This is a genomic window from Pseudomonas sp. EA_65y_Pfl2_P74 (assembly GCF_963970575.1).
Classification (GTDB): Bacteria; Pseudomonadota; Gammaproteobacteria; order Pseudomonadales; family Pseudomonadaceae; genus Aquipseudomonas; species Aquipseudomonas baetica_A.
Window position 1 is genome coordinate 1 of the sequence record NZ_CAXAOQ010000027.1, and the last position, 55,454, is coordinate 55,454.

58 protein-coding genes, 3 tRNA genes and 1 pseudogene (1 of these 62 running past the window's edge) are annotated in these 55,454 nt (G+C 58.2%); 32 read left to right on the plus strand and 30 right to left on the minus strand.

The window, feature by feature from the left end; genetic code table 11:
- Window positions 1–157: 157 nt before the first annotated feature.
- Window positions 158–997, minus strand: a complete 840-nt coding sequence (gene galU / locus AACY18_RS20355; protein ID WP_105345983.1) for a UTP--glucose-1-phosphate uridylyltransferase GalU — start codon at window positions 995–997, stop codon at window positions 158–160.
- Between the two features lie 257 nt (window positions 998–1,254).
- Here galU and AACY18_RS20360 point away from each other — a divergent pair, with 257 nt between their 5' ends.
- A complete protein-coding gene (locus AACY18_RS20360; protein ID WP_339433174.1) occupies window positions 1,255–1,440 on the plus strand; it encodes a hypothetical protein in 186 nt (61 codons plus the stop codon).
- A 138-nt stretch (window positions 1,441–1,578) separates the two neighbouring features.
- Window positions 1,579–1,866, plus strand: a complete 288-nt coding sequence (locus AACY18_RS20365) for a hypothetical protein (RefSeq protein ID WP_339433173.1) — start codon at window positions 1,579–1,581, stop codon at window positions 1,864–1,866.
- 3 nt (window positions 1,867–1,869) lie between these two features.
- On the opposite strand, the gene AACY18_RS20370 is transcribed toward AACY18_RS20365, so the two are convergent.
- Window positions 1,870–2,100 carry a hypothetical protein gene (locus AACY18_RS20370; protein WP_150602362.1) on the minus strand — a complete coding sequence of 77 codons (231 nt, stop codon included), beginning with the start codon at window positions 2,098–2,100 and terminating at the stop codon, window positions 1,870–1,872.
- A gap of 71 nt (window positions 2,101–2,171) precedes the next feature.
- Window positions 2,172–2,528, minus strand: a complete 357-nt coding sequence (locus AACY18_RS20375; RefSeq protein ID WP_221729749.1) for a hypothetical protein — start codon at window positions 2,526–2,528, stop codon at window positions 2,172–2,174.
- A 210-nt stretch (window positions 2,529–2,738) separates the two neighbouring features.
- On the opposite strand from AACY18_RS20375, the gene AACY18_RS20380 reads away from it, so the two are divergent.
- From AACY18_RS20380 to ada, 4 genes are all read left to right on the plus strand, one after another.
- Entirely contained in the window at window positions 2,739–3,041 is a 303-nt protein-coding gene (locus AACY18_RS20380) for a DUF1883 domain-containing protein (RefSeq protein ID WP_007946189.1), read from the plus strand.
- Between the two features lie 28 nt (window positions 3,042–3,069).
- Entirely contained in the window at window positions 3,070–3,243 is a 174-nt protein-coding gene (locus tag AACY18_RS20385; RefSeq protein ID WP_339433172.1) for a hypothetical protein, read from the plus strand.
- 49 nt (window positions 3,244–3,292) lie between these two features.
- Window positions 3,293–3,958, plus strand: a complete 666-nt coding sequence (gene alkB / locus AACY18_RS20390; protein WP_339465960.1) for a DNA oxidative demethylase AlkB — start codon at window positions 3,293–3,295, stop codon at window positions 3,956–3,958.
- A gap of 86 nt (window positions 3,959–4,044) precedes the next feature.
- Window positions 4,045–5,112 carry a bifunctional DNA-binding transcriptional regulator/O6-methylguanine-DNA methyltransferase Ada gene (ada, locus tag AACY18_RS20395; RefSeq protein ID WP_339465902.1) on the plus strand — a complete coding sequence of 356 codons (1,068 nt, stop codon included), beginning with the start codon at window positions 4,045–4,047 and terminating at the stop codon, window positions 5,110–5,112.
- On the opposite strand, the gene AACY18_RS20400 is transcribed toward ada, so the two are convergent.
- Together AACY18_RS20400 and acuI are read right to left on the minus strand one after the other, a co-directional pair.
- Window positions 5,109–5,567, minus strand: a complete 459-nt coding sequence (locus AACY18_RS20400) for a GyrI-like domain-containing protein (RefSeq protein ID WP_339465904.1) — start codon at window positions 5,565–5,567, stop codon at window positions 5,109–5,111. The two genes, ada and AACY18_RS20400, sit on opposite strands and share 4 nt — an antisense overlap.
- A 62-nt stretch (window positions 5,568–5,629) precedes the next feature.
- Window positions 5,630–6,613, minus strand: coding sequence for an acrylyl-CoA reductase (NADPH) (acuI, locus tag AACY18_RS20405; protein WP_339465905.1), 984 nt, complete (start codon window positions 6,611–6,613; stop codon window positions 5,630–5,632).
- Between the two features lie 218 nt (window positions 6,614–6,831).
- On the opposite strand from acuI, the gene AACY18_RS20410 reads away from it, so the two are divergent.
- From AACY18_RS20410 to AACY18_RS20450, 9 genes are all read left to right on the plus strand, one after another.
- On the plus strand, window positions 6,832–7,896 hold the full coding sequence (locus AACY18_RS20410) for an NAD(P)H-dependent flavin oxidoreductase (RefSeq protein ID WP_339465907.1): 1,065 nt from the start codon (window positions 6,832–6,834) through the stop codon (window positions 7,894–7,896).
- A gap of 155 nt (window positions 7,897–8,051) precedes the next feature.
- A complete protein-coding gene (gene modA / locus AACY18_RS20415; protein WP_339465908.1) occupies window positions 8,052–8,819 on the plus strand; it encodes a molybdate ABC transporter substrate-binding protein in 768 nt (255 codons plus the stop codon).
- Window positions 8,820–9,500 (plus strand): molybdate ABC transporter permease subunit, encoded by a 681-nt coding sequence (modB, locus tag AACY18_RS20420; protein ID WP_339433167.1) that lies wholly within the window; start codon window positions 8,820–8,822, stop codon window positions 9,498–9,500.
- A gap of 3 nt (window positions 9,501–9,503) precedes the next feature.
- Window positions 9,504–10,583 carry a molybdenum ABC transporter ATP-binding protein gene (gene modC, locus AACY18_RS20425; protein WP_339433166.1) on the plus strand — a complete coding sequence of 360 codons (1,080 nt, stop codon included), beginning with the start codon at window positions 9,504–9,506 and terminating at the stop codon, window positions 10,581–10,583.
- A gap of 71 nt (window positions 10,584–10,654) precedes the next feature.
- Window positions 10,655–11,692, plus strand: coding sequence for a DNA topoisomerase IB (locus tag AACY18_RS20430; protein ID WP_339465909.1), 1,038 nt, complete (start codon window positions 10,655–10,657; stop codon window positions 11,690–11,692).
- 145 nt (window positions 11,693–11,837) lie between these two features.
- Window positions 11,838–13,475 (plus strand): ABC-F family ATP-binding cassette domain-containing protein, encoded by a 1,638-nt coding sequence (locus tag AACY18_RS20435; RefSeq protein WP_339465911.1) that lies wholly within the window; start codon window positions 11,838–11,840, stop codon window positions 13,473–13,475.
- A 71-nt stretch (window positions 13,476–13,546) separates the two neighbouring features.
- Window positions 13,547–13,777 carry a hypothetical protein gene (locus AACY18_RS20440; protein WP_339433163.1) on the plus strand — a complete coding sequence of 77 codons (231 nt, stop codon included), beginning with the start codon at window positions 13,547–13,549 and terminating at the stop codon, window positions 13,775–13,777.
- Between the two features lie 121 nt (window positions 13,778–13,898).
- Complete coding sequence (locus AACY18_RS20445; RefSeq protein WP_221729737.1) at window positions 13,899–14,129, plus strand: hypothetical protein; 231 nt, start codon at window positions 13,899–13,901, stop codon at window positions 14,127–14,129.
- A 261-nt stretch (window positions 14,130–14,390) separates the two neighbouring features.
- Window positions 14,391–14,675, plus strand: a complete 285-nt coding sequence (locus AACY18_RS20450; protein WP_339465912.1) for a hypothetical protein — start codon at window positions 14,391–14,393, stop codon at window positions 14,673–14,675.
- Between the two features lie 107 nt (window positions 14,676–14,782).
- Here AACY18_RS20450 and AACY18_RS20455 read toward each other — a convergent pair whose 3' ends face one another.
- The 12 genes and pseudogenes from AACY18_RS20455 to AACY18_RS20510 form a co-directional block, all read right to left on the minus strand.
- Window positions 14,783–15,232 carry a fimbria/pilus outer membrane usher protein gene (locus AACY18_RS20455; RefSeq protein ID WP_445261502.1) on the minus strand — a complete coding sequence of 150 codons (450 nt, stop codon included), beginning with the start codon at window positions 15,230–15,232 and terminating at the stop codon, window positions 14,783–14,785.
- A gap of 39 nt (window positions 15,233–15,271) precedes the next feature.
- Window positions 15,272–15,768 (minus strand): annotated as a pseudogene (locus AACY18_RS28190) (FimD/PapC N-terminal domain-containing protein); the annotation flags it as partial.
- Between the two features lie 75 nt (window positions 15,769–15,843).
- Window positions 15,844–16,584: a fimbrial biogenesis chaperone gene (locus AACY18_RS20465; protein WP_339465916.1), complete on the minus strand. Its 741-nt coding sequence runs from the start codon at window positions 16,582–16,584 to the stop codon at window positions 15,844–15,846.
- Window positions 16,585–16,676: 92 nt separating this feature from the next.
- The gene (locus AACY18_RS20470; protein ID WP_339433160.1) at window positions 16,677–17,066 is read right to left on the minus strand and encodes a fimbrial protein; all 390 of its coding nucleotides are present in this window, start codon (window positions 17,064–17,066) and stop codon (window positions 16,677–16,679) included.
- A 418-nt stretch (window positions 17,067–17,484) separates the two neighbouring features.
- Window positions 17,485–17,571: transfer RNA gene (locus tag AACY18_RS20475), tRNA-Leu, on the minus strand.
- Between the two features lie 164 nt (window positions 17,572–17,735).
- Window positions 17,736–17,809 (minus strand) — tRNA-Cys (locus AACY18_RS20480).
- Window positions 17,810–17,853: 44 nt separating this feature from the next.
- Window positions 17,854–17,929, minus strand: a tRNA-Gly gene (locus AACY18_RS20485).
- A 60-nt stretch (window positions 17,930–17,989) separates the two neighbouring features.
- Window positions 17,990–18,550: a CDP-diacylglycerol--glycerol-3-phosphate 3-phosphatidyltransferase gene (gene pgsA / locus AACY18_RS20490; protein ID WP_339465917.1), complete on the minus strand. Its 561-nt coding sequence runs from the start codon at window positions 18,548–18,550 to the stop codon at window positions 17,990–17,992.
- 32 nt (window positions 18,551–18,582) lie between these two features.
- A complete protein-coding gene (gene uvrC / locus AACY18_RS20495; protein WP_339465918.1) occupies window positions 18,583–20,406 on the minus strand; it encodes an excinuclease ABC subunit UvrC in 1,824 nt (607 codons plus the stop codon).
- 2 nt (window positions 20,407–20,408) lie between these two features.
- The gene (gene gacA / locus AACY18_RS20500; protein ID WP_016984198.1) at window positions 20,409–21,050 is read right to left on the minus strand and encodes a response regulator transcription factor GacA; all 642 of its coding nucleotides are present in this window, start codon (window positions 21,048–21,050) and stop codon (window positions 20,409–20,411) included.
- A 127-nt stretch (window positions 21,051–21,177) separates the two neighbouring features.
- On the minus strand, window positions 21,178–21,621 hold the full coding sequence (locus AACY18_RS20505; protein WP_339465919.1) for a GNAT family N-acetyltransferase: 444 nt from the start codon (window positions 21,619–21,621) through the stop codon (window positions 21,178–21,180).
- Window positions 21,618–22,379, minus strand: a complete 762-nt coding sequence (locus tag AACY18_RS20510; protein WP_339433157.1) for a carbon-nitrogen hydrolase family protein — start codon at window positions 22,377–22,379, stop codon at window positions 21,618–21,620. Before AACY18_RS20510 ends, AACY18_RS20505 begins: the two co-directional genes overlap by 4 nt.
- Before the next feature lie 160 nt (window positions 22,380–22,539).
- Here AACY18_RS20510 and AACY18_RS20515 point away from each other — a divergent pair, with 160 nt between their 5' ends.
- The gene (locus tag AACY18_RS20515) at window positions 22,540–22,668 is read left to right on the plus strand and encodes a hypothetical protein (RefSeq protein WP_339433156.1); all 129 of its coding nucleotides are present in this window, start codon (window positions 22,540–22,542) and stop codon (window positions 22,666–22,668) included.
- 334 nt (window positions 22,669–23,002) lie between these two features.
- Window positions 23,003–24,076, plus strand: coding sequence for a 3-deoxy-7-phosphoheptulonate synthase (locus tag AACY18_RS20520; protein WP_339433155.1), 1,074 nt, complete (start codon window positions 23,003–23,005; stop codon window positions 24,074–24,076).
- Between the two features lie 53 nt (window positions 24,077–24,129).
- On the opposite strand, the gene AACY18_RS20525 is transcribed toward AACY18_RS20520, so the two are convergent.
- Window positions 24,130–25,209 (minus strand): hypothetical protein, encoded by a 1,080-nt coding sequence (locus AACY18_RS20525; RefSeq protein WP_339465921.1) that lies wholly within the window; start codon window positions 25,207–25,209, stop codon window positions 24,130–24,132.
- A 334-nt stretch (window positions 25,210–25,543) separates the two neighbouring features.
- On the opposite strand from AACY18_RS20525, the gene AACY18_RS20530 reads away from it, so the two are divergent.
- The 10 genes from AACY18_RS20530 to AACY18_RS20575 all read left to right on the plus strand — a co-directional run bounded on the left by AACY18_RS20530 (window position 25,544) and on the right by AACY18_RS20575 (window position 38,482).
- A complete protein-coding gene (locus AACY18_RS20530; RefSeq protein ID WP_339433153.1) occupies window positions 25,544–26,413 on the plus strand; it encodes a lipase family alpha/beta hydrolase in 870 nt (289 codons plus the stop codon).
- 96 nt (window positions 26,414–26,509) lie between these two features.
- Window positions 26,510–26,791, plus strand: a complete 282-nt coding sequence (locus tag AACY18_RS20535; RefSeq protein WP_339433152.1) for a peptidylprolyl isomerase — start codon at window positions 26,510–26,512, stop codon at window positions 26,789–26,791.
- Window positions 26,792–26,924: 133 nt separating this feature from the next.
- Entirely contained in the window at window positions 26,925–28,793 is a 1,869-nt protein-coding gene (locus tag AACY18_RS20540; RefSeq protein ID WP_339433151.1) for an extracellular solute-binding protein, read from the plus strand.
- Window positions 28,793–29,854, plus strand: coding sequence for a microcin C ABC transporter permease YejB (locus AACY18_RS20545; RefSeq protein WP_339433150.1), 1,062 nt, complete (start codon window positions 28,793–28,795; stop codon window positions 29,852–29,854). Before AACY18_RS20540 ends, AACY18_RS20545 begins: the two co-directional genes overlap by 1 nt.
- Complete coding sequence (locus AACY18_RS20550) at window positions 29,854–30,876, plus strand: ABC transporter permease (RefSeq protein WP_339465923.1); 1,023 nt, start codon at window positions 29,854–29,856, stop codon at window positions 30,874–30,876. The genes AACY18_RS20545 and AACY18_RS20550 overlap by 1 nt, the downstream gene beginning before the upstream one ends.
- A gap of 9 nt (window positions 30,877–30,885) precedes the next feature.
- Window positions 30,886–32,460: an ABC transporter ATP-binding protein gene (locus AACY18_RS20555; protein WP_339433148.1), complete on the plus strand. Its 1,575-nt coding sequence runs from the start codon at window positions 30,886–30,888 to the stop codon at window positions 32,458–32,460.
- Between the two features lie 168 nt (window positions 32,461–32,628).
- Complete coding sequence (locus AACY18_RS20560) at window positions 32,629–34,044, plus strand: sigma-54 interaction domain-containing protein (RefSeq protein ID WP_339433147.1); 1,416 nt, start codon at window positions 32,629–32,631, stop codon at window positions 34,042–34,044.
- A 276-nt stretch (window positions 34,045–34,320) separates the two neighbouring features.
- Complete coding sequence (locus AACY18_RS20565; protein ID WP_339465924.1) at window positions 34,321–35,712, plus strand: GntP family permease; 1,392 nt, start codon at window positions 34,321–34,323, stop codon at window positions 35,710–35,712.
- Window positions 35,713–35,719: 7 nt separating this feature from the next.
- Window positions 35,720–36,493 (plus strand): 3-hydroxybutyrate dehydrogenase, encoded by a 774-nt coding sequence (gene hbdH, locus AACY18_RS20570; protein WP_339465926.1) that lies wholly within the window; start codon window positions 35,720–35,722, stop codon window positions 36,491–36,493.
- Window positions 36,494–36,526: 33 nt separating this feature from the next.
- Window positions 36,527–38,482, plus strand: a complete 1,956-nt coding sequence (locus tag AACY18_RS20575) for an acetoacetate--CoA ligase (RefSeq protein ID WP_339465927.1) — start codon at window positions 36,527–36,529, stop codon at window positions 38,480–38,482.
- On the opposite strand, the gene AACY18_RS20580 is transcribed toward AACY18_RS20575, so the two are convergent.
- From AACY18_RS20580 to AACY18_RS20590, 3 genes are all read right to left on the minus strand, one after another.
- Window positions 38,479–38,928: a hypothetical protein gene (locus AACY18_RS20580; RefSeq protein ID WP_339465929.1), complete on the minus strand. Its 450-nt coding sequence runs from the start codon at window positions 38,926–38,928 to the stop codon at window positions 38,479–38,481. The two genes, AACY18_RS20575 and AACY18_RS20580, sit on opposite strands and share 4 nt — an antisense overlap.
- The gene (locus tag AACY18_RS20585) at window positions 38,925–42,353 is read right to left on the minus strand and encodes a hypothetical protein (protein WP_339465930.1); all 3,429 of its coding nucleotides are present in this window, start codon (window positions 42,351–42,353) and stop codon (window positions 38,925–38,927) included. The genes AACY18_RS20580 and AACY18_RS20585 overlap by 4 nt, the downstream gene beginning before the upstream one ends.
- A gap of 124 nt (window positions 42,354–42,477) precedes the next feature.
- Window positions 42,478–43,587, minus strand: coding sequence for a PilT/PilU family type 4a pilus ATPase (locus AACY18_RS20590; RefSeq protein ID WP_339465931.1), 1,110 nt, complete (start codon window positions 43,585–43,587; stop codon window positions 42,478–42,480).
- 128 nt (window positions 43,588–43,715) lie between these two features.
- On the opposite strand from AACY18_RS20590, the gene AACY18_RS20595 reads away from it, so the two are divergent.
- Window positions 43,716–46,253, plus strand: coding sequence for a PAS domain-containing hybrid sensor histidine kinase/response regulator (locus AACY18_RS20595; RefSeq protein WP_339465932.1), 2,538 nt, complete (start codon window positions 43,716–43,718; stop codon window positions 46,251–46,253).
- 51 nt (window positions 46,254–46,304) lie between these two features.
- Complete coding sequence (locus AACY18_RS20600) at window positions 46,305–46,580, plus strand: peptidylprolyl isomerase (RefSeq protein WP_007912322.1); 276 nt, start codon at window positions 46,305–46,307, stop codon at window positions 46,578–46,580.
- 45 nt (window positions 46,581–46,625) lie between these two features.
- On the opposite strand, the gene AACY18_RS20605 is transcribed toward AACY18_RS20600, so the two are convergent.
- The 8 genes from AACY18_RS20605 to AACY18_RS20640 all read right to left on the minus strand — a co-directional run bounded on the left by AACY18_RS20605 (window position 46,626) and on the right by AACY18_RS20640 (window position 53,162).
- Window positions 46,626–47,558, minus strand: a complete 933-nt coding sequence (locus AACY18_RS20605) for a sugar kinase (RefSeq protein WP_339433140.1) — start codon at window positions 47,556–47,558, stop codon at window positions 46,626–46,628.
- Between the two features lie 52 nt (window positions 47,559–47,610).
- Window positions 47,611–48,825, minus strand: coding sequence for an amino acid deaminase (locus AACY18_RS20610; protein ID WP_339465935.1), 1,215 nt, complete (start codon window positions 48,823–48,825; stop codon window positions 47,611–47,613).
- Between the two features lie 39 nt (window positions 48,826–48,864).
- Window positions 48,865–49,629 (minus strand): IclR family transcriptional regulator, encoded by a 765-nt coding sequence (locus AACY18_RS20615; protein WP_339465936.1) that lies wholly within the window; start codon window positions 49,627–49,629, stop codon window positions 48,865–48,867.
- Between the two features lie 84 nt (window positions 49,630–49,713).
- Window positions 49,714–50,103, minus strand: a complete 390-nt coding sequence (locus AACY18_RS20620) for a RidA family protein (protein ID WP_339433137.1) — start codon at window positions 50,101–50,103, stop codon at window positions 49,714–49,716.
- Window positions 50,104–50,132: 29 nt separating this feature from the next.
- Window positions 50,133–50,930 (minus strand): amino acid ABC transporter ATP-binding protein, encoded by a 798-nt coding sequence (locus tag AACY18_RS20625; protein ID WP_339465937.1) that lies wholly within the window; start codon window positions 50,928–50,930, stop codon window positions 50,133–50,135.
- On the minus strand, window positions 50,927–51,589 hold the full coding sequence (locus AACY18_RS20630; protein ID WP_339433135.1) for an amino acid ABC transporter permease: 663 nt from the start codon (window positions 51,587–51,589) through the stop codon (window positions 50,927–50,929). Before AACY18_RS20630 ends, AACY18_RS20625 begins: the two co-directional genes overlap by 4 nt.
- 9 nt (window positions 51,590–51,598) lie before the next feature.
- Window positions 51,599–52,261, minus strand: a complete 663-nt coding sequence (locus AACY18_RS20635) for an amino acid ABC transporter permease (RefSeq protein ID WP_038368362.1) — start codon at window positions 52,259–52,261, stop codon at window positions 51,599–51,601.
- Window positions 52,262–52,313: 52 nt separating this feature from the next.
- Entirely contained in the window at window positions 52,314–53,162 is an 849-nt protein-coding gene (locus tag AACY18_RS20640) for a transporter substrate-binding domain-containing protein (RefSeq protein ID WP_339433134.1), read from the minus strand.
- A 350-nt stretch (window positions 53,163–53,512) separates the two neighbouring features.
- Here AACY18_RS20640 and AACY18_RS20645 point away from each other — a divergent pair, with 350 nt between their 5' ends.
- The 3 genes from AACY18_RS20645 (at window position 53,513) to AACY18_RS20655 (ending at window position 55,365) form a co-directional block, all read left to right on the plus strand.
- A complete protein-coding gene (locus AACY18_RS20645) occupies window positions 53,513–53,947 on the plus strand; it encodes a thioredoxin family protein (RefSeq protein WP_339433133.1) in 435 nt (144 codons plus the stop codon).
- A 135-nt stretch (window positions 53,948–54,082) separates the two neighbouring features.
- The gene (locus AACY18_RS20650) at window positions 54,083–54,679 is read left to right on the plus strand and encodes a paraquat-inducible protein A (protein ID WP_339433132.1); all 597 of its coding nucleotides are present in this window, start codon (window positions 54,083–54,085) and stop codon (window positions 54,677–54,679) included.
- Window positions 54,676–55,365 (plus strand): paraquat-inducible protein A, encoded by a 690-nt coding sequence (locus AACY18_RS20655; protein WP_339465938.1) that lies wholly within the window; start codon window positions 54,676–54,678, stop codon window positions 55,363–55,365. Before AACY18_RS20650 ends, AACY18_RS20655 begins: the two co-directional genes overlap by 4 nt.
- Here the strand turns inward: AACY18_RS20655 and ydiJ are convergent.
- Window positions 55,298–55,454: the final stretch of a D-2-hydroxyglutarate dehydrogenase YdiJ gene (gene ydiJ, locus AACY18_RS20660; protein ID WP_339433130.1), read on the minus strand. It continues 2,870 nt past the right edge of the window; 157 of the gene's 3,027 nt are visible here — the last part of the coding sequence; the start codon falls outside the window, past its right edge; the stop codon is at window positions 55,298–55,300. The two genes, AACY18_RS20655 and ydiJ, sit on opposite strands and share 68 nt — an antisense overlap.

The following is a 55,454-nucleotide window of genomic DNA, read 5'->3' on the forward strand; positions in this document are numbered from 1 at the left end:
AGGCTGGTCTGGCTGCGAGACTCTCCTTGGATGTAAGCCATAACGAAAAATGCTCCGTATCTTTCGATACGGAGCATTTTCATTGAGCGCTGCGCAGATTGCTAGGTTTTCACACAGTCTGCGAAGGTGGCTTTTCGTACAGACCGATCAAACGCTATCAGTAAGCCTTGCCAGTCTTGTAGAAGTTTTCAAAGCAGAAGTTCGTCGCGTCGATGTAGCCCTCAGCGCCACCGCAGTCGAAACGCTTGCCTTTGAACTTGTAGGCCATTACGCAGCCGTTCTGGGCTTGTTTCATCAAAGCATCGGTGATCTGAATTTCGCCACCCTTGCCTGGCTCGGTTTGCTCGATCAGGTCGAAGATGTCCGGAGTCAGGATGTAACGACCGATGATCGCCAGGTTCGACGGAGCGTCTTCCGGCTTTGGCTTCTCGACCATGCTGTGAACGCGGTAGATGTCGTCGCGAATCATCTCGCCGGAGATCACGCCGTACTTGTTGGTTTCTTGCGGATCGACTTCCTGGATGGCCACGATCGAGCAGCGGAACTGCTTGTACAACTTGACCATCTGGGTCAGTACGCCGTCGCCTTCAAGGTTGACACACAGGTCGTCCGCCAGCACCACGGCAAACGGTTCGTCGCCAATCAGCGGGCGACCGGTGAGGATCGCGTGGCCCAGACCTTTCATTTCGGTCTGACGAGTGTAGGAGAACGAGCACTCGTCCAGCAATTTGCGGATGCCGACCAGGTATTTTTCCTTGTCGGTGCCTTTGATCTGGTTTTCCAGCTCGTAACTGATGTCGAAGTGGTCTTCCAGAGCGCGCTTGCCACGACCGGTAACGATCGAAATTTCCGTCAGGCCAGCGTCCAGAGCTTCTTCAACGCCGTACTGGATCAGTGGCTTGTTTACCACCGGCAGCATTTCTTTAGGCATGGCTTTAGTCGCTGGCAGGAAGCGAGTACCGTAACCGGCTGCTGGGAACAAGCATTTCTTGATCATATAAGTCCTTGAAAGGGCTGTGTGTACGAGTTTCGGCGCAGTCTAATCAGGCGGCGTGCACCTTACAATGCCCCGCACTGGCTAACCGATGCCATCATAGAGAAATATTCTCGCCGATAGTTCCATCGGCATCTTGCGTAGCCAGATCAGCGTAGCTCAAAGATGCCGACAAGCCGAATCACCATACGCTCATCGCCCCCCAATGCGAGCATTTGCCGGTATCATGGCGCCTTTGAACCAGCGAACGAGACAGATAGATGGCCGCGGTAAAAATCATCAACGGGTACGTGATCGACAAGAAAGACGGCAAGTGGAATCTGACCACCACCAATGGCGAACACATCGCTGGGCCTTTCGACAGTGAACAACTGGCGACTGATGTCGCGTCGGTGTTCACGGACACTCCCGCATCGGCGAAGCGCCGTGGCAAAGATCAGGACTGATCTGCTGCGCCCTCCCCCGGAGCCCTGCCCTTGCGCAGGGCTTTTTTGTGCTCGCCTGCAAACAAGTGGCCTATCGCTATAACCTTTTCATACCAGCGCTGTCAGAGCGTCTAGTCCCCCTCGTTAAAGACGACAAATATGAACCTGAACAGCTTTTTGCCACTGATTGCGGTACTGGCCCTGACCGGTTGTGCCACCTCCCAAACCACTTACCTGAACAACGGCGAACAGGGCCTGACCATCGAGTGCTCCGGCGAAGCCAATTCCTGGGCCACTTGCTATGAAAAGGCCGATGCCTCCTGTGCGGGCACCGGGTATCGCATCGTCGGTACGGACGGCACGCCAGCTTCGAAGGAAAGCGACAAGACATTGGGTATCGATGTCGGCAACTACAAAAACCGCAGCGTGGTAGTGGTCTGCAAATAGACCTTACATGTGGATTTCGGCGAACTTGATCCCGAGTCCGCGTACAACTTCGATCAGATCGTCGAGCCGATTGAAAGACTCGACTTCGTCGTTATCGTCCACCAGGAAATAACTGCGCCCAGCGCTTTTCTTGAAAAACACGATCCACTCGCCCGAATTCGCCGGGTTCTGAATTACATGGGTGGCAGAGATCAGGCCCTCTGCGTGGCGCTCTCGTACTTGCTCTCGCTTCATCGCAACTCCAGAAATGAAAATGCCGTCACAGCATGACTGTGACGGCATTGATGCTGATGACCCGTAGTCTATCAGCCGGAAATACACGCGTTGGCAGCGTTACGCACATCACGTGGGCGCACGGGTACATTGGACATGCGCTCGTGCAGCTTGATGCTGCTGCCGCCGGAGCGATCTTCGATGTCAAACACGGCCGCCGCGCCCGTGGACAATTTCCCGGGAACGATGACTCGAACCCCATCCTTGTGCGCCTGCACTTGCAGCGCGCCACGGCTATCGGCCAGTTTTTCGGCCAGGCATTGAGCGTACTCATGGGGCTTCTTGCCGGAGATCACGCTCATGGTCGGCAGTGTTTCATTGATTTCGGAAACACTTGCGCAACCACCTACAGCCAAAACCAACGGCAGACACACCACACCCCACTTCATACAAAACCTCCGTTAAAGACCGTCCGACAGCACAAATGCCGTTTTTCTCCGAGGTCTCTTGCATTTAACCCGCATCCAATCGCGAATATGTGTTCAAAATTGTCAATCCAACGCCCGACGGCCAGATAATAACCCGTGCGGGCTGATAAACTGCGCCCATTAACAAGCTATCGTTTTGATTTTGTAGAAAAAGCCCTTCCGGAGGCGCCCATGAAATTTATTCACCAGCGCGAGCACCTCAACGAAGACGACATCGTCGTCATCCAATGCTCGCAAACCTGCAACATCCGTCTGATGAACGACGCCAACTTTCGCAGCTTTAAAAATGGTGGTCGCCACACCTATCACGGCGGCGCTTTCGACACCTTCCCGGCCCGCATTACGGCGCCGAGCACCGGTTTCTGGAACATCACCATCGACACCGTCAACCGTCGCCCAATCAGCGTTACCCGCAAGCCGACGCTGACTCACTCGATCAAGATCATCCGCCGCTCCAGCACCAAACTCAGCTGAGCTGCCCCACCCTTTCAGGCAGGTAAACATGACCGTGGCCCAAACGACCAAATACGTCATCAAGTACAAACTCAACGGTGAGCGGCGCTTCGAGTTCGCTCAACTGGAAAACGGTACAGAAGAAGAAGCCAAGGCAGCGCTGAGTGCAATTCACGACCAGGCTGACGTAGTCAGCGATATCGCCGTCAGCAAAGCGCTGTAACCTTTCGCCAGAATTCGACCGCTAGCGTCCACGACACTTTGTGACCCGCATGCAACCGAGCCATTTTGATCTATTCGCCGATCACGAACCTGAGCAGCAACCCCGCGCCGAGCAGATCGGCGAGCAATCGTGGTTGCTGCGTGGGTTTGCCCTGCCCATAGTCGATCAACTGTTACCGGTATTGGCCGCGATTCTGGCGGCAGCGCCATTGCGCCACATGGTCACACCGGGCGGTTTCAGCATGTCGGTGGGCACCAGCAGTTGCGGGCACCTGGGCTGGATCACCGATCGCAGCGGCTATCGCTATTCAAGCGTCGACCCACTCAGCGGCCAGCCCTGGCCGGACATGCCCTTGATATTGTCCGACCTTGCGCACTGCGCCGCCGAGCGTGCGGGATTTGCCGACTTTTACCCGGACTCCTGCCTGATCAACCAATATGTCCCCGGCGCCAAGATGTCATTGCATCAAGACAAAGACGAAAGAGCCTACGCTGCGCCGATCGTTTCTTTGTCGCTAGGGTTGCCGGCCATGTTTCTGTTCGGCGGTTTCAACCGTAACGACAGGAGCCGGCGAATCCCTCTGCTGCACGGTGATATGGTGATCTGGGGTGGCGTTGATCGATTGCGCTTTCACGGTGTATTGCCGATCAAAGAGGGTCGGCATTCACGGCTGGGTGAACAACGGGTCAATCTGACTTTTCGTGTTGCTGGATAAGCTGCAAAATTTGACCGCAAGGCCCGGAGTGTTACGTCCAGCGTCGCCGGGTAACCTGAATCAAACAGGTCAATGGATTAACCACCATGAAAACGCTTTCGAGCACGATCAACGTCGAAAACGATCCACGCTGGGCCGCAGTCGTAGCGCGGGACCCACGGGCGGACGGAGAGTTTGTCTATGCGGTGAAAACCACCGGCATCTACTGCCGTCCCAGCAGCCTTGCACGGTTGCCGAAACCCCAGAATGTCGAGTTTTTCGCCACGGCCGAACAAGCCGAGGCGGCGGGATATCGGCCGAGTAAACGCGCCAGCAAGGATCAAAGCGACGTGGCCGCGCAGCATGCGACGACTGTGGCATTGGCCTGTCGCCAGATTGAAACCGCCGAAACGCTGCCATCGCTCAACGTGCTTGCTGAAACGGCTGGGTTGAGCCCGTTTCATTTTCATCGCGTCTTCAAAGCGGCAACGGGTCTGACACCCAAGGGTTACGCGACTGCTCACCGCTCGCGCAAAGTGCGCCAACGCTTGGCGGACGGCGACTCGGTGACCGATGCGCTGTACGACGCAGGTTTCAACTCCAACAGTCGCTTCTATGAGTCAGCCGATCAGGTATTAGGCATGAAACCCGGCGACTACCGCGCCGCCGGGCAGAACAACGACATTCGCTTCGCCGTGGGCCAATGCTCGCTCGGCGCGATTCTGGTGGCGCAAAGCGAGCGCGGCGTCTGCGCGATTCTGTTGGGCGACGATCCTCACCAACTGGTGTGTGATTTACAGGATCAGTTCCGCAAGGCGAACCTGATTGGCGCGGATTGCGGATTTGAACAACTGATCGCCAAAGTCGTAGGCTTTATCGAGGCTCCGGCTATAGGCCTGGATCTGCCGCTGGATGTGCGGGGCACGGCGTTTCAGGAACGGGTGTGGCAGGCGCTACGGGAAATCCCGCTTGGCAGCACTGCCAGTTACGCCGACATTGCCCAGCGCATCGGCGCGCCAACCTCGATGCGTGCCGTGGCTCAAGCATGCGGCGCCAACCGCTTGGCAGTGGCGATCCCCTGCCACCGCGTGGTGCGCAGCGATGGCAATCTTTCAGGCTATCGCTGGGGTGTCGAACGCAAACGACAATTGCTTGAACGCGAAACGCAGCCTTAGCGGAGTCCGATGTAAATCGATACTGATTCGGGGCTGGTATAGGCCTCGAAATCGGTGGCGAATCGACGCTGGATCTGCGGATTGGCTTCGAAATAAGCCCAGACCCGCCCCCATGCAGCAATGACCGCATCAGGTAACGAACCCTGCCCCTCGAAAACCAGATACTCCCCCCCCTCTATCCGGACGGTTTCAAAATCTCTCGCCGGCTGCTCCACGGCGACGCCGGCAGTGACATCAAACTTGCCCGAAGCATCAGACTCGTAACCCGAATACACCCCATAAACCGGAGAGGTGGTTGGCTTGCCCGGAATGACTGTCGCCAAATTCCCGCCCTGAAACTGCCCCCACATCGGGCCAATTTTCGCGGTCTCGGCACTAGTCCCTGCGGCGTTTTCGGTGCGCACACGCAAGCCAGAGACCAGAAACTGATCGACGTATTGCTTTTTTAGATCCATCGAAATTGCCACTCCCTTTATTAGAAATGCGGCCCCACAGAGCCGCGATGGCGCTTACTTTGTCATCGGTTGACGTCAACCACAACCCGCCCGCGAAGTTGTCCGGCCAGCAGTTTCGGCGCCGCATCGATGGCTTCGCTCAAGGCGATTTCATGGCTGATCAAGGGCAGCAAGGCAAAGTCCAGATCCTTGGCCAGGCGATCCCATGCTTCCAGTCGACGCACTTTGGGCTGGGTCACACTGTTGATCCCGGCCAGGGTTACACCGCGCAAAATGAACGGTGCCACCGAGGCCGGAAAGTCCATGCCCTGGGCCAAACCGCACGCAGCGACCGTGCCTTCAGAGCGCGTGCTGGCGCAGGCATTCGCCAATGTGTGGCTGCCGACCGAGTCGATCACTCCCGCCCAACGCTCCTTGGCCAGTGGTTTGCCCGGCTCGGACAGGGTTGCACGGTCGATGATTTCGCTTGCGCCTAACTGTTTCAGATATTCGTGCTCAGACACCCGCCCCGTGGACGCCACCACCTGATAACCGAGCTTGCTCAGCAACGCGATAGCAAAACTGCCAACGCCACCATTGGCGCCAGTGACCAGCACCTCGCCCTGCTGCGGCGTCACGCCGTTACGCTCCAGCGCCATAATGCACAACATTGCCGTGTAACCTGCCGTGCCAATGGCCATGGCTTGCGCGGCGCTAAAGGCTTTGGGCAACGGAATCAGCCAGTCCCCCTTGAGTCGCGCTTTCTGCGCCAGTCCGCCCCAATGGCCTTCGCCCACACCCCAGCCATTGAGCAGTACCTGATCGCCCACTTTATAGTCCGGGTGCGAACTGAACTCGACCGTGCCTGCCAGATCGATACCCGGCACCATCGGGAACTTGCGCACCACCGGGCCGTTGCCGGTGATCGCCAGCCCGTCCTTGAAATTGAGCGTGCTGTACGCAACGTTTACGGTCACATCGCCTTCGGGCAAGTGCTCTTCGTTGATCTGCTGCAGGTTGGCGCGATAACCGCTGTCGTCTTTGTCGATCAGAATACCGTTGAACATGATGGCCTCTCATGGATGGATTTAGGGTTGTCGTAGCCTTCAAATACCACATCTCGGAGCGTTGCCACACACGACTTTCTGCCAATTCGCGCATCGGTCACCACCCGCGCTGAGCGACTGCGCTGCGCGATGTTCTGAATTTCAGAGTGGCCCTGAGTCCGGTTTTGCTGTTAAAAAAACCGGCCTTGCCCCGTTTCATCGTTCGGAGAGCCGTGCCCATGAGCCAATGGCCAGATACCCGCATTATCAATTTGCTCGGCACTGCATGGCCGATCATCCAAGGCCCGATGGCCGGCGCCACGAATTCATCCATGGTGATCGCCGTGTGCAACGCCGGTGGCCTTGGCTCGATGCCAGCGGCAATGCTGAGCATTGAGCAATTGCGTGAAGCGCTGAAAACGATTCGCCAGCACACCGACAAACCTTTCAACGTGAATTTCTTCTGTCATCAGCCACCCGCCGTCGATGAGCAACGCGCGCGCGACTGGAAGCACCGGCTGGAGCCGTACTACCGCGAACTGGGCGTCGACTTCGATGCGCCAACACCGGTGTCCAACCGGGCGCCGTTCGATGCGGCAGCGTGCGAAGTGCTGGAGGAGTTCCGGCCTGAGGTGGTGAGCTTCCACTTTGGCCTGCCGGAAAAATCCTTGCTGGATCGGGTGAAAGCCACCGGGGCGAAAATACTGTCTTCGGCCACCACCGTCGATGAAGCCCTCTGGCTGGAGCAGAACGGTTGTGACGCGATCATCGCCATGGGCTACGAGGCCGGTGGACATCGCGGGATGTTTCTCAGCGAAGATCTGAACACCCAGGTCGGCACCTTCGCCCTGGTGCCGCAGGTGGTCGACGCGGTGAAGGTGCCGGTGATTGCCGCCGGTGGGATCGCCGACGCTCGTGGCGTGGCGGCGGCGTTTATGCTGGGCGCATCTGCGGTTCAGGTGGGCACCGCGTACCTGTTTACCCCGGAAGCTAACGTCAGCGCCGCGCATCACAGGGCTCTGCGCACCGCCAAAGAAAGCGAAACCGCCGTCACCAACATTTTTACCGGGCGCCCGGCCCGCGGCATTCTCAACCGCGTCATGCGTGAACTGGGGCCGATGTCGCCCACAGCGCCAGCCTTTCCGTTGGCCGGTGGTGCACTGATGCCACTGCGGGCCAAAGATGAGGCGCAGTTCGCCAACCTCTGGGCTGGCCAGGCTTTTACTCTGGGGCAGGACGTCAGCAGTGCCGAACTGACTCGGCAACTCGCCGAAGGGGCGTTGACCAAACTGGCTCATCGGTGAAGAAGATCAGGGTGATGAACGCAAGTCCTCACCCTGTTTTTCACCTGCACTTTCCGTTTGGCGGCAATTCGCTATATATTTCGCTATATAGCGTTTCTACTCATTGCAACGGCGCAATAGCTACCCTCTGCACACGCCTACAACGGAGCTGTTACATGATCACTCGTGCCTCACGTTTAGTCCCTGCCTGCCTGGCCTCTTTGCTCGCGGTTTTCGCCATCGGCGCAGTCCAGGCTGATGAAGTCCAGGTTGCCGTCGCCGCCAACTTCACCGCGCCGATCAAGGCCATTGCCGCCGACTTCGAAAGAGACACCGGGCACAAACTGGTCGCCGCCTACGGCGCTACAGGCCAGCTCTACACTCAGATCAAGAACGGCGCTCCCTTCGAAGTGTTCCTCTCGGCGGACGACACCACACCGGAAAAACTTGAGAACGAAGGCGAAATCGTCAAGGGATCGCGCTTCACTTATGCCATCGGCACACTCGCGCTGTGGTCGGCCAAAGAAGGATATGTCGACGCCAAAGGCGATGTGCTGAAGAACAACGAATACCAGCATCTGTCCATCGCCAACCCCAAAACGGCACCCTATGGCCTCGCCGCTACACAAGTGTTGGCAACGTTGAAACTGGGCGAAGCCACCCAGGCCAAGATCGTTGAAGGCCAGAACATTACTCAGGCTTACCAGTTCGTCTCCACGGGTAATGCCGAACTGGGCTTCGTTGCGCTGTCACAGATCTACAAGGACGGCAAAGTCAGCAGCGGTTCAGCGTGGATTGTTCCGGCCACCATGCACGACCCGATCAAACAGGACGCAGTGATCTTGAACAAAGGCAAAAACAACGCTGCCGCCCAAGCCCTGGTTGACTACCTCAAAGGCCCGAAAGCCGCCGCGATCATCAAATCGTACGGTTATCAGCTCTAAATGTCGCTCTCGAGTGCCGACTTCGCGGCGATCTGGCTGACCCTGAAACTGGCGTCCCTGACCACCGCGATCCTGCTGGTTGTCGGCACTCCGATTGCCCTGTGGTTGTCGCGCACCCGTTCGTGGCTGCGCGGCCCGATCGGAGCAATCGTCGCCCTGCCCCTTGTGCTGCCGCCGACCGTGATCGGCTTCTATCTGCTATTGCTGATGGGGCCGCACGGTGTTGTCGGCCAGTTCACCCAATGGCTAGGGCTCGGCACGCTGACGTTCAGTTTCACGGGGCTGGTGATCGGTTCGGTGATCTACTCCATGCCGTTCGTGGTGCAACCGTTGCAAAACGCGTTCTGCGCCATTGGCACTCGCCCGCTGGAAGTAGCCGCGACCTTGCGTGCTAATCCGTGGGACACTTTTTTCAGCGTGATTGTGCCGCTGGCCCGCCCCGGCTTTATCACCGCGGCGATCCTCGGCTTCGCACATACCGTCGGTGAATTCGGCGTCGTGCTGATGATTGGCGGCAACATCCCCGACAAGACTCGCGTGGTCTCGGTGCAAATCTACGACCACGTCGAAGCGATGGAATACGCCCAGGCCCACTGGCTGGCCGGCGCGATGCTGGTGTTCTCGTTTCTGGTGTTGCTGGCGCTCTATTCCAGCCGCAAAACCCGCGCTGGCTGGAGCTGACCGATGATTGATGCACGCCTGAAAGTCGCTTATCCCGGCTTCAATCTGGACGTCGACCTGCATTTGCCGGGGCGCGGCGTCACCGCGCTGTACGGTCATTCCGGCTCGGGTAAAACCACCTGCCTGCGCTGCATCGCCGGGCTGGAACGTGCAGAGCAAGGCTTCATCCGCATCAACGACGAAGTCTGGCACGACAGCGACAACGGCATTTTCGTGGCGCCGCACAAACGCGCACTGGGTTATGTGTTTCAAGAGGCCAGCCTGTTTCCACACCTGTCGGTGCAGGCCAATCTGCAATTTGGTCTCAAGCGCATCGCCAAATCCGCACGCCGGGTCGACATGGCACAAGCCACCGAACTGCTGGGTATCGGCCACTTGCTTGGGCGTCATCCGCAGCATTTATCGGGCGGCGAACGCCAGCGCGTCGGTATCGCCCGTGCGCTGCTGACCAGTCCGAAACTGCTGCTGATGGACGAACCACTCGCCGCGCTCGACAGCCAACGCAAAAGCGAAATCCTGCCCTACCTGCAACGCCTGCACGACGAACTGGATATTCCGGTGCTGTACGTCAGTCATGCGCAGGACGAGGTTGCGCGCCTGGCCGATCACTTGGTATTGCTCAGCGACGGCAAGGCATTGGCCAGCGGCCCGATCGGGGAAACGCTCGCTCGCCTGGACTTGCCGATGGCGATGGGCGATGACGCAGGCGTGATCATTGAAGGGCTGGTCAGCGCCTACGATGCGCAATATCAGTTGCTCAGCCTGCAACTGCCGGCGACCGATATGAGCATTCGCGTAGCACACGCACCAATGGCCATCGGCCAAGCCCTGCGCTGCAAGGTGCACGCGCGCGACATCAGCCTGGCCCTGCAAAACAGCGAGTTCAGCAGCATTCTCAATCGGCTGCCGGTGACGGTGGTCCGCGAGCTGGCCGCAGACAACACCGCCCATGTGCTCATCCGTCTCGACGCTGGGGGCACTGCGTTAGTGGCGCGCATTACGCGATTTTCCCGGGATCAATTGGGCGTGCATCCGGGCCAGCAGCTCTGGGCGCAGATCAAAGCGGTCGCCGTACTCGCGTAAATCATTGGCACGACGGCTTCAGTGCGCGGTCAATCGTTTTACCGACCGCTGCGCCATCCAAGGAAGCTGCCATGCCCGATACCGAGTTGACCGACGCTCTGCCCTGCGACCTTCATTACGTCGACGACACACAGCCCGGCATCACCCGCAAAAAACTGCGCGCCAGGTTCAGCTATTTCGAGCCCTCGGGCCAGCGCATCACCGATCCCGATGAGATCAAGCGCCTCAACGCCCTCGCCGTGCCGCCAGCCTATACCGATGTGTGGATCTGCCCTGACCCGCGCGGCCATTTGCAAGCTACCGGTCGTGATGCCCGGGGTCGTAAGCAATACCGCTATCACCCGCGCTGGCGTGAAGTGCGCGATGCCGACAAATACTCGCGGCTGCGTGAGTTCGGCCTGGCACTGCCAAAACTGCGCAAACAACTGGAAGCGCTGTTGGCCGCTCCCGGCTTCAGCCGCGACAAGGTCATGGCCACCGTGATCACGTTGCTCGACGCAACGTTGATCCGGGTCGGCAACACGCAGTACGCCCGGGACAATCGCTCCTACGGTTTGACCACCCTGCGCAGTCGCCATGTCGAGGTCAACGGCAACGCGATCCTGTTCCAGTTTCGCGGCAAGAACGGCATCGAACACCAGATCACCGTCAAGGACAGACGCTTGGCACGCGTCATCAAGCGCTGCCTGGAGATTCCCGGGCAAAACCTGTTTCAGTATCTGGATGAGCAGGGCGAACGGCACACCGTGAGTTCCTCCGACATCAACGCGTACCTGCAAACCCTGACCGGCGCCGAGTTCACCGCCAAGGACTACCGCACCTGGGCAGGCAGTGCCTTGGCATTGGCGGTGTTACGCGAGCTGCAATGGGAGTCAGAAACCGAAGCGAAACGGCATGTCGTGGAGATGGTGAAAGGCGTCGCCAAACAGTTGGGCAACACCCCGGCGGTGTGCCGCAAGTGTTACATCCATCCCGCTGTGGTGGAAAAATTCATGCTCGGCGCTCTCGCTGAACTGCCGCGCCCACGCGTGCGCAAGGGCTTGCGAACCGAGGAAGTAGCGTTGGCGATGTTTCTCGAACGAATGGGCGATATGACGCACGCAACTTGATCGACTGGGCAGCGCCATCTAGGCTATCGACCTTTCCATTTCTCAGGACGACCGCAGACGTGAACAACCTGGCCTTCTAAAAATGTAAGCGCGGCACGCCGTTCTCGGTGTTTGTCAGTTTTCACGACATTTTTTGGAGGTGCCGATGGCTCACGTCTCGCGTACGTCTGCACTCGCCTCCCTGAATCAACTGAATTTTCAGTTCGCCAATGGCGAGATGATTTTTAACGCACTGAATTTGCAATTCGATCATCTGCCGACCGCCGTCGTCGGGCGCAACGGTGTCGGCAAAAGCGTGCTCGCGCGGCTGATTACCGGGCAGCTAGAGCCTACCGCCGGCAGCGTGACGTGTTCAGTTTCGGTGCGCTACGTCCCTCAAACCTTCACTTCCATGCCCGGTCAGACTGTTGCCGATGCTACGGGCACAGCGCGAGCACTCGCAGCACTGGTGCGACTCGAGCAGGGCAGCGCCAGTGCCGAGGATTTTGACCTCATCGGCGAAGGGTGGGATCTGCCGGAGCGCTTGCGTCAGCGACTTGATGAGGCCGGGCTGCCCAACATCGGCACGTACGATCTGACTGACAATCTCAGCGGTGGCCAGCAAGCCCGAATCGCGCTGATCGGCGCGCTGTTGAGTCAGGCGCAATTGTTGGTGCTGGACGAACCGACCAATCATCTCGACCACGCGGGCCGGCAATGGCTGATGCGTGAACTCGAACGCTGGCGCGGTGGCTTGATTGTCGTCAGCCATGACCGGCAATTACTCGAGCAGATGCGGCGAATCGTCGAAGTCACACCAGTCGGTGTGACAACCTTCAGCGGCAACTATTCAGCGTATTCCGAACAGCGTCGAGTGCATCAAGCAGCCGCGCAAGCACAGCTTGATCAAGCTCGAAACGAACGCCAGCGCGAGCGTTCTCGGCTGCGGCATGAGCACGACACGATCCAGCGTCATGCCGCTTGCAGCCGTCGCCATGCGCAAACTGCCAACATGGCGAGCTTCGAGCGAAGTGCGGCGAAGGCGGCTGCGAGAGAAATCATGGGGCGTGTACGGGCCGGTCATCTGTTAAGTAAATCCGAACTGGATACCAGAGTGCGTGACGCCTACACGAACGTTGCGCCCGACGACGGTATTCTGATCCATTTGCCGGGGAGCGCTGTTCCGAGTACTCGCCAGATCTGCACACTCGTCGAGGCCTGCTTGCCGTGGCTGCCGGTCGATGCGCCTTCAACCTGGCTGAACCTGAGCCTCCACGGGCCGATGCGCGTTGCCGTCAGCGGTCCAAACGGGTGTGGCAAATCCATCCTGCTGAAAATGCTCGCCGGTGAGTTAACACCTGAGTTCGGTGACTGCACCACCCACGTGCCTAGCGCCTTCCTCGATCAACACCTGACGCAGCTGGATAATCGCATGAGCATTGTTGAGCAGCTCAAAGCGCAGCGAACACCCTTGGACGAGGGCACCTTGCGCAGCTACCTGGCGCACCTGCAATTGAACGCGCAGTGTGTCACCCGCCCCTGTGCCTCACTCAGTGGCGGTGAGCGCCTGAAAGCGGCCCTTGCATTGGCACTGTGGCGCCAGACGCCCGCGCAATTGCTGCTGCTCGATGAGCCAACCAACCATCTCGATCTGCCCTGCGTAGAAGCCTTCGAACAAGCCTTAAAGACCTTTCCCGGCTCAATTGTCGCGATTTCCCACGACCAAGCGTTTCTCCGAGCGTTAAACCCCACTCATTGGCTGACCTGGGGGCCCACAGGTTGGCGCTGGCAACCGACGAGCTGAACTGTCTATTTTTTGCACGATAGCCAAGGCCTTCTATAGTTGATGTGACACGAATCAGCTGCGGTGACGCCATGGAAGACATTTTCGTCGTGAAGCGCTGCAACAAGATCATCATTCACGGTCGACGCGCCGAAGACAGCCAGCATGATCCAGCCGAAGCCTTGGGCTGGTTTCGCATCTGCGATACGCGCACAGGCGGCTTCATCGGTGATGGCTACGACGCCGAGGAGGACGCATGGCGCGAATGCAAGCGGCTCAATGCAGTCAGTTCGCCCATACCGGCCCGACAGTCTTCGGCCTGATGCTGATCAAATGCGGGTCTATACTGAAACCTGCTGAAGGAGCAGCGCCCCAATGGCAGAAAGCTCGCAACTCGCGGGCTTTTTGCTGCCGCTCAGCGGTTTCATAGAACGGAGGTGTTTCATGTCCGAAAAAGAGTCCATCACCACCCTCCTCACCCTGCTCGACGCCCGGCAAGCACGCCTCGCAGCGGCTTGCAAAGAGATCGCCGACTGGGTCGATCACCAAGGCGGACACCCGACCGCGCTGCGCATCCGTGATCGCCTGAACGATATCGAAAAGGACGCGCCGCTGATTCGCAACACGCTGTCGGCGCTCAAGCCAATCGATCGGCCACTGCCTCGATTCAAATAGCGCCAGCAGTCATTGTTTCGGGCCTTATCAGCGGTGGCACATGCCTCACAGGATTGTCGCCTGCCCGGTATTTACGGGCCTGCGGCGCTCGCGCTTACTTTTCACATCGCCATCACATCAGTACGCTTAAAGTGAAATCACTCCTTTAGTACATACCTCTCTCACCCGCCCGCATGCGGGTGTTTTTTTGTCTGCTGCAGTCACCGAACGGCACCGGCTGTGGGCTGTCATAAACTGTACATGTCACGAAGGAGACGGCTCATGGTTATCCACTTCAACGTCGACGGGCATCTGGCCTGCGGTCATAAAGGTAAACATCTCACTGCGAGTCGAGAACTCAATCGAGTGAAGTGCCGTAGTTGCCGTAACACCGATGCCTACAAACAGGCCAGAAAAGACCACCGCAATGCGGCTCGACGCACTGCACGCCAAGCAAAAGTCTCCCACGGCGCAGCAAACTGGCGTGCGGAATGGATTGAGCGTCTGACAGCGATAGCAGGACTCCAGCGATTGCCTCGCGGATTTGCCGGGCAGGCATTCGTTTAGAGCGGCATAAAAAAACGGACTGATAAATATCAGCCCGTTTTTTACGGTGGTTATATAGAAGAGCGTTTTTTTTGTTTTGGCCGCACGGCCAACCAATAGCCTTTGGCTTAACGGTAAGTAACCGAAAAACTTGCATAGCCGTTTGCGCTGCCCGGTGTGGGCGTAGCCCCCTCTGCGGTCTGGATATATCGCGCCTTAAGCGGCGCTACCCCGGCGCGATAGAAATCGGCGCCCAACAGGCCACCATATAAGGTCAGATCGAACGGCAAGCCGTAAGCCAGTGAGGCCTGTGCAAACGGGATGCTGTCGAACACATCACCGGGCGTAAAACTCTCCCCCTGCGTCAAGGTGCCCTTGATCCAGGTCAGATCACGTTGCGCGTAGGTGTTGCCGCGCTGCCAATCACGCTCGCCGTCCTGATCCTGACGGAACGAAGAGCTGGAACGAAAGCGCCATTCCCCCAGGTTAAAACCACCGTTGCCGTAGAGGTTGTATTGGTTGCTGTTGCCACGAGCGTCACTTTGCGTCTGCGCAGCCGAGAGCTGATAGTTGAGCATACCGGCAGTGATCCCGCGATCCCATTCCTGAGGAGCAACATAACCAGCGGCATCGCGGCGCAAGGCGATCTGCGGCACGCTGATGTCCAACGCCAAGCGGTTGGCATCGAAACTCACTGACGCGCCCTCAATCAGCGCAGCCAGATCGATGCAATCGCTCAGTGCTTTTCCAGGCGTTTGGAACGCGTCCAGTTTGACCCCAAGCTCGGTCAAGAAGCCGGCCGTCAGACACGCACTTGAGCGCTCTGCTCATCCTTGACGAAGGTGATGTCACGTCGGTCGAAAAAGCTCTGATTCAAGCGAACGACCACCGGATAGGTGCCCGGCCCAATGCTACCGCTGTTGGCGACAGCGTCCAGATCAAGGTTCGGACCAGCATGGGTGCCGCCAAATGACTGCATGAAGCTGGAGTCAAATTTCGCCGGCTCGTTAGCGTGCACCCACCCTGGCACCAACGCCGCCAGGATGGCGACGGACAACCGCAGCGGAGTAAAAGGCACAGACAGGCAGTCAAGATTCGGGGCATGGGTTCGCATGACAATACTCAATACGCTGCCGCCACGCGGCCGAGGCAGCGTGCAGAGACATTCGCAAGGAAAAGGACGAGAGCGTTATGGGGCGCTGGTCAGGGTCACTGTCTGAGGTGGGCTGTAACCGCCGTAATCGTTGATCGCAGAGAACATCACCTCCCCGCTGCGACCACTGAAACCCGGCAGCGGATAGCGCTGACTACTCATAGGGGCGACCATTTTCGGTTCGTTGACTTCGACGAAATGTGTACCCGCAACGACTTTCACACCGAAAAACGAGACATGGAACGCCGAAGGGTTTTCAACCACCAGCACAGGCTTTCCCTGCTCTTGCGTGAGGCTCCAGCGCAGACGGTCAAGGGCGTCCAGCGGATTACCCTTGAGGTCGGCTGGTCGATAGAACAACTTGATCCGAGTACGCATAGCAATTTTCAGGGTGTTTTCGTCAGCGTTGCCGGCGACCGGAATTTCCTGGGCATTGAAATAGAACACCGATTCGCGATCCTTCGGCAGGTCGCCCGGGACCTTCTGAACCCTGACCATTTGCTCTTTGCGAGGGTCCAGACGAAACAGTGGCGGCGTCGCTACAAACGGTGTCGGCGTGGTGTTGTCGTCCGCTTCGGTGTTGATCCAGGTTTGCACCGCGTAAGGTTGAGATGTCGTGTTACTGACGCTGATGGAGGCATCACGCTTGTTGCCATCAAAGACGATTCGCGTGCCACCGAGCATCACACCGGCCTGGCTGATGCCACTGAGCAGCATGCTGCTTAACAAAAGGCTCGCTATCGCAGTCGTCTTGAAAGGGAAAACAAAATTTTGCATTTTGGTCATCCTCTTGTCGCTACGACCGTCGCGGCCGTAGCGAGGGGAAGGACAGCCAGAGCGCAGCGCCACTGGCTGTGCATCGACGGAACCTACTGGTAGTCGACGGTAAACGCAGCTTTGGCATTGGCCGGACCCGAGGTCGCGACGCCGGTAGCGATGTAGTTGGCGGTGAAGCGCAGTGGCTGAGTCAAATCCAGATAAGGAGAAGACTCCAGACCCAGTTGCAGGTCCTTGCCGGAGGCATCCTTGATCTGCACGGCAACGTTGGTAGCAACGCCAGCCTCCGGAACCAGACCGAGCCATTGCCCGCTCGCGCCAGCGTTACCGCTTAGGGACAGGAACTTGACCACAGCTTTTTTGCCAGCCACGTTGCAGCCAGGTGCCGTGGTGTTGATTTCACCATCAGCCGCCATTGCCGCCTGCGAGGCTGCACCGAGAACCAGAGCGAGAGTCAAACCTTTGAGGGCAAACTTTTTCATGATCACATCCAAATAATTGAGAAGTGTCTGCAAGCCTTCTCTCGGCCTTCAGACGGATCGACGGAGCCTGCCCGACGTCGGGTCAAGGCGTTTCGTCTGGGGCAATTATCGAGACACGGGGAGGATGCTGATGTAGGAGTTTTCCGTGCACTTGTAGGAATATTCCTAGCGGCGTCATCTCTCGTTTTTGCGAGGCGACTTCGGATGCGGAACTTTGCAGGAAGCAGGAAGCAGGAAGCAGGAAGCAGCGCAAGCTACCACTTGGACATATCGCCATGGCGATGAAGGATGATTACATCGGGGAACGGCTCAGAGCGAAAGTCATCACGAACTGGCACAGCGCGGAGCAGACTTCAAATTGCGGAGCGCAAACGATAAAGGCCTGCATGAGAAATCTCATGCAGGCCTTTGATATTCATGGTGCCCGAAGCCGGAATCGAACCGGCACGCCCTTACGAGCGGGGGATTTTAAGTCCCATGCGTCTACCAGTTTCGCCATTCGGGCGGTAGCGCGGTGTAGCTGATCTCTGCTCGTACAGCAGAGGGGGAAATATATACATCACTCCCCGGTGAAGCAAGTTCGCAAACACGAAATTCAAGACTAAATCTTGCCGCGGATTGCAAATAAAAAAGCTCCGTAAATCATGGATCTACGGAGCTTGTTTATAGTGGAGGCCGAGGTCGGAATCGAACCGGCGTAGGTGGATTTGCAATCCACTGCATAACCATTTTGCTACTCGGCCTCAAAGCATTTGCTGTCAGTAGCGAACAACAAACACGTACAAATTGGAGCGGGAAACGAGACTCGAACTCGCGACCCCGACCTTGGCAAGGTCGTGCTCTACCAACTGAGCTATTCCCGCTTGGTGATGCGCATTCTATAGAATTAAGAAGCTTCGTCAACCCCTTGATTCAAAAAAGTTTTATTTCTTTTCAACATCCGTCTTCAGGTGCGGCCAGGCGGCACGAAGGTATTGAATCATCGACCACAGCGTCAAGCCTGCGGACACCAACAGCAAGACGTAACCCAGAATGACCCAGAAAGTGAAGTCCTTGGGATTGGCCAGCAGGATCACCAACGCGAGCATTTGCGCGGCGGTTTTCCATTTGCCCAGGTTCGAAACTGCGACATGAGCGCGAGCACCGAGTTCGGCCATCCACTCACGCAGAGCAGAAACGACAATCTCGCGACCAATGATCACGGCGGCGGGCAGCGTGAGCCACAGATTGCCATGTTCTTGCACCAACAGCACCAGAGCCACCGCGACCATGAGTTTGTCAGCAACCGGATCCAGGAACGCTCCGAACGGAGTGCTTTGTTCCAGGCGGCGGGCCAGGTAACCATCCAGCCAGTCCGTCGCTGCCGCGAAGGCAAACACCGAGGCGGAGGCCATGTAACTCCATTCGTAAGGCAGATAAAACAGCAAAATAAAGATCGGGATAAGCAGGACGCGTAAAACGGTAATCAGATTAGGGATATTCATCGGCACAACTGGCTACGAGGTGAAGGGGCATTCTACTCGCTATGCAGGTTTGCATAAATCGACTCTGCGAGCTTTTTACTGATCCCCGGGGCTTTGGCGATCTCTTCGATGCTTGCACGAGACAGCTCCTGCAATCCACCAAAATGTTTCAATAAGTCGCGACGCCGGGTCGGTCCTACGCCGGCAACGCCTTCCAGGGTTGACGTACGGCGGGTTTTGCCGCGGCGAGCTCGGTGTCCGGTAATTGCGAAACGGTGGGCCTCATCGCGGATCTGCTGAATCAGGTGCAGCGCCGGCGAGTCGCCGCGTAGAGTGAACTCGTGCGCGGCATCATTCAGATACAACGTTTCGAAACCAGCCTTGCGAGTTGCGCCTTTGGCAACACCGAGCAAAATCAGGTCCGGCACGGCCAACTCGTTGAGGACGCCACGGGCCATCGATAACTGGCCTTTACCACCGTCGACCAACAAGATGTCCGGCAGCTTGCCCTCGCCATCCTTGAGTTTGCTGAAGCGTCGCGTCAAGGCCTGGTGCATGGCGGCATAGTCGTCACCCGCCGTGACGCCTTCAATGTTGTAGCGGCGGTAATCCGATTTGATCGCGCCTTCCGGGCCAAAGACCACACAGGAGGCGACCGTTGCCTCACCGCTGGAATGACTGATGTCGTAGCACTCCAGGCGCTGCGGAGGCTCATCGAGGTTTAACACTTGCGCCAGCGCTTCAAAACGCGCTGCCGTATGTTGACGATTGGCCAGACGCGCGCCCAACGCCTGCTCTGCGTTGGTAACGGCCAGTTGCTGCCAGCGCGCTCGGGTGCCACGCACCCTGTGGCTGATGGCCAATTCGCGGCCACGCAATCCATGAATCGCCTCGATCAGCGTCGGAAAGTCGTCGTGCACCACGTTCACGATCAGCTCGCTCGGCAAATCGCGCTCCGGGCTACTGATGAAGTATTGCCCGAGAAACGCTGCCATCACTTCAGAAACGTCCTCTTCGATCCCCACTTGCGGGAAGAAATTCTTGCTGCCTAACACGCGTCCGCCACGGACACTGATCAAATGCACGCAAGCGCCGCCCGGGTTGACGAAGGCGGCGATGACATCGATATCGCCCGTACCGCCTTCCATGCTCTGCTGATCCTGAACCCGACGCAGCAAAGCGATCTGATCACGCAACTCGGCAGCACGCTCGAATTCAAGATTGATCGCAGCCTCCTCCATCGCCGCAGACAGCTCATTGGTCAGCGCATGACTGCGCCCTTCGAGAAACATTACCGAGTGACGCACGTCCTGAGCATAGACATCAGGCTCAACCAGCCCGACACACGGCGCCTTGCAGCGCTTGATCTGATATTGCAGACACGGCCGGGTGCGGTTCTTGTAGTAGCTGTCTTCACATTGACGAACAAGAAACGTCTTTTGCAGCAAGCTCAGACTTTCGCGTATTGCACCGGCACTCGGATAAGGACCGAAATACTTGCCCTTGGCCTTTTTCGCCCCGCGATGGATGCTCAGACGCGGGAACTGTCCGTCAGACAGAAAGACATAAGGATAGGATTTGTCGTCGCGCAATAGGATGTTGTACGGCGGCCGCCACTCCTTGATCAGGGTCTGCTCAAGCAACAGCGCTTCAGTTTCGTTGGCGGTGATGGTCGTTTCGACCTGAGCAATACGCCCGACCAGCGCAGCCGTTTTTGGCGCCAGACCCGTTTTGCGAAAGTAGCTCGCCAGACGTTTCTTGAGGTTCTTGGCCTTGCCTACGTAGAGCAGACGCGCATCGCTGTCGAACATGCGATAGACGCCGGGGCGCCCACTGACGGTCGACAGAAAGGCGCCGGAATCGAATGTTTCAGTCATGGTCAGAGGCTGGCATCGACCATGCCGTGACGAACCGCCAACAGCGTCAACTCGACATCGCTGCTGATCGAAAGCTTCTCGAAAATGCGATAGCGATAGGTGTTCACGGTTTTCGGCGACAGACACAATTTGTCGGAAATGATCTGTACTTTCTGACAGCCAACAATCATCAACGCAATCTGAATCTCGCGCTCGGACAAGGCGTCGAAAGGCGAATCATTGGACGGCTGAAAGGATTTGATCGCCAATTGCTGTGCAATTTGCGGGCTGATATAGCGCTGGCCGGCAAAAACCAGGCGAATGGCCTGCACCATTTCCGGCAGCCCCGCGCCCTTGGTCAGATAACCCGCAGCGCCGGCCTGCAGCAATCGTGTAGGAAAAGGATCCTCTTCACACACCGTAACCGCGACCACCTTGATGTCAGGATGACTGCGCAGCAGTTTGCGCGTGGCTTCGAGGCCGCCGATGCCAGGCATCTTGACGTCCATCAGAACCACATCGGGCTTCAACTCTCGGGCCTTGATCAGGGATTCTTCCCCGGACTCGGCTTGGCCAACCACCTGCAGACCATCAATATCGGCCAGCATTCGTGTAATGCCTGTACGAACGAGATCATGGTCATCGACCACTAGCACCCTAATCAAGCAGACACCTCGCGATATGGTCTTATTGGGATGCCGGACACCTTAGCAAAAAGTGTCCGACAGACCTAGCGGCAAGCATCATTAAAAAAGTTTCAATTCATCATAGAAGGCTTGCCGGCCGTGGGTTTCAGAGCACAGGTGTACTGATATCCAACTGCATGCGCAGAAAACACTCGTCTTCGCCTTGTACTCGCAGTCCTTTTCTCTGATACAAATTTTTCGCTGGATTATTTTCAAACACCGTCAGGCGCAAAGCCGGACGCTTTTCTTGACGGGCCATGCCAATAACCTGATCAATTGCCCAGGAACCCGCGCCCCTCCCCTGAAAGGCTTCAGCAATTTGCAATTCGCGAATATACAGGGCCCGCGCATCCCGGCTGAGGCTGAAAAATCCTGCAGGTGTATCAGCCACTAATATCAGCCAGTTCTCGCGCCCCGACCAGGCCACGTCAAACGCTTCGTCCTGCCACAACAGGTCATGGTGAATGTAATAGCGCAGCATGTTCTGACAAGTGAGATTTCGCGAAAACGCCAGGTTCTCTGAAGTCGCACGCCTGAGCTGGAATGTCATTGAGCCTCCGAAATGGCAACGACCTGACCCCGCCATTCACCTGCATCGCGACGGGCAACCACCAGAAGATCACCCGCCCCCGGCGCCGAAACAATCAGCGAACCCTCCTCGGACCAGATCGCGCTTCGCCCTGCTGACTGCCATCCGCCGGTGAGGCCGCCGTGGTTGGCCATCAACACAGCCATCTTGTGTTGCCTGGCATAACCCGCAAGCAGCGCGGTGTCTGCTACATAACCTTTCTCACTGATCAAGACACCCGCAGCGTAAAGATTCGCGCCTCGATCAGCGGCCGCTGCGGCATGACTGGCATGAGAGAAGTCGGCGCAGACCGCCAGCGCAACCGTATCCTTGCCAATGCTCAAGGCCGGCCCTCCGTGGCCGGGAACGAAGACAATCTCCTCACCCGAGTGCAGATGTTGTTTGCTGTACACCTCAAGCGAGCCATCGGCACCCAGGACCAGCGCACCGATCAATACCGCCGAACGCCCTTCCAGCCGTATTGGCATACCGACGACAGTCGTGATGCCGAGCTTTCGGGCCAAATACCGTAACGGCTCGAGCACAGAGTCTTGCGGGTCAATGGCCAACGCAGCCGCTTTTTCCCCTTCATAGCCGGTCAGCGATAATTCAGGGCACACCAGCAATTCGACGCCCTGCTGCGCCGCGGCCTCGATAAAACGCCTGTGACGGGCAATGTTTGCGCCAAGATCCCCCTTTATCGACGTTATCTGGGCGGCAGCAATGGTGAGTGTCGACATGGTTCGTCATTCTTCCTTGGTCATCAGGCGAAACGCGGAGTGTGTCACAACCCTTGCAGCACTCAAGCGATAGGCGTTTTGTGGGTGATGCGATAGCATTTTCTGATTGATATGGCGTATCGGCCTCTAGTAAGCTCGGCGCATTCATCGGAGACAAACCATGTTCAACGCCCTCTTACAGCTTCGTACCGCCAGCGCCCTGCGCTCGGTTGTGGCTGCCCAGGCGAAAGACGTTTGCGCTTCGGCCAGCTTTTATTTTGGGTATTGGTTTAGCCACTGGCGCGCCTGATACCCACCGGCGCCCATGAAAACGGGTCGCCTACCAGAGATTTCTCAACCCCCGGTCGGCTCCCCGACCGGGGGTTTTGTTTTTTCAGGCCCAAACTTTTTCAGCAACGCACCAGACACTTTGAGGATTCACGAAATGAACTACGCCACTTATTACCGTTACGACAGCTTTAGCGCCTGGCGATTTACCAGCCTCCGCTCGGGACAGCCTGCCGCCTCCGATCGGTCACCAACAGGTGGCAAACACGCACACGTAGCCAATCCGGCCAATTGTCGAACACCCCAGTAGGGCCGAGCGAGCGGGAAGAACCGCCGCCAGCCCAGGAAGAACACATATGAACTCGTCCGTTTCTGCTCTGCCACTGTCACTCGATTCTGCCAACGAAGCGCTGACGCTGCGCCTGCCCAGTTCGTTGCAACTCAAACAGCAATTGCCCCTGAGCAATGCCTTGAGCCGACAGGTCGCCGCCCACCGCCAGGCGGTTCGCGCGATCCTCAATGGTAAAGACCAGCGCCTGTTGGTCATCGTAGGCCCCTGCTCTATCCACGACCCTGAGTCCGCCATTGAATATGCGGGCAAACTCGCCCGACTGGCTGAAGATGTCAGCGACGAGATGCTGCTGGTGATGCGTGCGTACGTCGAGAAGCCGCGCACTACTGTCGGCTGGAAAGGCCTGGCTTACGATCCGCACCTGGATGGCAGTGACGACATGGCCGGCGGCCTGACGATGTCCCGCACACTGATGCTGGAAATGATCAGCCTCGGCTTGCCCGTAGCGACCGAACTGTTACAGCCCATGGCGGCAGGATACTTCGACGACCTGCTCGGTTGGGTTGCCATTGGCGCACGAACGACGGAATCACAAATCCATCGCGAGATGGCCAGCGGCTTGAGCATGCCGGTAGGCTTCAAGAATGGCACCGACGGTGGCGCAGCCGTTGCTGTGGATGCCATGCGCTCGGCAGCCCATCCACATCGCCACTTTGGGGTCGACAGCCAGGGGCATCCGGCGATTATTCAGACGCCCGGCAACCCGGATACCCATTTGGTGTTACGCGGTGGCCATCAGGGGCCTAACTACGATCGCGATAGCGTGGCAAGCATTCACGCCGACCTGAAACGTTTGAATATTCCGAGCCGGATCATGATCGATTGCAGTCACGCCAACAGTGGCAAGGATCCGCTGCGTCAACCAGCCGTCTTCAACGAAGTACTTGAACAACGCTTGCACGGCGATCGCTCCCTGATCGGTATGATGCTGGAGTCTCATCTGTTCGAAGGCTGTCAGCCGCTGAGTGGATCGCTGCGCTACGGCGTTTCGATCACCGATGGCTGCCTCGGTTTCAGCGCCACGGAACGATTGCTGCTTGATGCCGCTCGGCGTCTTGGCGCCAAAGCCAGAGCGTGATTGCAAACCTGCCCTGCGGCTCATTCAAAGCCGGAGGGCAGGCCGTGTTGCAGTTATGTTTCTACGCGCACCAGTGTCGCCACCGACTCATGACTGACATCGTCCAGCCGCTCGACCGAATAGGCAACCCGTACAGTCGAGCCAAGATGCTCTCGCCAGAAACGATGCGGCACGATGAAAATCAGCGGTTTGCCAGCGGTTTCCCGAGTGATTTCACGGTCATCCCGATGATTGAAAAAATCACCATCGCACTTGAGGTGGACCAACTCACCCTCTTGTGTCCGGGCATTGCCAATCACCACGGTGACACCGTCAATTGAATCTGCCATCGACAGCACCCCGTCATCAGCCTCAAGCACGTCGGGCGCATCCAGGTCGCCATGCACGAACGGGGTGATGAGAACTCTTGCAGGCTCCGATTCGCGCATCGCGCCACTCGCTTGCTCGACTCGATAGCGCACCGTCACTTCGCCACCGAGATGAGCTGCGATGTATTCAGGAGCAACCCAGAATGACAGGATGTCTGCGACAGCGAAGGCTTCGACCTTCAGTCGATCCTTGAACGACAGCGGTGATGCGTCTCCAGACCACATCAACGTGACCTGATCGCCTGCGGCCATCCGTGCGTAAGGCTGAAGACTGATGAGCGCGCCTTCCATTGCGCGCGCCGGATCCAGCGCTCCACCAACAACGCCAGCGATACAGGGAGCCAGCAACTGCGGTCGCGCATCCCCTACGGTCAACTGCAAACGGGCAGAAGATGCAGGTTCAGACAGACCTGCGCTGACAAGTGTCCAGTAGACCTCCAGCGAACCGCCATCCAGCGCTGCGATGTGCAGACCTTTGACAACGAAAATGACGTCTTTGCCTACCTGGGCTTCGCTGACAAAGCGAACCATTTCATGTTGATAAACAAAGCCCTCGATATCCAGACCGTCCCAGCTCAACAGCAACTGATCCCCATTCGCCATGTTTGCATAAGGTGCGATACGTACGACGACTTCGCTCAGCGAAGGATCGAGCACGGCCCCCTCCAGAGAATCGAGCATTGCTGCAGGCAACAGTTCATTGGTCGTACCGGGACTGGCGTGGTGACGCATCCGGTAGCAAAACTCGATTTCATGAGTGTTCATTCGTAGCTCCATTCCTTGGACATAACGCTGCCTTCATTGACGGCGTCGACAGCCAACATTGAACGCGATTGCTCATCCCGTCGCTATCAGCCCAATACGTCACAGCCATAGAGCAAAAGCCGCAACTGCGGTAGGCAAGTAACGCAAAATCAACTTCTGTCAGGCGGAAGACGGCCAGAACTTCCGATTTGGATTTCATAAACATCCGAAACTTCGTACGCCCTCTAGTCCAGATTCAACGGCCTAGTGAAGCCTCTTCGTACTTCTTCAACGAGTTGTGTGTTTTAGAGTGGCCCACAGATTTCCCGACAAACTTCTGAGAAAAGGTAAGAACATGCAACGGAATGCTACAACTCGTTATCCCATCCTGTTGGTGCACGGCCTGTTCGGGTTCGAACGTATCGGCCATTTCGAGCTGTTTCATGACGTCAAGGACGCTCTGAAAACGGCTAACAACCGAGTGTTCGTTCCGCACCTCTCCGCCACCCACAACAACGAAGTGAGGGGTGAGCAACTGCTCGCCCAGATTGATCGTGTCCGGCGAGGCACAGGCGCCAGCAAAGTCAACCTCATAGGGCATAGCCAGGGAGCATTGGCTGCTCGATACGCTGCGGCGCTCGCGCCACACGCGGTAGCCTCGGTGACTTCGGTCAGCGGCCCGAACCACGGATCGGAGCTGGCTGATTTCCTGCGCAAGGCACTGATTCCAGGTCGGCTGCCGGAGGCCGTCGCACAGAATGTGGCGACACTGTTTGCCGACTTTCTTTCGATGCTCAGCGGCAATATCACGCTGCCGCAGAGCGCGTTGGCGGCGCTAAAGGCGCTCACAACCGAAGGTGTGGGCGACTTCAACGACAAGTTTCCGCAGGGACTGCCCACCACTTGGGGCGGGCACGGTCCGGCCCAGGTCAATGGTGTGCACTATTACTCTTGGAGCGGCGTCCTGCCGGCAGCCGGCCTGCCAACTCTCGACCCGGTTCAAGGCGTTTGCCGGGCGCTGTCACAATATTTCATAACTGAAGGGGAACAGAATGACGGCTTCGTCGGGCGTTTCAGCTCTCACCTGGGCCAGGTCATCCGTTCCGACTATCCTCTGGATCACTTGGCCAGCCTGCGCCGCCCGGCCGTGGCCGTCATCGTGCCGCCAGACCCGATTGAACTTTACGTTGAACATGCCTCACGCCTGCAAGCGGCGAATCTGTAATCAAACTGCAGACGACCGAACGGAACTTTGCCGAGAATTCGCTCACTGAATCCGGTAGGCTCCACACTTTACTGAAATAGATTGGAGAGTTTTCTCATGGCTAAAGCCACTGCCCGCCACATCCTGGTTTCCGATGAAGCCAAGTGCAACGAACTCAAGGCCCAGATCGAAGGCGGCGCCGATTTCGCCGAAGTCGCCAAAGTCAATTCCACTTGCCCGTCCAGCCGTCAAGGCGGCGATCTGGGATCGTTCGGTCCAGGCCAGATGGTCAAGGAATTCGACACCGTGGTATTCAGCGCGCCGATCAACACTGTGCAAGGCCCAGTGAAAACCCAGTTCGGTTATCACCTGCTGGAAGTCACCAGCCGTCAGGACTGATCCGTCGCCTGATGGTTGTTCAACGGCCCGCCTTTTGGCGGGCCGTTGTGTTTCAGTAACACATACGGCTGGCGACTGACGCGCCTCTCGCGTACAACTTGCGCTTATCGATTACCCGGTTCCAAGGCTGACAATGCGACTGGTTTTCCCCACATTGATGCTCACCGCCCTCGCCCTGCTTTACGGCGCCGCTGGTGCAAACGCGACACCGCAACATGCGCTCACCGTCTATGGCGAGCCCGCCAAATATCCTGCCGGTTTCAGTCATTTCGACTACACCAACCCACTGGCCCCCAAGGGCGGAACGATGCGCCGTTCGGCGATCGAGATCGGCCATTTCGACCACATTCTTCCTTATATAGACAAAGGCATCGGTGTCACCCAGATCGACGGCCTTCTGTATTCGCCGCTGGCCCAGCGCTCGATGGACGAACCGTACACGGTCTACGGTCTGGTCGCGCAAAAGATCGAGCGCTCCGACGACGGCCTGTCGCTGCGCTTCTTCATCAATCCCAAGGCACGTTTCGCCGACGGCAAACCGATCACGGCCCAAGACGTGCGCTACACCTACGATCTATTGATGACTCAGGGCAGCCTGCGTTATCGCACGCAGTTCGCTGACGTCAAAGGCGTCGAAGTGGAAGCTCCGCTGACGGTGCGTTTCGATTTCAAGAACAACGAAAACCGCACCCTGCCGCTGGATATCGCGACCCTGCCGGTCTTTCCCGAGCATTGGTGGAAGAGTCGTGACTTCGCCGGCGGCGGCGGATATGAACCGCCGTTGGGCAGCGGCCCTTACAGGGTCGGTAAAGTCGACTCCGGGCGCAGCATCACGTTCGAGCGCAATCCCGATTGGTGGGGCAAAGATCTGCCCGTCAGTCGCGGCCTCTACAATTTCGACCACTTCAGCATCGAGTACTTCGGCGACACCGACGTCGCCCGCCAGGTATTGCGCGGCGGCGCCTATGACTACAACCGTGAGTTCTCCGCCACCGGTTATTCGATTGGCTACGACAGCCCCGCCCTGCGCGACGGGCGCCTGCAAAAGGCCCATTTGGCCACCGAAGCACCGCAGTCAGCTCAGGGTTTTGTGTTCAACCTGCAAAAGCCCATGTTCCAGGATCGTCGCGTGCGTCAGGCTCTGGCCATGCTTTGGGATTTCGAATGGAGCAACCGGCAGATGATGCGCAACCTCTACATCCGCCAGCAGAGCTATTTTTCCAACACGGACCTGGCGGCCCGGAAGTTGCCAGATGCCGCTGAGTTGAAGATTCTTGAACCGCTACGCGCACAGGTTCCCGAAGAGGTCTTCACCAAGGTCTTTGAAGCGCCGAAAACCGATGGCAGTGGAATAATCCGTGATAAACAGCTGCAAGCTCTCGAACTGCTGGAGCAAGCCGGCTGGAGACCCGATGGCGATCAACTGGTGAATGCCAAGGGCGAGCCGCTCAGCTTCACTTTTCTGGTCAGCCAGAACGGCATGGATCGCCTGCTGCTGCCGTATAAACGCACGCTCAAACAGATCGGCATCGACCTCAACATCCGTCGCATCGACTCCTCGCAATACGTCAACCGCTTGATGAGTCGCGACTACGACATGATCGTCACCGGTTATCCCGTCAGCTCGTCCCCAGGTGGCGAGTTGCTCAACTACTTCGGCTCAGCATCGGCCAACGATCCGGGAGCCAACAACTACATGGTGTTGAAGAACCCGGCAGTCGACACGCTGATCAACGGACTCATCCGCGCCTCGACCCAATCCGACATGCTGCACTACGCCCACGCGCTGGACCGGGTACTGCAATGGAACTACTACTGGATCCCCAACTACTACCCGCCGGGAACGTCGACAGTCTGGTGGAATCGTTTCGGCATTCCATCGGTTCAGGCCAGCAATGACGAAGCCATCGAGAGCTGGTGGGAAATCAGCCGGACGCCGCTGACCAATCAACAGATGACCGCTGAAAAAATCACACGCGCCAGACCCGGAGGACCGCACTGATGTGGGGTTACATACTGCGGCGCCTGCTGCTGATCATTCCGACGCTGGTGATCATCCTGCTGGTCAACTTCGTGATTATTCAGGCCGCGCCCGGCGGGCCGGTCGAACAGGCCATTGCGCATCTGCAAGGCATCGGTGGCAGCGGCAACGTCGGTGGCGGCTCAAGCGAAACCATGAGCACTTCACGCGCCAGCCGTGGCCTCGATCCGCAACTGATCAAGGACATCGAAAAACAGTACGGCTTCGACAAACCGGCCCCTGAGCGTCTGTGGCTGATGCTCAAGAACTACGCGCAACTGGATTTCGGCAAAAGCTTTTTCCGTGGTGCCACGGTCACCGACCTGATCCTGGAAAAAATGCCGGTCACCATTTCCCTCGGACTATGGGCGACGCTGATCACCTATCTGATTTCGATCCCGCTGGGCATTCGCAAAGCCGTGCATCACGGCAGTCATTTCGATATCTGGAGCAGCACGGCGATCATCATCGGCTATGCAATGCCGGCGTTCCTGTTTGCGATGTTCCTGATCGTGCTGTTTGCCGGTGGCACCTCGCTGAACTGGTTCCCGGTGCGCGGGTTGGTGTCGGACAACTTCGAATCGCTGTCGACACTGGGCAAAGTCGCCGACTATTTCTGGCACCTGGTGTTGCCGGTGACCTCGCTGGTGATCGGTGGTTTCGCGACCTTGACGATCCTGACCAAGAACTCGTTCCTCAATGAAATAACGCGTCAATACGTGGTCACCGCCCGGGCCAAAGGCCTGAGCGAGCGCCGGGTGCTCTACGGACATGTGTTCCGCAATGCGATGCTGTTGGTGGTGTCGGGCATACCCCAAGCCTTTATCAGCGTGTTCTTCGCCGGATCTCTGCTGATTGAAGTAATTTTTTCTCTCGACGGCCTCGGCCGCATGAGCTACGAAGCGGCTGTCTCGCGGGATTATCCGGTGGTGTTCGGCTCGCTGTTCATCTTCACCCTGTTCGGCCTCTTGATAAAACTGATCGGTGATCTGTGCTACACGCTGGTGGATCCGCGCATTGATTTTTCCGCGAGGAACGCCTGATGCTCAATCTCTCCCCGCTGGGTCGTCGCCGTTTCGAGCGATTCAAGAAAAACCGCCGTGGCTGGTGGTCGTTGTGGCTGTTTATCGGTCTGTTTATCTTGACCCTGGGCGGCGAACTGATCGCCAATGACAAGCCGTTGGTGGTCAGCTATCAGGGCCAATGGTATTTCCCGGTATTCAAGCGCCACACCGAACAGGCCTTCGGCGGACAACTGCCGTTCCAGGCCGATTATCGCAGCGACTACGTACAGAACCTGATCCACAAGGACGGCGGCTGGTTGCTGTTTCCGCCGATCCCGTTCAGTGACGACACGCCTAACTATGACCTGGACAAACCCGCGCCAAGTCCGCCGACATCGGTCAACTGGCTGGGCACCGACGATCAGGCGCGGGATGTCTTGGCACGGGTGATTTTTGGCGCTCGGGTGTCGATCCTGTTTGCGCTGATGCTGACGTTTGTCAGCGCATTGATCGGTATTGCGGCTGGCGCATTGCAAGGCTACTACGGTGGATGGGGCGATCTGCTGGGGCAAAGACTGCTTGAGGTTTGGTCGGGGCTGCCGGTGCTGTACCTGCTGATCATCCTCTCCGGTTTCGTCGAGCCGAATTTCTGGTGGCTACTGGGGATCATGGCGCTGTTTTCATGGCTGGCGCTGGTCGACGTGGTGCGTGCCGAGTTCCTGCGCGGGCGCAATCTGGAATACGTCAAAGCTGCGCGTGCGTTGGGTTTGAGTGACCGCAAGGTGATTGTCCGGCACATTCTGCCCAACGCCATGAACGCCACGCTCAGCTATCTGCCATTCATTCTGACCGGGGCGATTTCCACGCTCACTGCACTGGATTTCCTCGGGTTCGGCATGCCCGCCGGCAGTGCTTCGCTGGGCGAGCTGATCGGTCAAGGCAAACAGAATCTGCAAGCACCGTGGCTGGGCTTGACGGCGTTTTTCACCCTGGCGCTGATTCTTTCCCTACTGGTGTTCATCGGCGAAGCGTTACGCGACGCATTCGACCCACGATCCTGAAGCGTGACCATGACTGACAACCTGATTGAAATACGAAACCTCAACGTTGCCTTCCAGGGTCAGACCGTGGTGCGCGACCTGTGTCTGGACATCCGCCCCGGCGAGTGCCTGGCGCTGGTGGGCGAATCGGGCTCGGGCAAATCGGTAACCGCCCATTCGATTCTGCAATTGCTCCCCGATTCCGAGGCGCAAACCACCGGCAGCATTCGCTATCGCGCACAGGAACTGATCGGCGCTGATCCCAAGGTTCTGCGTGAACTGCGGGGCAACCGCATCGCCATGATCTTTCAAGAGCCGATGACCTCGCTCAACCCATTGCACACCATCGAAAAGCAGATTGGCGAAACTCTGCTGCTGCATCGCGGCCTCGGTGGCAAAGCGGCGCAAAAACGCATTCTCGAACTGCTCGCACTGGTGGGCATCCAGAAACCCAAAGAGCGGCTCAAGGCGTATCCGCATCAGTTGTCCGGTGGGCAGCGCCAGCGGGTCATGATCGCCATGGCCCTGGCGTGCGAACCGGAACTGTTGATTGCCGACGAGCCGACCACAGCCCTCGATGTCACCGTGCAGCGCAAAATCCTGCTGTTGCTCAAGTCCCTGCAACACCGCCTCGGGATGTCGCTGCTGCTGATCAGCCACGACCTCAATCTGGTGCGCAGCATTGCTCAGCGCGTCTGCGTAATGAAGGCCGGGGAGATCGTCGAGCAGGCGCCGTGCGAAACCCTGTTCAACGAGCCCAAACACCCTTACAGCTGCGTCCTGCTCAACGCCGAACCCGAAGGTGAAGCACTGCCTAGGGATGAGCGCGAGAATGTGCTGGAAGTCGAAGATTTGCGGGTCGAGTTTGTTGTCGGTGGCGGGCTGTTTCAGCGCAAACAGTATCTGCGTGCGGTAGACGGCATCAGCCTGAACATCCAGCGCGGCAAGACGCTGGGGATCGTCGGCGAGTCCGGATCGGGCAAGTCGACGCTGGGTCAGGCCATCCTGCGTCTGCTCGACTCCAAGGGCAGCATCCGCTTCCAGGGCGAAGCACTCGACAGCCTCAATCAGAAGCAGCTACGACCCTGGCGTCGGCAGATGCAGGTGGTGTTTCAGGATCCGTTCGGCAGCCTCAGCCCGCGAATGTCGGTGGCACAGATCATCAGCGAAGGCCTGGAGGTGCATCGCGATTCCACCGCCGATGAATGCGACGAGCAAGTGATCCGCGTGCTCAAGGAGGTCGGCCTCGATCCGCAGAGCCGACATCGCTATCCCCACGAGTTTTCCGGCGGGCAACGCCAACGCATCGCCATCGCCCGCGCACTGGTGCTGAAACCGGCGCTGATCCTGCTGGATGAACCGACTTCGGCACTGGACCGTACGGTGCAGAAACAAGTGGTCGCCCTGCTCCGCGATCTTCAGGAAAAGTACGGGCTCACTTATCTGTTCATCAGCCACGACCTGGCGGTGGTCCGCGCCTTGGCCCACGACATGATTGTGGTCAAGGACGGCAAAGTGGTCGAGCGCGGCGCCAGTCATGAGGTGTTTGATTCGCCGCAGCATCCGTACACCCAAGAGTTGTTGGCGGCGGCGCATTCGAGGTAGGCATAATCGGCGCACGACTTGAAACCGTTTCTAGAACATCGCTGGCAGGCCAGCGCCCACAGAGTCTTCTGTTGTAGACATAATTTGTGAACGCCCGTGAAACCTGTAGGTGCGGGCTGCCCGCGAAAGGGCCGGTACTGGCAACACACAATCAGGATCAGTCTGCACATGAACACCACCGAAAGCCTCAAGGACTACCAACGGGTTCGCACCCTGGCGATCCGCTCGCTGTTCGAAATCATCGAGCAATCGAGCGAAGGCACGGTAATTGTCGACCGCGATGCCAACATCGTCTGGATGAACGAGCGTTACGCCCGGCGGTTTGGCCTGGAGTCCGCCGCAGGCGCGATCGGCAAGCCTTGTGAAAGTGTGATCCCCAGCAGCCTCTTGCGTGAGGTGGTGCGCACCGGACGGCCGATTTTGCTCGACATGCAAGACACGCCAAAAGAACCGTTGGTGGTAATGCGTCTGCCGATTCACGACGACGCCGGCACAGTCATCGGCGCGATAGGCTTCGCCCTGTTCGATGAGTTGCGCACACTGTCCCCGATGCTCAAGCGCTACCTGAGCATGCAGGAAGAACTCGCCTCGACCCGCTCACTGCTGCGCGCACGTCAGACCAAATACAACTTTGCCCACTTCATCGGCACCAGTGCGGCCAGCCTCGAAGTCAAACGCCGTGCGCGGCGCAGCGCCAGTGCTGATTCGCCCGTCCTGCTGCTCGGTGAAACCGGCACCGGCAAGGAGCTGCTGGCTCAGGCGATTCACAGTGCCTCGCCCCGGGCGCACAAAGCTTTCGTCAGCATCAACAGCGCGGCGATTCCGGAGGCGCTGCTCGAAGCCGAGTTTTTCGGTACCGCCCCTGGCGCATTCACAGGCGCCGACCGTAAGGGCCGCACCGGCAAGCTGCAGATTGCTCAGGGGGGCACGTTGTTCCTCGACGAAATCGGCGACATGCCGCTGCCGCTGCAAAGCAAATTGCTGCGGGTGTTGCAGGAAAAGGAATTCGAACCTGTAGGCTCCAACGAAGTGATCCAGAGCGATGTGCGGGTGATCGCGGCGACCTCCACCGACCTTCAAGCAGCGATCAAGCGTGGCGAGTTTCGCGCGGACTTGTATTACCGCCTCAACGTGCTGCCGATCCAGGTGCCGCCGCTGCGTGAACGACTCGACGATTTGCCCGCGCTCAGCGAAGCCATTCTCGAAGAGCTGCGCAGTCAGCATGAACTGCACCGTGAAGCGTTGGCATTACTGGGGCAACATGCCTGGCCGGGCAATATTCGCGAGTTGCGCAATGTGCTGGAGCGGGCGGCGTTGCTCAGTGATGACTTGATGCTGACGCAGAGTGACATTCGTGCGGCTGTCGGCACGTTTACTCCGGTTGAACGTGCGACGACGCCGACGGTTGAAGCGCTGACCGAGGAAACATTCGCTCAGGCGCGAGAACGGTTTGACCGACAGTTGATTCAATCTGCCCTGGCGCAATGCGCGGGGAAGGTGCCGGAGGCAGCGGCTCGGCTGGGGCTCGGGCGGTCGACGCTGTACAAGAAAATGCTGGCGCTGGGGATCACAGAGTCTCAATAAAGAGACTTAACTCTCTGAAGAAAGACAAAATTCAAAGCACCGCGGGCAACCCAGTTCCCACAGGCTGATCACTGCGTCTGCAGGAGCAGACTTGCCAGTGAAGACACCCGCACACCCCATAAAAATCTCAAAACATAGACTAGATATTGTTTCCACCCTTCTGAAAACTCATTAAACCCATACATTTCAATACGTTACGAACCTGGCACAAAACTCGCTATAGCCTCTCCCACACCCGTTTCACCCACAAAAATAACAATTCTGGAGAGACACACCATGAGTGTGATCATTGCCTTGGCAGCCCTCGCGTTGCTGATGCTGGCGGCCTACCGCGGCTACAGCGTTATTCTTTTTGCCCCGATTGCCGCCCTCGGCGCAGTCCTTCTCACCGACCCCTCCGCCGTAGCGCCTGCGTTTACCGGGGTGTTTATGGAAAAAATGGTCGGTTTCATCAAGTTGTACTTCCCCGTTTTTCTGCTCGGTGCCGTGTTCGGCAAGTTGATCGAGTTGTCGGGGTTCTCGCGATCGATCGTCGCGGCCGCCATTCGCCTGCTAGGCACCCAGCAGGCCATGCTGGTGATCGTGCTGGTCTGCGCACTGCTCACCTACGGCGGCGTTTCGTTGTTCGTGGTGGTGTTTGCGGTTTATCCGTTTGCGGCGGAGATGTTCCGCCAGAGCAATATTCCCAAACGCCTGATCCCGGCGACCATCGCCCTTGGTGCATTCTCGTTCACCATGGACGCCCTGCCCGGCACGCCGCAAATCCAGAACATCATCCCCAGCACCTTTTTCAACACCACCGCATGGGCGGCGCCGTGGCTGGGTTTGGTCGGCACGATCTTCGTGTTCTGCGCTGGCATGCTGTTCCTGCAGTGCCAACGCAACAAGGCCCAGCGTGCCGGTGAAGGTTACGGCACGGCGTTGCGCAATGAGCCGGAAACGGCTGAAGACCTCAAGCTGCCCAACCCGTGGATTGCGCTGTCACCGTTGCTGGCGGTGGGCATCATGAACCTGCTGTTCACCCATTGGATTCCGCAGTGGTACGGCAAGACCCACAGCCTCGCGCTACCGGGCATGGCCACGCCCGTCACCACCGAAATTGCCAAACTGACAGCGATCTGGGCAGTCCAGGCCGCGTTGCTGATCGGTATCGTGATGGTGCTGGTATTCGGGTTCAAGGCGATTCGCAGCAAGTTGGCCGAAGGCAGCAAAAGCGCGGTCAGCGGCGCGTTACTCGCTGCGATGAACACCGCTTCCGAATACGGTTTTGGTGCCGTGATCGCTTCGTTGCCGGGCTTTCTGGTGCTGGCCGACTGGCTCAAGCAGATCCCCAATCCGCTGGTCAACGAAGCCATCACCGTCACCCTGCTGGCGGGTATTACCGGCTCCGCGTCGGGCGGCATGAGCATTGCGCTGGCGGCGATGTCCGAGCAGTTCATCAGCGCCGCGCACGCAGCGAATATTCCACTGGAAGTGCTGCACCGCGTGGCCGCCATGGCCAGCGGCGGCATGGACACCCTGCCGCACAACGGTGCGGTGATCACGCTGTTGGCCGTGACGGGCCTGACGCACCGTGAAGCCTATAAAGACATTTTCTGTATTACGCTGATCAAGACCCTGGCGGTTTTCGTAGTGATCGGCACTTTCTACGCCACTGGCATTGTGTGAGGTATTCATGACGACTCTTACGGGCAAGACCGCACTGGTGACCGGTTCCACCAGCGGCATCGGTCTGGGCATCGCGCTGAGCCTGGCCAAGGCTGGCGCCAACCTGATCCTCAACGGTTTCGGTGATGCCTCCACAGTCATCGCCGAAGTCAGCCAATTCGGCGGCAAGGTCGGCCATCATCCGGCCGATGTCAGCGACCCGGCACAGATTGCCGACATGATCGCCTACGCGGAGCGCGAATTCGGTGGCGTCGACATTCTGGTCAACAACGCCGGCATCCAGCATGTCGCTGCCGTGGAAGAATTCCCGGTTGAGCGCTGGGACTCGATCATTGCGATCAACCTGTCTTCGGTGTTTCACAGCACTCGCCTGAGCTTGCCGGGCATGCGTGCCAAAGATTGGGGGCGCATCATCAACATCGCGTCCGTACATGGCCAGGTCGGGTCGACCGGCAAGGCTGCCTATGTGGCGGCCAAGCACGGGGTGATCGGCCTGACCAAAGTGGTGGGCCTGGAAACCGCGACCAGCAATGTCACCTGCAACGCCATCTGCCCGGGCTGGGTGTTGACGCCACTAGTGCAAAAGCAAATTGATGACCGCGCGGCCAAAGGCGTTGACCCACAGCAGGCGCAGCATGATTTGCTGGCCGAGAAGCAGCCATCGCTGGAGTTCGTCACGCCCCGGCATTTGGGTGAATTGGTATTGTTCCTGTGCAGCGAGGCTGGCAGCCAGGTGCGCGGCGCGGCGTGGAATATTGATGGTGGGTGGCTGGCGCAATAAGCCGCGATACCTTCAGAAAACAAGAGGCACACAATGTCCGACATCCTCTGGCAACCCGACGCCAAACGTATCGCCGATTCGCGCATGGACGCGTTCCGGCGTTTCGCCAATCAGCGCCATTCGCTGAACCTGGACGACTACCCGGCCCTGCACCAATGGAGCATCGATCAGCGCGAAGCATTCTGGCAGGCCATCGTCGATTTCTTCGATATCCACTTTCATGACCAGCCCGATGCCGTGCTGCGCGAAGGTGCGCAAATGCCCAGCGCCGAGTGGTTTCCGGGCGCCACCCTGAACTTCGCCGAACACCTGTTGCGTCGCCGCGATGATGCCGTGGCAGTCGTCGCGGTGGCGGAAAACGGTCAACGTGAACAGTTGACCTGGGCCGAACTGGCCCAACACGTCGCCGGATTTCAAGCCAGCCTGCAAGCGGCGGGCGTCGGCCTCGGCGACCGGGTCGCCGCGTGCATGCCCAACACTTGGCAGACGCTGATTGCGATGCTGGCCACCACCAGCCTCGGGGCGATCTGGTCGTGCTCTTCACCAGACTTCGGCACCCACGGGGTCATTGACCGCTTCGGCCAGATCGAACCGAAAGTGCTGCTCACCTGCGCGGGCTATCGCTATGCCGGCAAAGCGATCGACCAGACCGACAAAATCAACGGGATACTCGAGCAACTGCCCACATTGAGGCAGTTGATTATCGTGCCTTATGCCCGGCCGCAAGCCCGCGTCGAGTCTTACCGGACGCAGGCTGAAGTGACCCTGTGGGATGACTTTTATCAAATCGGTGGCGAACCGGATTTTGTCCCGGTGCCCTTCCATCATCCGCTTTACGTGCTGTATTCCAGCGGCACCACCGGTGTGCCGAAATGTATTGTCCACAGCACTGGCGGCGTGCTGATACAACACGTCAAGGAACACGCTCTGCATTGTGATCTTGGCCCCGGGGATCGGCTGTTTTACTACACAACGTGCGGCTGGATGATGTGGAACTGGCTGGTATCGGCGCTCGCCGTTGGCAGCGCCGTGGTGCTCTATGACGGTTCACCGTTTCATCCGGACAATCAACGTTTGCTGAGCCTGCTCGACGAAGAACGTATCAGCGTGTTCGGCACCAGCCCCAAGTTCCTTGCGACCCTTGAAAGCAGCGGCGCAAAACCCCGGGAAAGTCATGATCTGGGTAGCCTGAAGATGCTGCTTTGCACAGGTTCGGCGCTATCGCCACAAAGCTACGATTTCGTTTACCGCGACTTCAAACCTGACGTGTGCCTGGCGTCGATGTCTGGTGGCACCGATATCGTCTCGTGCTTCGTCAATGGCAATCCAATGTCGGCGGTGCGTCGTGGCGAAATCATGGGCAAGAGCCTGGGCATGGCCGTTGAAGTCTGGAATGACGTCGGCCAGCCAGTGATTGGCGAAAAAGGTGAACTGGTCTGCACCCGGCATTTCCCGGCCATGCCGATCGGTCTGTGGAATGACAGGGACGGAACAAAACTGCACCAATCGTATTTCAGCCAGTTTCCCGGTGTCTGGGCACAGGGCGATTACGCCGAACAACGGCATCACGGTGCAATGCTGATCCATGGCCGCTCCGACGCAGTACTCAATCCGGGAGGGGTGCGCATCGGCACGGCGGAGATCTATCGACAGGTCGAGAAAATCGCCGAGGTGCTCGACAGCGTCGCCATCGGTCAGCTGTGGCGCGATGACGTGCGGGTGGTGCTGTTTGTCAGCTTGCGTGAAGGGCTGGCACTGGATGAGGCGCTGCAGCAGCGCATTCGTCAGATGATCCGCGCCAACACCACACCCAGGCATGTGCCGGCGAAGATCGTTGCGGTCACGGACATTCCACGCACCATCAGCGGCAAGATTGTGGAGCTGGCCGTGCGCGAGGTGGTACATGGGCGGCCGGTGAAAAACACCGATGCACTGGCCAATCCCGAAGCACTGGAGCAGTTTCGGGATCGGCCTGAGCTGGAGACCTAGTTAAAGATATTCGAACCCGATTGCGACACCGGTCTGCTCCAGCCTTCTTCCAGGGGCGGATCAGTTAAATCGTGTGTAGTGGCGACGTTCAGCCTGATCAATACAGGGCCGGCAACGGTGCTACCTTCATTTTTTTCAACGGCTTCGCGCAGTACTTTCAGATTGCTTTCGAAGGTCGCTTTATCAATGCTCATCTGACCAAGAAGCGAAGTGAGTACCGCCAGGGAATCAGCGTTTTCAAAGGCCATGGCACTTGGGTGCAAGAGGCTGTCGGAATCTGCAACCGGCAGTCGCCCCAAGGCAAGATTGAGCAGTGCAGTCACGTCCAGCTGCTGCCCCGCCCTGGCAGCGTCAGCGACCTCCTGGGCATAGCCAACATCATGGTTCTGTGCGACGCCATGAAATAGCTCGTGGATCACATCATCCGCCACGACGTCATGGTTCATGCCTTTATCGATAAACTGTCGATTGATATTTGGCGTATTGATATGGATGAACGCAATCGGGTTCTCCCCACCGGTACGTTTCCATTGCTTGTAAGCCTGCGGATCGAACTCAGCGATATCGTTCGTCTGCTTGAGCGGGTCGAGAACAAAGTTGCTGATGGAAACGCCGGCAAATCAGCCCTGATCGCCCGCAGATAATCCAACACACGATTCGCCGCATCGCCGGACGTTTTGCCCATCAATATCTTTATCAGGGCATCACGCTCAGTTCGATAGTCATGGTTCATCAACACACTGATCGCACTTTCTATTTTTACCCGCGCCCGCGGCAGGCTTTGCTCGAGGAAGAGTCGCGTGTAACTGACAGGCAGCGTTCGATTGATGCGTGGTAACTGAATCCTGGCAGTCACGTTGAAGTTATCCAAGGCTGGCCCCCAAGGCTTGCCCAGTCGATCCAGTGCATACCACTTGTAGTTATTGCGCGCCGCCAGGCACGTGAGCGTGTCGGCGACCGAAGCATTCGGCCGCCATGTTCCCTGGGCTGCCGAGGCGTTATCGACTGAGCGGATCAGATTCTTGCCTTTACTACTGCCATGCATAGTGCCCAATTGAGATTTGGCCAGTCCCAGAAGTTCCAGCGTGGGCTTGCTGAATCGCAGCAAACCCTTGTGAACGAGTTTACTGACGCCATATATAGCCGTTGGCACTCCATCGACCGGATTGAAAGCAGATACGGAGGTCGCCACCACGAGTTTTGTCACCCGCGCAGCTTTGCTGGCCGCAGAGATTGCCTTGGCGGAAATACTCAAAGCCTTGACCCCGGCACCGTAGAATGCGCCTCCCAATGCAATGACATCCATGAGGCAACCATAGACGCCATCGACGACTTTGTTGTGCTCACCACTTGAAATGTCCTCGATGCACTTTTTGAAAGGCACGGCCAGATCAACAAAATACGTGGCGATTTTCTCGCCTTTGGCCCGCTCCCTTTCCAGTTCCGTTGGCTCTGCAGCCGCCGCCACCAGTTCGTCAAAGCTGATGATCGGATGATGACTGACGATGAACTCGGCAAGGCGCACAAGTTGTGGATGGCTGAAGTTTCTGTAAACACTGCGCTCCAGCTTTACCGATGTGGAATCGGCATGGAGCACGCCAAGCTTTTCCGCAACTGCTTGACCAGAGCCCGAAACGAATTCCGAACTGTCGCCATACAGGTACTTGGAAAAATCAATATTAAAGGACGATTTGGCGATAGGGTCATCGTGCGCCTTCAGATCACCGTTGAAATCAATCCTGGCGGGTTGCTGAAACAAGCCTTTCTTGACCAGTTCATTACCCAGTTGATTGTTTTTGATCAGTTCGCCTCGCAGAGTGAACAGCTCATAAGAGGTAAGCTCAGCGCCATTTTTCACGCACATCAATAGCCCGAAGCGTCCGGTAGCGGCATCCTTGCCTTGTCGTGTTTCGTAATTCACTTCATAGGTAAGCGGCCCGGCAATACGATGCGAGGAGGTTTCAATCGCGTTGTCGCGGAACGTAAAGAAAGTGACGGTGCCTTGCAAAAACGCCTGCAGATCTGCATGAGGCATGTTGGAAAGCGCCAGTTTCACCGTAGCGATCAACGAGCGATTGAGGTTTGTCTCAAAGACCCGTAATTGGCGATGAAACTCTTGGTCATTGGGGCGCAGGCGACGCAGTCGGGGAAACTCTTCGTGGATACTCGCAACCGAAGGGTCATGTTGTTTTGGCCGCTGGTAATTGGTCACGCCACCGTGCAAGGAAGGAATATTGGAATAGACATTATCCGGGAAGATTTGCGGCCGATCCCACTCCCCTCCGGACAGATCGCCAGACATATGCAAATCGATCATGCAAGCAGCCGTCGGAGACGACCCAAGGCCCGGATGCTGGTGAAGTACTTTATCTTCCAGAAAATCACACAGCGGCGCCGCATCTTCCAGCGCCTGCTTTGCGATCAAGCGCCTGTCCGGCAGACGCCCATTACGCGGTACGAAATGGTCCGCATACCCCTGAAAGGCAGACAGTGCGCGCTCTGTGGTTTCTTTTCCGTTGCTCGCCAATTCAGACGATGTCACCACTTCATTGATCAATGCCCAATCGACCATCGGACCGATCATGGCCAGGTCACGCAGATGCACCTGGGCTTCAGTTAAGGGCTCCAGATCGGCATAAGCGACGATTTGTTCATAACTCAGCACACGTGAGGCGCCCTTGCGTACTGATTCGGCCAGTACCACGGCGCGGCAATAACTCATCCAGTCTACTGAACCCAACAGTAACGAAGACGGAATACCCTTGACCAGGAACTCAGGAGCAATACCCGCCAACAACAAGTGTGCGGCCACTGGCGCCAAATCGATTGATGCCATTTGCTTGGTCACCAGAAGGCTCTGCAATTCCTGGCATATGGTTTTGGAATCGCGTCCGACATTGCTCGGTGCGTAAAGCTCAAGGCCGGCAATCGACTTGCAGACAGCGCTGCCGCCAATTGATGGATCGACATCTAACAAAAGTGCGGTCACCAATAACCGGGCGAGACCGGAATTTGAGGGTGTGTCTCCCGGCTGAGAACCAAACCACTGCAGTTTTTGCAGATAAGCCGTGGCCAGATCGCGCGCAAAGGTGTGGCTCAGTACACGGCCAACCCACCCGGCGACGTTCTCTTCGGTGACGGCGGTTTGTCCAGTATTGCGGTGCAGGACATCCAACAGTTTTTTACCTGCACCCACCAATTGTGCAGTCACCAGACGTATGGCGCGACATTGCTCGGCAGACAGGACAATCAGCGAATGATCTTCAGCATCCAACTGTGTCCAGAAATTGCCGAGCACATCCACTTTCGGATTGAATTCAAAATAACCGATCAGGTTCTTCGTTTGCGCCAACGTTTGCGGAACAGGCAGCCCGTGAAACTTGAGCCATTGATCGATATCGACATAATCGACGTCATAGATATACCCGCCAGCCTGTTTGGCAATATCACCAACGACCAGAACATTTTTATATAAATAAGTGAGCTGAGGAATATTATCAAGATCCACTTCATGCCATTTTTCAGTTTCCTTGCGAAAGACTTCAACTCCACCTTTTTCATTTACCCTGACCAACGCCATATTCAATGCGCGATGGCGACGCAACTCACTCATGATCCGGTCGTTGTTGGCCAACTTGCTCCAGAACACGCGCCCGGGGTTGAACACCTCATAAAAAGACGAGCCTGCCCGCACCTCAACGGTATAACCCTGCCAGCTATAAACCGGATCAACCCCTTGCTCTTTGAGTCCATCGCGCAACTGGGCAAGTACGAGCTCTCGCTCTTCAGCATCAAACGCCTTTCGACGCTGATGCTCCTGACAAAAAACGCCATAAGACTTGAACAACTTTCCTGCAACCTCAGATGACATCACAATTTCCTTATCAATATTTATGCGCTCTAGTTGCGCCTGAAAAGTTGACCCCATTCGCAACTAGATAAGCCATCAGATATTTATAAGCCAATATGTAAGCCACGAAAAAACCAACACCCAACTACTCCAACAACCCCCAATCATCATGCCCTTCTTCCCGATGACTAACACTGTCCATTTGCAACTTAATCTTCAACCTCAAATTAGTTACAGAGTCAGCATGTTTCAACGCCTCTTCTTCGCTGAGCACTTGTTCTTCAAACAGACTGAACAATGACTGATCAAATGTCTGCATGCCCACAGCCCCAGACTTTTCCACGATCATTTTAAGTTCACCTAATTCATTGCGGCCTATCAGATCGCTAATAGTCGGCGTTCCCAACATTACTTCCACAGCAGCCCTCCTCTGCCCGTCAACCGTGCGCACAAGTCGTTGTGAGATACACGCTCTCAAGTTAACGCCTAACGTCTGCAACAACGGCGACCGCCGCTCCTCCGGGAACATATTGATAATCCGGTCCAACGCCTGGTTGGCGTTATTGGCGTGCAAGGTGGACAGCACCAGATGCCCGGTCTCGGCGAACGCCAATGCATGTTCCATGGTTTCACGGTCGCGAGTTTCGCCGATCAGCACCACGTCCGGCGCCTGACGCAGAGTATTTTTCAAAGCGACATGAAAACTGCGGGTGTCGACGCCGACTTCACGCTGGTTGATGATCGAACGCTGATGACGGTGGATGTATTCGATCGGGTCTTCGATGGTGATGATATGCCCGCTGCTGTGGCGGTTACGGTGATCGATGAGCGCTGCCAGTGACGTTGATTTTCCCGAATCGGTGGCGCCGACGAACAAGATCAGCCCCTGTTTGAGCATCACGGTTTCGAGCAATACCGGCGGCAGTTTCAAGTCCTCGAAACGCGGAATGTCGAGCTTGACGTTACGGATCACAATCGACACATCGTTGCGCTGTTTAAAAATGTTTACGCGAAAGCGTCCGACACCAGTTCGAGAAATTGCCAGGTTCATTTCCAGATCCCGATCGAACTCCCGGCGCTGCTCGGCGTCCATCACCGAGTTGGCGATTGAGGCTATCTCACCGGGCTTGAAGCGTTGTTCGCTCAACGGCGTCAGCACCCCGTCGAATCGCGCACTCGGTGGTGCGCCTGTTGACAGAAACAGGTCCGAGCCGTGACGGTCCGCCAGTTGTTTGAGCAGTGCATCGATTTCCATGGCAAAAAGCACCCGCGAAGCTTTCAATGAACAGAGAGGCCCGGTGCCGTGACGCGACGGGCCAAATGGCGTCTACCGAACTAGGATAGTAGACGCCGCCTCACCGACCGACGCTCAGGATTGATGTAATGAACGCTGTACCCACCACCGATGACGCCCAGGCACTGATCGCCCGTACCGACTGGAGCCAAAGCCCGCTGGGCGCCTCCGGTACCTGGCCGCAGAGCCTGCGCACGGCAGTGGACATCGTGATTCACTCGCCGATGCCGATGTTGCTGTTGTGGGGGCCGGAGCTGACGCAGATCTATAACAACGGCTTTGCCCTGCTTGCCGGGAGCAAGCATCCGAGCGCTTTCGGACAGCCTGCCCACCAGATATGGCCGGAACTTCGAGACTTCACTGACCCGATTTACAGCGCCGTCCTACAAGGCCAGGTGCGCACCTACAGCGAACGACGCTTCACCCTGCAACACGACGGCAAGGATTCCGATTTCTGGCTCGACCTGACTTACAGTCCGATCCGCGATGAAAGCGCAAACGTGGCGGGAATTCTGGTCACGGCGATTGAAACCAACGAGCGGCGGCGTATTGCTCTGGAACTGCAACGGCGCTCCGACGAAAGCCTCAAAGCCCAACGTGAAACTGAAGAGCGCCTGCAACTGGCGCTCGCCGCAACCGATGCGGTGGGCACCTGGGACTGGGACATCGGCGAAGACCGCTTTATTGCCGACGCGCATTTTGCTCAATTGCACGGCATCGATCCCGCCCTGTCGGGGCAGTTGCCAATCACCGAGTACCTGCAAGGCGTGCATCCCGAGGATCGGGCAATGGTCGCGCGCAGCATCAAGCACTGCATCACCCACGGCACCGAATACGCCGAGGAATATCGTCTGCTGCAACCTGGCGGACAACTGCGCTGGGTGTTTGCTCGCGGGCGCTGCTACAAGGATCACCATGACCGGCCGGTACGCTTCCTCGGCGCCGCGCTCGATCTGACCGAGCGTAAACACACCGAACAAGCGTTGCGTCAAAGCCAGACCGAGTTGCAGTTGATCATTAACGCCATGCCGATCCTGATCAGCTATGTCGACCACGAAGAACGTTTTCGCCTGAACAACGCGGCGTATCTTGACTGGTACGGCCAGACGCCGCAGGAGCTCTATGGCCGCACGATTCGTGAAGTGATAGGTGAAGAGGCGTATTTCCTGCGCCTACCGTATATCGCCGAAGCGCTGGCGGGCCGGCCTTGCTCATTCAGCCTCTACACGCCGCACCGCGACGGCAGCAACCGCCATGCCCTGATGAACTACTTGCCGCGCCTGGGCGCAGAGGGTGCGGTCAATGGTTTCTACATCTTTGTGATCGACGAGTCCGAGCGCAAAAAAACCGAGGAGGCCCTGCGCAACCTCAACGAAACCCTGGAGGAGCGCGTCAGCGCCCGCACCGAGCAACTGGCTCAGGCCAATCAGCGGCTGCAGAACGAGATGTTCGAACGCGAGCGCGCCGAAGACGCGCTGCGCCATGCACAGAAGATGGAAGCGGTCGGGCAGCTCACCGGCGGCATCGCCCATGACTTCAACAATATGCTCACCGGGATCATTGGCAGCCTCGACCTGATGCAGCGCTATATCGCCAACGGCCGGACCGATGAGATCGGGCGCTTCACCGACGCCGCGGTGTCGTCCGCCAACCGTGCGGCGGCGCTGACCCACCGTTTGCTGGCGTTTTCGCGGCGACAATCGCTGGATCGCAAGACGCTGAACGTCAACACGCTGATCCATTCACTGGAAGATCTGATCCGCCGTACCAAGGGCGATCCGATCGAACTGACATTGCGCTTGGCCGATCAGGTGTGGTCGGTCAGCACCGACGTCAGCCAACTGGAAAACGCCCTGCTCAATCTGGTGATCAACGCCCGGGACGCCATGCCTCATGGGGGTGAGTTACTGATCGAGACGGCCAACGTCTATCTCGACGGCAGCGATATCACGACGCTTGAGCCAGTCAAGGCTGGCGATTACCTGATGCTGGCGGTCAGCGATAACGGTACCGGCATGACGCCTTCGGTGCGATCGAAAGCGTTCGATCCGTTTTTTACCACCAAACCCATCGGCCAGGGCACCGGCCTGGGCTTGTCGATGATCTATGGTTTTGCCCAGCAATCGGGCGGGCATGTCAGCCTCGACAGCTTGCCGGGCCAGGGCACTTGCGTACGTTTGTACTTGCCGCGCCTGCATGGCGTTGAGCCTGAGCACCCGGCTATGGAGCCGATTGAGCAGACCCCGAGCACCGTCACCGGGGAAACCGTGGTGGTGGTCGAAGACGATCCGGCGGTGCGCATGCTAGTGCTCGATCTGCTCAACGAGTTGGGCTACAACGCCCTCGAAGCAGAAGACGCGAAGACCGCCCTGCCCTTGCTGGAATCCGGCGTGCGGGTGGATTTGCTGGTCACCGACGTTGGCCTGCCGGGCATGAACGGCCGGCAATTGGCGGAAATCGCCCGGCAGCAGCACCCACGACTCAAGGTGCTGTTCATGACCGGTTATGCGCAGAAAGCCGCCGAGCGTCAGGGTTTTCTGGAGGACGGCATGGACATGGTGGCCAAACCGTTTTCCATTGAGCTTCTGGCCAGCAAGATCCGCACGATGCTCAGCCAAACGCCTTGAGTTGAGGCATAATCCGCGGCCCGCCGTCACCCCGTTATCAGGTATCGCAAGATGAAAGCCCAAGCCCGCCACATCCTGGTGAAAACCGCCGAAGAAGCCGAACAGCTCAAACAACGCATTGCCAAGGGTGAAGCGTTTGATGTGCTGGCCAAAAAATTTTCCACCTGCCCGTCCGGCAAGCGCGGCGGTGATCTGGGTGAAGTGCGGCCGGGGCAAATGGTCGGTGCGATCGACGCGGTGATTTTCAAGAAGCCGCTGCGCACGGTCCATGGGCCGATCAAGAGCAAGTTCGGTTATCACCTGGTGCAGGTGTTTTACCGGGACTGAAGGGTCGACTCGCGGACCGACTGCGCAGCAAGCGGCATCCACCGCTTACCTCGGAATCAGCGCCCCAGGCACCTGAATCACCCGACTCGCCAACCGGTGCCCCGCCGCGGCCGCCTCCGTCGGGCTGCCCCCCAGCAAACGACTGGCCAGATACGCCGCACTGAACGAATCCCCCGCCGCCGTGGTGTCCACCACCTTTTCGACCTTTTGCGCCGGCACCTCAAACACCTCACCGTCGCACCGGATCAGACACGCCTGGGCGCCCCGTTTGAGCACCACTTCCGGTGTGCCGATCAGCGCGTAAGCCTCGAACACGGCATCGCCGTCAGCAAAACCAAACAGCGCCTGGTCGTCATCGACCGTCAGCAACGCCAGATCGACATAGGGCAACACGCTGCGATAGGCCGCCCTCGCATCCTCCGACGACGCCCACAGACGGGGCCGGTAGTTGTTATCGAAGACAATCCGCGCATCACGCTGGCGGGCCTCGGACAACACTTCGATCAGTCTTTCCCGGCCCTGCGCACCGAGCACGGCCAGGGTGATGCCGCTGAAATACAGCACGTCGTAATCCGGTAACGCCGCCAGAATCGGTTCGGCGGCCGGGGTGGTGAAGCAATCGCGAACGGCCGCTTCGTTGCGCCAGTAGAGAAAACGCCGTTCGCCGTTGGCGTCGGTCTGGATGCAATACAGGCCGGGCAAACGACCCGGCAGGCGTTGCACGAGATCGAGGCCGATGCCTTCGCTGGTCCAGATCTGGCACATGGCGTCGCTGAAGCTGTCATCGCCCAGCGCGGTGACGTAGTCAACCTGAGCCTGATCGCCCAAGGCGCGGGACAGGTACACGGCCGTGTTGAGGGTATCGCCGCCGAAGTTTTGCAGCAGACTGCCGTCGGCGCGTTGCTGCAGTTCGATCATGCACTCGCCAATCAAGGCGATGCGCGGGCGGTGTGGGCCCAAGGGGCTGAGGCTGGTCATTTTGTGGGTCTCTGTTTGATCGAGGGTGTCTGGGCAGACGCCTTGGCGAGCCTTAGAAACAGGTCTCCATGCACTCGATCACCGTCAACTGCTCGTCGACCAGCAACCCCACGCGCCATTTATCAAAGGTCAGGCACGGGTGCGAAGTGCCGAAGGAAATGATGTCACCCACGCGCAGCTCAACGCCCGGCGCTACGGTCATGAACGCGTGCTGATCCATCACCGCTGTCACTTTGCACGCGCCGACGTCATCGCCCACCGCCGGCACCACACCGGCCTGGTAACGCAGCAACGGTACCGGCAGACCGGCATCGAACGCGACATCCCGTTTGCCCAGCGCAATCACCGCAAACCCCGGTTCCGGCATCGACTGCACATGAGCCCAGACCTCCAGCGCCGGCCGCAAACCTTCGTGCAAATCGCTGCGCCGATCGAGCACGCAGCACTGCGCCTCTTTGTAGATGCCATGGTCATGCGCGACATAACTGCCAGGGCGCAACACACTGAGGAAACGTCCGCCCGCGTTCTGCGCCTCGAACGATTCGGCAATCAGGTCATACCAAGCCGACCCCGAAGCCGTGATGATCGGCTTGGCAATGGCAAACGCGCCGCTGTCCTGCAACTGCACCGCCAGACGCACCAGCGACGCGGCGAACTCACGAATGCCGCTGACCGCGTGATCGCCATGAATCACGCCTTCGTAACCTTCGATACCGGTCAACGCCAACGAAGGTTGCGCGTTGATTGCTTTGGCCAGTTCGATGACTTCCTGCTCGCTACGGCACCCGCAACGACCACCGACCACGCCGTATTCGATCATCACGTTGAGCTTCACACCGCGCGAGGCAAAGTAAGCACCGAGATCGGTCACGTTGTCCGGGTGATCCACCATGCAATAGAACTCGAACGACGGATCCGCCAGCAGATCGGCAATCAATGCCATGTTTGGCGTGCCGACCAATTGGTTGGCCATCAGCACCCGGCGTACGCCATGGGCATAGGCCGCACGGGTTTGGGTCGCACTGGCGAGGGTGATGCCCCAGGCACCGGCGTCGAGCTGGCGCTTGAACAGCGCCGGGGTCATGCTGGTTTTGCCGTGGGGCGCCAACTCGGCGCCGCTGTCGCTGACAAACTTTTGCATCCAGCCAATGTTGTGTTCCAACGCTTCGCGGTGCAGCACCAGCGCCGGCAGGCTGACGTCACGCGCCAGGTGCGCGCCGATCGCGGCATCGCCCTTTTGCGCAGCAGTATTGATGGCAGTCGTCATGGTCAAACTCCTCGCAGCCGCGGCCGCAGGCCGCCGCGTTTATTCGTTGATTCGCCGGGCGAGGCTGTTGGCGCTCTCGATCAGAACCCGGCGATAGTCGTCGTAATTGTTCTTCGCATCGGCCCGTGGTGCGACGATGCACAGGGTGCAAATGGCCACGCCATTAGGGTCTTTGACCGGAGCGGCGAAGCAATGGGTGAAGGTGTCGGCGACGCTGTCGAAGGAAAAAAATCCGTCGATACCGGCCTGACGGATCTGCGCCAGAAACAGCTCCAGCGACAAGCGTTCACCGTCGGGCAGGACGTAATCGTCTTCGTCGATCAGGTCGACGATTTGCTGGTCACTCAGGTGCGCCAGTAGCAAACGACCGGATGCCGTCCACGGAATCGGCGCGTTCTCGCCGATGTCGGAAGAAATACGGAAATGCCGTTCACCTTCCTTCATCAACGCCACCGTGTACTTGCGCCCATTGAGCAGGCACATCTGCGCGGTTTCACGGGTCTGGCTGACGATCTCCTGCAAGGCGTGATCGGCCTCGCGGCTGAGGTCGAAATGACGCAGGTGCGCCTGACCGAGGAAGTACAACTGCCGGCCGAGATAGACGTGACCGTCCTTGCCCACCGGTTCCAGAATCCGCCGCTCCAACAAGGACGCGACCAACTCATAGACCGTGGATTTCGGGCTGCCGATGCCGTTGGCGATGTCGTTCGGGCGCAGCGGCTGGCCGATTTCCTTGAGGAAATCGAGGATATCGAACGCTCGGTCCAGGCCACGCGCCCGGCGTTTGATGGTGTCTTCGGTCATTTCTGCAGTCCCCAATGAAAGTGCCGGGAGTTTACCGAGAGTGCCGCATCGACGGTAAGAGCGCTTTGGCGAGCAAGCCCCCTCTCAACCCTTTCTCTTGTACGCAATGCAATCGATCTCGACCTTGCAATCAACCATCATGCTCGCCTGTACGCAGGCCCGTGCCGGGGCGTGCTCAGGTTTGAAGTATTCGCCGAACACCTTGTTGAAACTGGTGAAATCCCGCGGGTCGTCCAGCCATACGCCAGCGCGAACCACATCTTCCAGGCCATAACCGGCCTCTTCGAGAATGGCGATCAGGTTCTTCATGGTCTGATGGGTCTGCTCGACGATGCCGCCAACAATGATCTCGCCATCCACCGCGGGCACCTGGCCGGACACGTGCAGCCAGCCATCCGCTTCAACGGCGCGAGCGAAGGGGCGTGGCTGACCGCCAGCGGCCGTGCTGCCGGTGCCGTATCGAGTAATGCTCATGGGTACTTCTCCTGATTACAAAGCAAAAATTAGAACCGCGTGCTCTTGAGAAACTCAGCCAGCCGCGGTGATTGCGGGCGTTCGAACAGCTCCTTGGGAGGCCCCTGTTCTTCGATCCGCCCCTGATTCATGAAAACGATCTTGTCCGAGACCTCGAAAGCGAAACGCATTTCGTGGGTCACCAACAGCATGGTCATGCCTTCGTCGGCCAGGCCCTTGATCACGTTAAGCACTTCGCCGACCAACTCCGGGTCGAGCGCCGAGGTGACTTCGTCGAACAGCATCAGGCTCGGGTTCATGGCAATGGCCCGGGCAATCGCCACGCGCTGTTGCTGACCGCCGGACAACTGACCCGGGAAGTGATTACGCCGTTCAAGCAGGCCCACCCGCTCCAGCCATTTCTCGGCCAGGACCACGGCTTCGTCCTTGTGCATTTTCTTCACCTTGAGCAGCCCAAGGGTGACGTTCTGCAAGGCCGTCAAGTGCGGGAACAGGTTGAATTGCTGGAACGCCATGCCGGTCATCGCGCGATGACGGGCGATGACTTTTTCTGCGTGGCGCACGCGTTTGCCGTTGACGTCGTCATAGCCGATGGATTCGCCGTCGAGCAGGATCTGCCCGCCCTGGAACTCCTCAAGCATGTTCACGCAACGCAGCAGCGTGGTCTTGCCCGACCCGCTGGAGCCGATCAGTGTCACCACATTGCCGCGTTGCATACTGAGGTCGACACCTTTGAGTACTTCGACCGCGCCGTACTGCTTGTGCAGGCCACGGATGTCCAGCAGTGGCTGGCCGTTTTGTACGTTGGAAACTGGAGCGTCTGTCATGGCAAGGCCACCCGTTTTTCAATGTGCCGGCCGAGTAATTCGATGCCGAAGTTGATGACGAAGAACAGAAAACCGGCGAACAGGTAGAACTCCAGTGTCATGAAGTTCCGAGCGATGATCTGTTGGGTGCTGAGCAGCAATTCGGCCACGCCGATCACCGACAGCAAGGTCGACGCCTTGACGATTTCGGTGGACGAGTTGACCCAGGTCGGCAGAATCTGCCGCAGCGCTTGGGGTAACAGCACGTAGCCGAGGGATTGATAAAACGTCAGGCCAATGGCTTTGCCCGCTTCCATCTGGCCGCGAGGCAAGGCTTGCAACGCACCGCGTACGATCTCGGCAACGTGGGAGCCACAGAACAGCGTCAGGCCCAACGCGCCGGCCTGAAAAGCGCTGATCCGCCAGCCCAGCGCCGGTGCCATATAGAAGCAGGCCAGCACCAATACAAACACCGGCGTACCGCGAATGATGTCGACGTAAAAACGAAACGGTGCGCGCATCCAGAACTTGCCGTAGGTCAGCACCAGACCCGCGACGACGCCGAGCATCGTGCCGAACAAAATCGCCAGCGCCGACACCTGCACACTGGTCAGAAAACCCTGCCAGAGCGGCTCGCGCGCCACCCATAACTCATGCAACCAACTGGGGGATTGGTACATCACTGCCTCCTATCGGCGGATCGCCAGACGCTGCTCCAGATAACGCAGCAGCATGGCGATGAGGTAACAGGCCGCGACATACAGCGCCGTGGTCACCAGCCAGGTTTCGATCACCCGGTAGCTCTCGACGTTGATCTTGCGCGCGTAATAGGTCAGCTCCGGCACCGCAATCGCGGCAGCCAACGAGGTGTCCTTGAACAGCGAAATGAAGTTGTTCGACAGCGCGGGCAAGACGTTGCGCAGCATTACCGGCACGGTGACGTAGGCCTTGACCTGCCATTCACCGAGGCCGATCGCCAGCCCGGCTTCGCGCTGGCCTTTGGGAATGCTCAGCAAGCCACCCCGGAACACTTCGGTCAGGTACGCCCCGGCATACAACGACAGGGTGATGATGAACGACGGGATCTTGTCCAGCCGGATCCCCAGGCTCGGCAACGCAAAGTAGATCAACAGAATCAACACCAGGATCGGCGTATTACGCACCACCGTGACGTACACCGAGGCCAGCACCCGCAAGGCGCGATGCCTGGACAGCAAGGCAAACGCCATCAGCAGGCCGATCACGCAACCGATGGCGATCGACACCAGCGCCAGTTCAAGGCCCAGACCCAGCCCCGCCAGCAAGGTGTCGAAATCGCGCCACACGGCGGCAAAGTTCAACTGATAGTTCATGGTCAGCAGTACCTTGAGCGGGGCGCGTTATGGGCGCCCCACTCTCACAGGATCATTTGAATTCGACAGGGAAACCGATGGCGGGCGATGGCAGGTCAACACCGAACCATTGCTTGAACGACGCCGCGTAAGTCGGGAATTCAACGCCGGTCATGGCTTCATGCAACGCCGTGTTGACGAAGTTCAACCAATCCTGATCGCCACGTTTGACGGCGCACGCGTAGGTCTGCGGGCTCCAGGCATAGCTCGGGCTGCGATAGCGGCCAGGGTTCTGCACCATCAGGTATTTGACCGAGGACTGGTCGGTGGCGGCGGCATCGGCGCGGCCGGAGTTCACGGCCTGATACATCAGATCGACGCTGTCGTACTGATCGACCTTAGCTTTGGGCAATGCCTGATGCACCAGTTCTTCGGCGTATACGTTTTGCAGCACCGCGACCGTCACGCTGTCGCCCGCGGCTTGCAGGTCTTCGATTTCCTTGTACTTGCTGTTGTTCGGCAGCAGCAAGCCAACACCTTCGCGGTAATACGGCAGGGTGAAGGCAACTTGTTGGGCGCGGCTGGCTGTCACGGTGATGAACTGGCAACTCATATCGACTTTGTCGGTGAGCAGATTGGGGATCCGCGCATCGGACGACTGCACCACGAACTCGACTTTGCCCGGGTCGTTGAACAGCCCTTTGGCCACGATCCTGGCGATGTCGATATCAAAGCCCTGCAACTTGCCGTCCGCGCCCTGAAAGTGCCAAGGCGCATTGGTGCTGCCGGTGCCCACAATCAGTTTTCCGCGGGCCAGCACACTGTCGAGCTTGCTGTCGGCGGCCTGAGCCAGGCCCATGACAGTTGAAGAAGCTGCAAGAACAAAAACACACGCTTTGAACAAGGAAGGTCGGCGATGCATGGCAAGCACTCCTGAGACTGTTTATTCCGCTACAACGGAACCTGGTTTGTTACTACGGAATAGATAGCAGAAAGTGTGCCACAGGATTCGCCAGGAATCTGCAATGGATTGAAATGCTTGAAGAATCAAAGGGATGCATGATGTGCGGCATTAGGCGCTACGTGAGGTGCCACTGCCCAACGCTACCGAGGGCCACACATGGGCGGGTACTCGGGCAACATTCGGGTGCACCGTGATCAAGCGAGCGCACTGCTTTAGTGATGCCTGCCTGTCAACTCTGACAGTAGATGAGAGGGTTCGATGGGGGTTAACGTTGCAGTCGCGCTCACTCGTTGAACAAGGAGGTTTCCATGCAAACGACAACTCGTCGTTCGGACTTGCCTGCCATTTACCGTAAAGCCCTGAAAACCTGGCGGCCGGTCATCCTGTACTTCGCCAACGAACACTGCCCCGCCTGCGAAAGGGCCGGGCCGATTTTTCGTCAGACTGCCGAGCCGTATCGCCATCGTGCCAACATCTACATGCTCAATACCCGTGAGTCGCCGCGCCATCCGCTGGTCACGGGAACGCCGACGGTGCTGTTCTACAAGAACGGCAGGCTTGTGAAGAAACTCAAAGGGATTGGCACAGAAGAAACACTCGCGGCGGACTTTGCCCGGCACATTGGCAACACCAAGGCACCAGCGGTGCAGCAAAAATCACGGCACGACCTGATCTGGCTTCGTCGTACGTTGCGTCATCTGTGCACCATCACCGGTGCGCGCCGGCAGAGGCGCGGCGCCTGATACATCGCCTTCGCGAGCAAGCCCGCGCCCACACTGGACTTGTGGCTGGATCACAAATCATTCGCCCCTCCCAGCCCATGGCGCTGGCGGGGTCTATAGTGATCAGGTCTTGTGCCCAGCCGTCGAGTGCCACCCATGGCCCACACCGAACACCTGATCATCTGTGAGCACTGCGACTGTGTGTACGAAAAAGTCGTGCTCACTCAGCATCAGAAGACCCTTTGCACGCGCTGCGGTGGCGTGTTGCAGCGCTACAACGGTTTGACCGCCGAACAACGGCTGGCCCTGAGCTTTACCGCGGCCATGCTGTGGTTGTTCGCCAATTTCTACCCGGTGATGAGCATCAGCATGAAGGGCCTGAAAAACAGTGCGACGCTGTGGGATTCGGTGCTGGCGCTGAGTCAAGGGCCCATCACGTTCATGGCGATGGTCGCGGCGATTTCGATCATCATCGCCCCGGCCTTTCAATTGGTGCTGTTGATCTGGGTGCTCAGCTTCGCCCTCTCTTCACGCCGAGCGCCGGGCTTCAAGGTCTGTTTGCGCTGGCTGGAAACGTTGCGCCCCTGGAGCATGCTCGAAGTCTGCCTGCTGGGGGCGATGGTGGCGGTGTTCAAACTCGCGGGGTTGCTTGATGTGTTGCCGGGCATCGGTCTGTTTGCCCTTGCCGCACTGAGCCTGATGATGATCCGCATCGCCGGCCGCGACATTCGTGATCTGTGGGACATTCCATGAAACGACCAGCGACGGCCAGCGAACTCAATCTCTGCCTGTGTCACAGCTGTGGGCTGGCCTGTGACATGAGCGACGAGCCCCAAGAGTGCCCGCGCTGTGACGCACCGTTACACCGGCGCAAGCCCCATTCACTGGCTCGCACCTGGGCCTACCTGTTTGCAGCGCTGGCGTTTTATGTGCCGGCCAATCTGCTGCCGGTGATGAACACCGTCATGCTCGGCAACGGCGCCGACAGCACGATCATGAGTGGCGTGCTGGAGTTCTGGGACGGTGGCGCGTGGGACATAGCCCTGATCATTTTCATCGCCAGCATCGCGGTGCCGGGCATCAAGTTCGTCGCCCTGTCGCTGCTGCTGATCACCGTGCAGTGCGGCAGCGGTTGGGCGCGTCGCGAACGCTCGAAACTGTTCCGCTTCGTCGAGCTGATCGGCTATTGGTCGATGCTCGACGTGCTGGTGGTGGCGTTGGTCGCAGCGCTGGTGAAATTCCAGGCGCTGGGCGATATCGAGCCGCGCCCGGGCATCCTGTTCTTCGGCATGGTGGTGGTGTTCACCATGCTCTCGGCGATGAGTTTCGACCCTCGGATGATCTGGGACAACGCCCCGGACGACGAACTGCTCAGCGACGCAGAACCGCCAGCAGCACCTGCAACGGATGGCGCAGCGCCTGATCCGACTGGCGCTTGACCTGGCTGCGGCACGAATAACCGGTGGCCAGCGCCTCGCCCTGCGCCACCGGCACATCAACCTGCCGCGCCCACGATTGCTCGTAGATC

What these genes read in the sequence shown, in the direction of transcription:
- AACY18_RS20655 (WP_339465938.1), top strand. Translation starts at nt 54,676, where the DNA reads ATGAAACGACCAGCGACGGCCAGCGAACTCAATCTCTGCCTGTGTCAC.
- AACY18_RS20650 (WP_339433132.1), top strand. Translation starts at nt 54,083, where the DNA reads ATGGCCCACACCGAACACCTGATCATCTGTGAGCACTGCGACTGTGTG.
- pgsA (WP_339465917.1), bottom strand. Translation starts at nt 18,550, where the DNA reads ATGAATATCCCTAATCTGATTACCGTTTTACGCGTCCTGCTTATCCCG.
- AACY18_RS20580 (WP_339465929.1), bottom strand. Translation starts at nt 38,928, where the DNA reads ATGAACCATGACGTCGTGGCGGATGATGTGATCCACGAGCTATTTCAT.
- AACY18_RS20600 (WP_007912322.1), top strand. Translation starts at nt 46,305, where the DNA reads ATGAAAGCCCAAGCCCGCCACATCCTGGTGAAAACCGCCGAAGAAGCC.
- AACY18_RS20530 (WP_339433153.1), top strand. Translation starts at nt 25,544, where the DNA reads ATGCAACGGAATGCTACAACTCGTTATCCCATCCTGTTGGTGCACGGC.
- AACY18_RS20630 (WP_339433135.1), bottom strand. Translation starts at nt 51,589, where the DNA reads ATGTACCAATCCCCCAGTTGGTTGCATGAGTTATGGGTGGCGCGCGAG.
- AACY18_RS20645 (WP_339433133.1), top strand. Translation starts at nt 53,513, where the DNA reads ATGCAAACGACAACTCGTCGTTCGGACTTGCCTGCCATTTACCGTAAA.
- AACY18_RS20520 (WP_339433155.1), top strand. Translation starts at nt 23,003, where the DNA reads ATGAACTCGTCCGTTTCTGCTCTGCCACTGTCACTCGATTCTGCCAAC.
- AACY18_RS20635 (WP_038368362.1), bottom strand. Translation starts at nt 52,261, where the DNA reads ATGAACTATCAGTTGAACTTTGCCGCCGTGTGGCGCGATTTCGACACC.
- AACY18_RS20370 (WP_150602362.1), bottom strand. Translation starts at nt 2,100, where the DNA reads ATGAAGCGAGAGCAAGTACGAGAGCGCCACGCAGAGGGCCTGATCTCT.
- AACY18_RS20380 (WP_007946189.1), top strand. Translation starts at nt 2,739, where the DNA reads ATGAAATTTATTCACCAGCGCGAGCACCTCAACGAAGACGACATCGTC.
- AACY18_RS20560 (WP_339433147.1), top strand. Translation starts at nt 32,629, where the DNA reads ATGAACACCACCGAAAGCCTCAAGGACTACCAACGGGTTCGCACCCTG.
- AACY18_RS20440 (WP_339433163.1), top strand. Translation starts at nt 13,547, where the DNA reads ATGGAAGACATTTTCGTCGTGAAGCGCTGCAACAAGATCATCATTCAC.
- AACY18_RS20550 (WP_339465923.1), top strand. Translation starts at nt 29,854, where the DNA reads ATGCTCAATCTCTCCCCGCTGGGTCGTCGCCGTTTCGAGCGATTCAAG.
- AACY18_RS20510 (WP_339433157.1), bottom strand. Translation starts at nt 22,379, where the DNA reads ATGTCGACACTCACCATTGCTGCCGCCCAGATAACGTCGATAAAGGGG.
- modC (WP_339433166.1), top strand. Translation starts at nt 9,504, where the DNA reads ATGATTGATGCACGCCTGAAAGTCGCTTATCCCGGCTTCAATCTGGAC.
- AACY18_RS20385 (WP_339433172.1), top strand. Translation starts at nt 3,070, where the DNA reads ATGACCGTGGCCCAAACGACCAAATACGTCATCAAGTACAAACTCAAC.
- AACY18_RS20535 (WP_339433152.1), top strand. Translation starts at nt 26,510, where the DNA reads ATGGCTAAAGCCACTGCCCGCCACATCCTGGTTTCCGATGAAGCCAAG.
- AACY18_RS20410 (WP_339465907.1), top strand. Translation starts at nt 6,832, where the DNA reads ATGAGCCAATGGCCAGATACCCGCATTATCAATTTGCTCGGCACTGCA.
- galU (WP_105345983.1), bottom strand. Translation starts at nt 997, where the DNA reads ATGATCAAGAAATGCTTGTTCCCAGCAGCCGGTTACGGTACTCGCTTC.
- AACY18_RS20555 (WP_339433148.1), top strand. Translation starts at nt 30,886, where the DNA reads ATGACTGACAACCTGATTGAAATACGAAACCTCAACGTTGCCTTCCAG.
- AACY18_RS20565 (WP_339465924.1), top strand. Translation starts at nt 34,321, where the DNA reads ATGAGTGTGATCATTGCCTTGGCAGCCCTCGCGTTGCTGATGCTGGCG.
- AACY18_RS20640 (WP_339433134.1), bottom strand. Translation starts at nt 53,162, where the DNA reads ATGCATCGCCGACCTTCCTTGTTCAAAGCGTGTGTTTTTGTTCTTGCA.
- AACY18_RS20375 (WP_221729749.1), bottom strand. Translation starts at nt 2,528, where the DNA reads ATGAAGTGGGGTGTGGTGTGTCTGCCGTTGGTTTTGGCTGTAGGTGGT.
- AACY18_RS20620 (WP_339433137.1), bottom strand. Translation starts at nt 50,103, where the DNA reads ATGAGCATTACTCGATACGGCACCGGCAGCACGGCCGCTGGCGGTCAG.
- hbdH (WP_339465926.1), top strand. Translation starts at nt 35,720, where the DNA reads ATGACGACTCTTACGGGCAAGACCGCACTGGTGACCGGTTCCACCAGC.
- AACY18_RS20360 (WP_339433174.1), top strand. Translation starts at nt 1,255, where the DNA reads ATGGCCGCGGTAAAAATCATCAACGGGTACGTGATCGACAAGAAAGAC.
- AACY18_RS20595 (WP_339465932.1), top strand. Translation starts at nt 43,716, where the DNA reads ATGAACGCTGTACCCACCACCGATGACGCCCAGGCACTGATCGCCCGT.
- AACY18_RS20450 (WP_339465912.1), top strand. Translation starts at nt 14,391, where the DNA reads ATGGTTATCCACTTCAACGTCGACGGGCATCTGGCCTGCGGTCATAAA.
- AACY18_RS20435 (WP_339465911.1), top strand. Translation starts at nt 11,838, where the DNA reads ATGGCTCACGTCTCGCGTACGTCTGCACTCGCCTCCCTGAATCAACTG.
- modA (WP_339465908.1), top strand. Translation starts at nt 8,052, where the DNA reads ATGATCACTCGTGCCTCACGTTTAGTCCCTGCCTGCCTGGCCTCTTTG.
- AACY18_RS20590 (WP_339465931.1), bottom strand. Translation starts at nt 43,587, where the DNA reads ATGGAAATCGATGCACTGCTCAAACAACTGGCGGACCGTCACGGCTCG.
- AACY18_RS20610 (WP_339465935.1), bottom strand. Translation starts at nt 48,825, where the DNA reads ATGACGACTGCCATCAATACTGCTGCGCAAAAGGGCGATGCCGCGATC.
- acuI (WP_339465905.1), bottom strand. Translation starts at nt 6,613, where the DNA reads ATGTTCAACGGTATTCTGATCGACAAAGACGACAGCGGTTATCGCGCC.
- AACY18_RS20445 (WP_221729737.1), top strand. Translation starts at nt 13,899, where the DNA reads ATGTCCGAAAAAGAGTCCATCACCACCCTCCTCACCCTGCTCGACGCC.
- AACY18_RS20615 (WP_339465936.1), bottom strand. Translation starts at nt 49,629, where the DNA reads ATGACCGAAGACACCATCAAACGCCGGGCGCGTGGCCTGGACCGAGCG.
- ada (WP_339465902.1), top strand. Translation starts at nt 4,045, where the DNA reads ATGAAAACGCTTTCGAGCACGATCAACGTCGAAAACGATCCACGCTGG.
- AACY18_RS20470 (WP_339433160.1), bottom strand. Translation starts at nt 17,066, where the DNA reads ATGAAAAAGTTTGCCCTCAAAGGTTTGACTCTCGCTCTGGTTCTCGGT.
- AACY18_RS20505 (WP_339465919.1), bottom strand. Translation starts at nt 21,621, where the DNA reads ATGACATTCCAGCTCAGGCGTGCGACTTCAGAGAACCTGGCGTTTTCG.
- AACY18_RS20525 (WP_339465921.1), bottom strand. Translation starts at nt 25,209, where the DNA reads ATGAACACTCATGAAATCGAGTTTTGCTACCGGATGCGTCACCACGCC.
- AACY18_RS20605 (WP_339433140.1), bottom strand. Translation starts at nt 47,558, where the DNA reads ATGACCAGCCTCAGCCCCTTGGGCCCACACCGCCCGCGCATCGCCTTG.
- AACY18_RS20465 (WP_339465916.1), bottom strand. Translation starts at nt 16,584, where the DNA reads ATGCAAAATTTTGTTTTCCCTTTCAAGACGACTGCGATAGCGAGCCTT.
- AACY18_RS20365 (WP_339433173.1), top strand. Translation starts at nt 1,579, where the DNA reads ATGAACCTGAACAGCTTTTTGCCACTGATTGCGGTACTGGCCCTGACC.
- AACY18_RS20430 (WP_339465909.1), top strand. Translation starts at nt 10,655, where the DNA reads ATGCCCGATACCGAGTTGACCGACGCTCTGCCCTGCGACCTTCATTAC.
- AACY18_RS20455 (WP_445261502.1), bottom strand. Translation starts at nt 15,232, where the DNA reads ATGCTCAACTATCAGCTCTCGGCTGCGCAGACGCAAAGTGACGCTCGT.
- AACY18_RS20575 (WP_339465927.1), top strand. Translation starts at nt 36,527, where the DNA reads ATGTCCGACATCCTCTGGCAACCCGACGCCAAACGTATCGCCGATTCG.
- AACY18_RS20540 (WP_339433151.1), top strand. Translation starts at nt 26,925, where the DNA reads ATGCGACTGGTTTTCCCCACATTGATGCTCACCGCCCTCGCCCTGCTT.
- alkB (WP_339465960.1), top strand. Translation starts at nt 3,293, where the DNA reads ATGCAACCGAGCCATTTTGATCTATTCGCCGATCACGAACCTGAGCAG.
- AACY18_RS20545 (WP_339433150.1), top strand. Translation starts at nt 28,793, where the DNA reads ATGTGGGGTTACATACTGCGGCGCCTGCTGCTGATCATTCCGACGCTG.
- AACY18_RS20585 (WP_339465930.1), bottom strand. Translation starts at nt 42,353, where the DNA reads ATGTCATCTGAGGTTGCAGGAAAGTTGTTCAAGTCTTATGGCGTTTTT.
- uvrC (WP_339465918.1), bottom strand. Translation starts at nt 20,406, where the DNA reads ATGACTGAAACATTCGATTCCGGCGCCTTTCTGTCGACCGTCAGTGGG.
- AACY18_RS20400 (WP_339465904.1), bottom strand. Translation starts at nt 5,567, where the DNA reads ATGGATCTAAAAAAGCAATACGTCGATCAGTTTCTGGTCTCTGGCTTG.
- modB (WP_339433167.1), top strand. Translation starts at nt 8,820, where the DNA reads ATGTCGCTCTCGAGTGCCGACTTCGCGGCGATCTGGCTGACCCTGAAA.
- AACY18_RS20515 (WP_339433156.1), top strand. Translation starts at nt 22,540, where the DNA reads ATGTTCAACGCCCTCTTACAGCTTCGTACCGCCAGCGCCCTGCGCTCG.
- AACY18_RS20625 (WP_339465937.1), bottom strand. Translation starts at nt 50,930, where the DNA reads ATGACAGACGCTCCAGTTTCCAACGTACAAAACGGCCAGCCACTGCTG.